This is a genomic window from Streptomyces sp. CA2R106, from assembly GCF_037034245.1.
Classification (GTDB): domain Bacteria; phylum Actinomycetota; class Actinomycetes; order Streptomycetales; family Streptomycetaceae; genus Actinacidiphila.
Genome location: NZ_JBAGKC010000009.1, coordinates 1 through 57,671, shown reverse-complemented (window position 1 = coordinate 57,671; position 57,671 = coordinate 1). Strand labels below are relative to the sequence as shown.

Annotated in this window: 41 protein-coding genes and 1 other RNA gene (1 of these 42 running past the window's edge); 12 read left to right on the top strand and 30 right to left on the bottom strand. The window is 72.7% G+C overall.

Features of this window, described 5'->3' with window-relative positions:
- From WA788_RS15625 to WA788_RS15605, 5 genes are all read right to left on the bottom strand, one after another.
- Window positions 1–69, bottom strand: partial view of an FAD binding domain-containing protein gene (locus WA788_RS15625; protein ID WP_335977715.1) — the 5' portion only. 804 nt of this gene lie to the left of the window's left edge; the window shows 69 of its 873 coding nt (coding positions 1–69); its start codon is at window positions 67–69; the stop codon falls past the left edge of the window.
- A 260-nt stretch (window positions 70–329) separates the two neighbouring features.
- A complete protein-coding gene (locus WA788_RS15620; protein WP_335977712.1) occupies window positions 330–1,961 on the bottom strand; it encodes a beta-N-acetylhexosaminidase in 1,632 nt (543 codons plus the stop codon).
- Window positions 1,962–2,034: 73 nt separating this feature from the next.
- A complete protein-coding gene (locus tag WA788_RS15615) occupies window positions 2,035–3,255 on the bottom strand; it encodes a tetratricopeptide repeat protein (RefSeq protein ID WP_335977709.1) in 1,221 nt (406 codons plus the stop codon).
- A 22-nt stretch (window positions 3,256–3,277) separates the two neighbouring features.
- The gene (locus WA788_RS15610; RefSeq protein ID WP_329369059.1) at window positions 3,278–3,586 is read right to left on the bottom strand and encodes a DUF3039 domain-containing protein; all 309 of its coding nucleotides are present in this window, start codon (window positions 3,584–3,586) and stop codon (window positions 3,278–3,280) included.
- Between the two features lie 11 nt (window positions 3,587–3,597).
- The gene (locus tag WA788_RS15605; protein ID WP_335977704.1) at window positions 3,598–4,176 is read right to left on the bottom strand and encodes a YqgE/AlgH family protein; all 579 of its coding nucleotides are present in this window, start codon (window positions 4,174–4,176) and stop codon (window positions 3,598–3,600) included.
- A gap of 165 nt (window positions 4,177–4,341) precedes the next feature.
- On the opposite strand from WA788_RS15605, the gene murA reads away from it, so the two are divergent.
- Complete coding sequence (gene murA, locus WA788_RS15600) at window positions 4,342–5,694, top strand: UDP-N-acetylglucosamine 1-carboxyvinyltransferase (protein WP_335977701.1); 1,353 nt, start codon at window positions 4,342–4,344, stop codon at window positions 5,692–5,694.
- Window positions 5,695–5,881: 187 nt separating this feature from the next.
- On the opposite strand, the gene WA788_RS15595 is transcribed toward murA, so the two are convergent.
- The 10 genes from WA788_RS15595 to ftsE form a co-directional block, all read right to left on the bottom strand.
- Window positions 5,882–6,163, bottom strand: coding sequence for an HU family DNA-binding protein (locus tag WA788_RS15595; protein ID WP_103888102.1), 282 nt, complete (start codon window positions 6,161–6,163; stop codon window positions 5,882–5,884).
- Window positions 6,164–6,354: 191 nt separating this feature from the next.
- Window positions 6,355–7,797 (bottom strand): NAD-dependent malic enzyme, encoded by a 1,443-nt coding sequence (locus WA788_RS15590; protein WP_335977698.1) that lies wholly within the window; start codon window positions 7,795–7,797, stop codon window positions 6,355–6,357.
- A 401-nt stretch (window positions 7,798–8,198) separates the two neighbouring features.
- Complete coding sequence (locus WA788_RS15585; protein ID WP_335977696.1) at window positions 8,199–10,508, bottom strand: HelD family protein; 2,310 nt, start codon at window positions 10,506–10,508, stop codon at window positions 8,199–8,201.
- Between the two features lie 270 nt (window positions 10,509–10,778).
- Entirely contained in the window at window positions 10,779–11,948 is a 1,170-nt protein-coding gene (locus tag WA788_RS15580; RefSeq protein WP_335977694.1) for a uroporphyrinogen-III synthase, read from the bottom strand.
- A gap of 178 nt (window positions 11,949–12,126) precedes the next feature.
- Entirely contained in the window at window positions 12,127–13,491 is a 1,365-nt protein-coding gene (locus tag WA788_RS15575; protein WP_335977692.1) for a nitrate/nitrite transporter, read from the bottom strand.
- A gap of 237 nt (window positions 13,492–13,728) precedes the next feature.
- Window positions 13,729–14,115, bottom strand: a transfer-messenger RNA (tmRNA) gene (gene ssrA, locus WA788_RS15570).
- A 117-nt stretch (window positions 14,116–14,232) separates the two neighbouring features.
- Window positions 14,233–14,712 carry an SsrA-binding protein SmpB gene (gene smpB / locus WA788_RS15565; RefSeq protein ID WP_335977688.1) on the bottom strand — a complete coding sequence of 160 codons (480 nt, stop codon included), beginning with the start codon at window positions 14,710–14,712 and terminating at the stop codon, window positions 14,233–14,235.
- Between the two features lie 18 nt (window positions 14,713–14,730).
- A complete protein-coding gene (locus WA788_RS15560; RefSeq protein ID WP_335977685.1) occupies window positions 14,731–16,026 on the bottom strand; it encodes a S41 family peptidase in 1,296 nt (431 codons plus the stop codon).
- A 222-nt stretch (window positions 16,027–16,248) separates the two neighbouring features.
- The gene (gene ftsX, locus WA788_RS15555; RefSeq protein WP_335977682.1) at window positions 16,249–17,169 is read right to left on the bottom strand and encodes a permease-like cell division protein FtsX; all 921 of its coding nucleotides are present in this window, start codon (window positions 17,167–17,169) and stop codon (window positions 16,249–16,251) included.
- A gap of 50 nt (window positions 17,170–17,219) precedes the next feature.
- Window positions 17,220–17,909: a cell division ATP-binding protein FtsE gene (gene ftsE / locus WA788_RS15550; RefSeq protein ID WP_335977679.1), complete on the bottom strand. Its 690-nt coding sequence runs from the start codon at window positions 17,907–17,909 to the stop codon at window positions 17,220–17,222.
- A 357-nt stretch (window positions 17,910–18,266) separates the two neighbouring features.
- On the opposite strand from ftsE, the gene WA788_RS15545 reads away from it, so the two are divergent.
- Complete coding sequence (locus tag WA788_RS15545) at window positions 18,267–18,458, top strand: hypothetical protein (RefSeq protein WP_335977676.1); 192 nt, start codon at window positions 18,267–18,269, stop codon at window positions 18,456–18,458.
- Between the two features lie 110 nt (window positions 18,459–18,568).
- Here WA788_RS15545 and WA788_RS15540 read toward each other — a convergent pair whose 3' ends face one another.
- The 4 genes from WA788_RS15540 to WA788_RS15525 form a co-directional block, all read right to left on the bottom strand.
- Window positions 18,569–19,504, bottom strand: coding sequence for a hypothetical protein (locus WA788_RS15540; RefSeq protein ID WP_335977673.1), 936 nt, complete (start codon window positions 19,502–19,504; stop codon window positions 18,569–18,571).
- Between the two features lie 276 nt (window positions 19,505–19,780).
- Window positions 19,781–20,899, bottom strand: coding sequence for a peptide chain release factor 2 (prfB, locus tag WA788_RS15535; RefSeq protein WP_335977671.1), 1,119 nt, complete (start codon window positions 20,897–20,899; stop codon window positions 19,781–19,783).
- Between the two features lie 162 nt (window positions 20,900–21,061).
- Complete coding sequence (locus tag WA788_RS36070; protein WP_443034041.1) at window positions 21,062–23,473, bottom strand: protein kinase domain-containing protein; 2,412 nt, start codon at window positions 23,471–23,473, stop codon at window positions 21,062–21,064.
- A 253-nt stretch (window positions 23,474–23,726) separates the two neighbouring features.
- Window positions 23,727–25,367, bottom strand: a complete 1,641-nt coding sequence (locus WA788_RS15525) for a serine/threonine-protein kinase (protein WP_335977670.1) — start codon at window positions 25,365–25,367, stop codon at window positions 23,727–23,729.
- Between the two features lie 465 nt (window positions 25,368–25,832).
- Here WA788_RS15525 and WA788_RS15520 point away from each other — a divergent pair, with 465 nt between their 5' ends.
- The 5 genes from WA788_RS15520 to WA788_RS15500 all read left to right on the top strand — a co-directional run bounded on the left by WA788_RS15520 (window position 25,833) and on the right by WA788_RS15500 (window position 35,340).
- Window positions 25,833–29,147: an FtsK/SpoIIIE domain-containing protein gene (locus WA788_RS15520; protein WP_335977667.1), complete on the top strand. Its 3,315-nt coding sequence runs from the start codon at window positions 25,833–25,835 to the stop codon at window positions 29,145–29,147.
- Between the two features lie 296 nt (window positions 29,148–29,443).
- Complete coding sequence (locus WA788_RS15515) at window positions 29,444–30,790, top strand: ABC transporter substrate-binding protein (protein WP_435131781.1); 1,347 nt, start codon at window positions 29,444–29,446, stop codon at window positions 30,788–30,790.
- Between the two features lie 177 nt (window positions 30,791–30,967).
- Window positions 30,968–32,248: a carbohydrate ABC transporter permease gene (locus tag WA788_RS15510; RefSeq protein ID WP_335977664.1), complete on the top strand. Its 1,281-nt coding sequence runs from the start codon at window positions 30,968–30,970 to the stop codon at window positions 32,246–32,248.
- A complete protein-coding gene (locus tag WA788_RS15505) occupies window positions 32,245–33,240 on the top strand; it encodes a carbohydrate ABC transporter permease (RefSeq protein ID WP_335977661.1) in 996 nt (331 codons plus the stop codon). Before WA788_RS15510 ends, WA788_RS15505 begins: the two co-directional genes overlap by 4 nt.
- A 207-nt stretch (window positions 33,241–33,447) precedes the next feature.
- Entirely contained in the window at window positions 33,448–35,340 is a 1,893-nt protein-coding gene (locus WA788_RS15500; protein WP_335977659.1) for a serine/threonine-protein kinase, read from the top strand.
- 109 nt (window positions 35,341–35,449) lie between these two features.
- Here the strand turns inward: WA788_RS15500 and WA788_RS15495 are convergent, their stop codons facing one another.
- The 3 genes from WA788_RS15495 to WA788_RS15485 all read right to left on the bottom strand — a co-directional run bounded on the left by WA788_RS15495 (window position 35,450) and on the right by WA788_RS15485 (window position 41,912).
- Window positions 35,450–40,420: an NAD-glutamate dehydrogenase gene (locus WA788_RS15495; protein WP_335977657.1), complete on the bottom strand. Its 4,971-nt coding sequence runs from the start codon at window positions 40,418–40,420 to the stop codon at window positions 35,450–35,452.
- Window positions 40,421–40,686: 266 nt separating this feature from the next.
- Window positions 40,687–41,340, bottom strand: a complete 654-nt coding sequence (locus WA788_RS15490) for an HAD family hydrolase (RefSeq protein WP_335977654.1) — start codon at window positions 41,338–41,340, stop codon at window positions 40,687–40,689.
- Between the two features lie 65 nt (window positions 41,341–41,405).
- Window positions 41,406–41,912, bottom strand: a complete 507-nt coding sequence (locus WA788_RS15485) for a DUF6912 family protein (RefSeq protein WP_335977650.1) — start codon at window positions 41,910–41,912, stop codon at window positions 41,406–41,408.
- Window positions 41,913–42,065: 153 nt separating this feature from the next.
- Here WA788_RS15485 and WA788_RS15480 point away from each other — a divergent pair, with 153 nt between their 5' ends.
- Window positions 42,066–42,644 (top strand): Rv3235 family protein, encoded by a 579-nt coding sequence (locus WA788_RS15480; protein WP_335977647.1) that lies wholly within the window; start codon window positions 42,066–42,068, stop codon window positions 42,642–42,644.
- 116 nt (window positions 42,645–42,760) lie between these two features.
- On the opposite strand, the gene secA is transcribed toward WA788_RS15480, so the two are convergent.
- A complete protein-coding gene (gene secA, locus WA788_RS15475; protein ID WP_335977644.1) occupies window positions 42,761–45,568 on the bottom strand; it encodes a preprotein translocase subunit SecA in 2,808 nt (935 codons plus the stop codon).
- A gap of 263 nt (window positions 45,569–45,831) precedes the next feature.
- Between secA and WA788_RS15470 the strand changes: the two genes are divergently transcribed.
- Complete coding sequence (locus WA788_RS15470; RefSeq protein ID WP_335977643.1) at window positions 45,832–46,419, top strand: GNAT family N-acetyltransferase; 588 nt, start codon at window positions 45,832–45,834, stop codon at window positions 46,417–46,419.
- 134 nt (window positions 46,420–46,553) lie between these two features.
- Complete coding sequence (locus WA788_RS15465; RefSeq protein WP_335977640.1) at window positions 46,554–47,735, top strand: winged helix-turn-helix domain-containing protein; 1,182 nt, start codon at window positions 46,554–46,556, stop codon at window positions 47,733–47,735.
- Window positions 47,736–47,756: 21 nt separating this feature from the next.
- On the opposite strand, the gene WA788_RS15460 is transcribed toward WA788_RS15465, so the two are convergent.
- The 3 genes from WA788_RS15460 to WA788_RS15450 form a co-directional block, all read right to left on the bottom strand.
- Window positions 47,757–48,494, bottom strand: a complete 738-nt coding sequence (locus tag WA788_RS15460; RefSeq protein ID WP_335977637.1) for a response regulator transcription factor — start codon at window positions 48,492–48,494, stop codon at window positions 47,757–47,759.
- A 134-nt stretch (window positions 48,495–48,628) separates the two neighbouring features.
- Complete coding sequence (hpf, locus tag WA788_RS15455) at window positions 48,629–49,321, bottom strand: ribosome hibernation-promoting factor, HPF/YfiA family (RefSeq protein ID WP_335977635.1); 693 nt, start codon at window positions 49,319–49,321, stop codon at window positions 48,629–48,631.
- A 297-nt stretch (window positions 49,322–49,618) separates the two neighbouring features.
- The gene (locus WA788_RS15450; RefSeq protein ID WP_335977632.1) at window positions 49,619–49,993 is read right to left on the bottom strand and encodes a phosphoribosyltransferase family protein; all 375 of its coding nucleotides are present in this window, start codon (window positions 49,991–49,993) and stop codon (window positions 49,619–49,621) included.
- Between the two features lie 180 nt (window positions 49,994–50,173).
- Between WA788_RS15450 and WA788_RS15445 the strand changes: the two genes are divergently transcribed.
- Window positions 50,174–50,377 (top strand): hypothetical protein, encoded by a 204-nt coding sequence (locus tag WA788_RS15445; protein WP_335977629.1) that lies wholly within the window; start codon window positions 50,174–50,176, stop codon window positions 50,375–50,377.
- Window positions 50,378–50,590: 213 nt separating this feature from the next.
- On the opposite strand, the gene WA788_RS15440 is transcribed toward WA788_RS15445, so the two are convergent.
- The 4 genes from WA788_RS15440 to mtnA all read right to left on the bottom strand — a co-directional run bounded on the left by WA788_RS15440 (window position 50,591) and on the right by mtnA (window position 56,266).
- Window positions 50,591–52,432, bottom strand: coding sequence for an LpqB family beta-propeller domain-containing protein (locus tag WA788_RS15440; RefSeq protein ID WP_335977628.1), 1,842 nt, complete (start codon window positions 52,430–52,432; stop codon window positions 50,591–50,593).
- Window positions 52,432–54,390 carry an MtrAB system histidine kinase MtrB gene (gene mtrB, locus WA788_RS15435; protein WP_335977626.1) on the bottom strand — a complete coding sequence of 653 codons (1,959 nt, stop codon included), beginning with the start codon at window positions 54,388–54,390 and terminating at the stop codon, window positions 52,432–52,434. Before mtrB ends, WA788_RS15440 begins: the two co-directional genes overlap by 1 nt.
- Window position 54,391: 1 nt before the next feature.
- Window positions 54,392–55,081 carry an MtrAB system response regulator MtrA gene (gene mtrA, locus WA788_RS15430; RefSeq protein WP_202233941.1) on the bottom strand — a complete coding sequence of 230 codons (690 nt, stop codon included), beginning with the start codon at window positions 55,079–55,081 and terminating at the stop codon, window positions 54,392–54,394.
- A gap of 135 nt (window positions 55,082–55,216) precedes the next feature.
- Window positions 55,217–56,266: an S-methyl-5-thioribose-1-phosphate isomerase gene (gene mtnA, locus WA788_RS15425; protein WP_335977623.1), complete on the bottom strand. Its 1,050-nt coding sequence runs from the start codon at window positions 56,264–56,266 to the stop codon at window positions 55,217–55,219.
- 95 nt (window positions 56,267–56,361) lie between these two features.
- Between mtnA and WA788_RS15420 the strand changes: the two genes are divergently transcribed.
- Complete coding sequence (locus WA788_RS15420; RefSeq protein WP_335977621.1) at window positions 56,362–57,585, top strand: proline-rich domain-containing protein; 1,224 nt, start codon at window positions 56,362–56,364, stop codon at window positions 57,583–57,585.
- Window positions 57,586–57,671 lie beyond the last annotated feature (86 nt).

Genomic DNA, 57,671 nt, shown 5'->3' with positions numbered 1-57,671 from the left:
CGCCACCGCCTCGTCGAGCGAGGAAGGCAGCGTGACGTTCGCCGCCTCCTGCCGTGCATACGTGCTCACGCCGCTGCCCCTTCCCGGCCTACCTCCGTCACGCGGTAGCCGTACCGTACGTGCTGACAGCCCGGACGTGGCAACTCTGGCACATGTTCCGGGGCGCCCGACGCGAGGGTCCGCGAAGTACCGATCCGCCCCTCACAGGGTGATCGTACGGCTAGATCCCGATCGGGCGCTGTGTCGGAATTGGCGGTGTTCAGGGCTGTTGGGACGGTACGGCGCCCGGGCCGCGGGGCGGCGGGCGGCGCGGCGGCGCCCCGGGCCGGTCACACGATCGGGGGCGGTCCGGGCTTCGGGCGGCCCAGGACGCCGGGGCGGCGCTGCCAGGGCCGCGGGCCGCCGGGCGGCCGGTACTCGACGCCGAGGGCGTCAAGTCGCGCGTAGTGGGCGCTCATCCGCTGTGTGAAGCCGGGCCAGTCCCGGTCGGCGGGCGCGCCGAGTTCGGACCAGGCGACCTCGGCGAAGGCGGCGAGCCGGGGAAAGACCATGTAGTCCAGCACCCGCACCGAGTCGATGACCTCGGTCCAGACGTTGGCCTGGGTGCCGATGATGTGCGCGGCCTCCTGCGCGGTCAGCTCCGGCGGGACCGGCTCGAAGCGGTAGACGTCCTCCAGGGTGCGCACGTGCGCGATGGGCACCGGTTCCTCGGGCGCGTCGGACTGACGCCAGTTGAGGTAGACGTGGCCCTCGGGGCACATCACGACGTCGTGTCCGGCCCGGGCGGCGGTGATGCCGCCGCGGTAGCCGCGCCAGGAGGAGACCGCGGCGCCCTCGGCGAGGCCGCCCTCCAGGATCTCGTCCCAGCCGATCAGCCGGCGGCCGCGTTCGGTGAGCCAGCGGTCGAAGTGGCTGATCAGGGCGCTCTGCATCGCGTCGGCGTCGTGCAGGCCGAGGTCCGCCATGCGGTCCTTGGCGGTGACGGAGTTCGTCCACTGCTCCTTGGGGCACTCGTCGCCGCCGATGTGGAAGAAGGTGCCGGGGAACAGCTCCAGCAGTTCGGTGAACACCTCCTCGTAGAAGCGCAGGACGGCCTCGGTCGGGGCGAGCACATTGGGGTTGACGCCCCAACTGGGCAGCACCGGAAGGGCGGCGGTGTCGATGACGTCGGTGTTGCCGAGTTCGGGGTAGGCGGCGATGGCGGCCTGGGAGTGGCCGGGGATGTCCACCTCGGGGACGACGGTGATGTGGCGGGCGGCGGCGTACGCGACGATCTCGCGGATGTCGTCCTGGGTGTAGTAGCCGCCGTGCGGGCGCTCCTCCCACAGCGGGGACTCGCGCAGGCCGATCTTGGTGCGCTCGCGCCAGGCGCCGACCTCGGTCAGGCGCGGGTGGCGGTGGATCTCCACCCGCCAGCCCTGGTCGTCGGTGAGGTGCAGGTGCAGGACGTTGAGCTTGTGCGCGGCCATCAGGTCCAGGTAGCGCAGGACCACGTCCTTGGGCATGAAGTGGCGGGCCACGTCCAGCATGAAGCCGCGCCAGCCGAAGCGGGGCGCGTCGGTGATCCGGCACACCGGTACGGTCCAGGCCCGGCCGGTCACGGGGCCGCGGCGGAAGGCCTCCGGGCCGAGCAGCTGGCGCAGCGTCTGGGCGCCCCAGAACACGCCGGCGGGACCGCCGCCGAGGATCTCCACGCCGGTGTCCGCGTCGACGGTCAGGCGGTACGCCTCGGGCCCGCCCGGCAGCCGCTCGTCCACGGCCAGCCGTACGGCGCCCTGCCCGGCCGGCTCCCCCGCGGCCCACGGCAGGCCGGTCGCCGCGCCCAGGGTGCCGCGCAGCCACGTCTCGGCGGCCTGCGTGCCCGGTCCGGCCGCGAGCACCGTGCCCGCCCGTACCGTGAAGACGGCCGGGCCGTCCCCGCTTCCCGTCGTGGCCTGCCGCGGCTTCGGAATGAGGTCCATTCCCTCATCCTGCAACACCCCCGCCGATTGGCATAGACCAATACGGGTCCGGGTGCGGGCGGGGGTGCCGCCGTTACAGGGCCCGCCTGCGCAGGGCGTGCAGGCGGGTGGTCCGCACGGCCGCGACGAGCCAGCCGCCGACGGTCCAGAACAGGTGCGCGAGGGCGATGGGCGCCCAGGTGTCGCTGGTGCCCCGCCCCCGCAGGGACATCGCCAGGGTTCCGCCGATCAGCAGCCCGGTGGCGGTCAGTTGCAGCCGTACCAGCCCGCCGTAGCGCAGGATGCGGCCCGCGAACATCTCGCCGTACCACCAGGGCACCGCGAGCAGCAGCCCGCAGACCGCGGCGAGCCCGACCGCGCACAGCAGGGCCGCGGACCACAGCGGCCACGGGGAGCCGTGCCAGGCGCGGTCGGCCACCAGACCGCTGGTGAGCAGCGCCGGCAGCGGCAGGAGCGTGGCGACGTGCACCGCGGCGATCCGCCACAGCCAGGAGTCGCCGACCAGCTCCGTCCGCGTGGTGGCCCGCACCGAGCGCAGGCGGCTGCGGGCGCTCACCCCGGAGCGGCGCGTGCCCATCGCGGCCAGCACCCCGATCAGGCCGAAGGTGGCCCCGAAGACGATGCCGGCGGCGACCAGCTCCCAGGTCCCGCCGGTCTCGATCCGGTAGAGCTGCACGCCGAGGAAGACCGCGAGCCCCACCCCGCCGAACACCGCGCCGCCGCGCGGCACCACCAGCTGCCCGGGGGCCGCGCCGAGGGCGAGCGCCCGCTCCGCGGCCGCCCGGTGCTCCGCCCGGTTCCGGCGCGGTATCCGCCCGAGCACCCCGCGGCCGGCCGACAGGGACCTGGCCAGCGCGATCTGCGCCTCCGCCTCGCGTGGCGCGGCCAGCACCGCCCGCCGCGCGGCCGCGATCGCGTCGGGCACCCGCCCCAGCCGCCGGTAGACGTCGGACAGCAGCACCGCCGGCTCCCAGCCGTCGGGGTCCGCGCCGGTCGCCCGCAGCGCCACGGTGAGCGCCGCGTGCGCCTCGTCCAGTGACAGCAGCACCACCCCGGCGAGCACGAACACGTCGCCGGCCTCGGCGGGCGAGGCGATCGCCAGCGCCCAGTCGACGGCCTCGCGCGCCTGAGCGGGCCGCTGCTCCTGCGCGAGCACCCAGGCGCGCAGCAGGTACCCCGCGCTGCCGTTGCGCTCCACGAAGGCATCGCTGACCAGCGCGTGCGCCTCGGCGAACCGGCCCTGGCCGACCAGGGAGTGCACGCGCTCACCGCTGTCCGCGTCGTCGTCCGGCACCTCCGCGCCGAACGCGCCGGACTCAGCCGTTGCCGCCCCTTCCGGACTTCCCGGAGCCGGACTTGTCGTTGCCGCCGCCACCGGCCGGCATGCCCTCGTAGATCTCCTTGCACATCGGGCAGACCGGGTACTTCTTCGGGTCGCGGCCGGGGACCCAGACCTTGCCGCACAGCGCGACGACGGGCGTGCCTTCCAGCGCGCTCGCCATGATCTTGTCCTTCTGGACGTAGTGCGCGTAGCGCTCGTGGTCGCCGTCACCGTGGGAGAGCTGCGGAGTCGGCTCGACCAGTGTGCCGGTGCCCGCCCCGCGCTCGGGCTCAAGAGTGCTCATGACCGTCAAGCCTAATTGAGAGAGGGATCGTCGGGATACGTGGCCACCATCGCGAGCCTGCCGCGCTGGCGGCGCAGCACCGCGCGCCACATCTTCTCCGGGTCGGGCGCGGACACGTCACCCGGTTCGGACTCCACGACGTACCAGGCGCCCTCGGACAGCTCCCGCTCCAGCTGCCCGGCGCCCCAGCCCGCGTACCCGGCGAAGATCCGCAGCGAGCCCAGCTCGGCGGCGAGCAGTTCGGGCGGCGCCTCCAGGTCGATCAGGCCGATCGCGCCGTGCACCCGCCGCCAGCCCAGGATCGCCGCGTCGCCCTGCTCGCCCGGCTCGCCGGGGACGACGGCCAGGCCGAGCGCGGAGTCCAGCGAGACCGGGCCGCCCTGGAAGACCACCGGCGGTTCGACCGCCAGCGGCGCCCAGGGCCGCAGCACATCGCTCACGCCGACCGGGGTGGGCCGGTTCAGGACGACGCCGAGCGACCCCTCCGCGTCGTGGTCGAGGAGGAGCACCACCGCCCGGTCGAAGTTGGGGTCCGCGAGCTTCGGCGTGGCCACCAGGAGTCGTCCGGTGAGCGAGGACACCTCGGTCATGGTCCACATGATCCCCCAACCGGCGCCCGTTGGGAGGGGCAACGGCGGGGTAGGAGGCGGCGCCGGGCGCATTACCATCTCTTCTTGGTTCCTGCGCGCCGGCGAAAGACCCGCGGCCGCGCTCACCGAAGCCGGGGACGGCTTCTGAAGAAGATCGCGAGATCCATGACCGACGTCGCCGATGTGCTGGTTGTCCACGGTGGAACTCCCCTGGAAGGCGAGATCCGGGTCAGAGGTGCGAAGAACCTCGTGCCGAAGGCCATGGTGGCCGCGCTGCTGGGCAGCGAGCCGAGCCGGCTGCTGGGGGTGCCCGAGATCCGCGACGTGCGGGTGGTGCGCGGCCTGCTCCAGCTGCACGGCGTGACCGTGGAGAGCGGCGAGGCGCCGGGTGAACTGGTGCTGGACCCGCGGCGGGTGGAGAGCGCCAACGTCGCGGACATCGACGCCCACGCCGGCTCCTCCCGCATCCCGATCCTGTTCTGCGGGCCGCTGCTGCACCGGCTCGGGCACGCGTTCATTCCGGGCCTGGGCGGCTGCGACATCGGCGGCCGCCCGATCGACTTCCACTTCGACGTGCTGCGGAAGTTCGGCGCGACCATCGAGAAGCGCGCCGACGGCCAGTACCTGGAGGCGCCGCACCGGCTGCGCGGCTGCCGGATCAGGCTGCCGTACCCGTCGGTCGGCTCCACCGAGCAGGTGCTGCTGACCGCGGTGCTCGCCGAGGGCGTGACCGAACTCACCAACGCCGCGGTGGAGCCGGAGATCGAGGACCTGATCTGCGTGCTCCAGAAGATGGGCGCGATCATCTCGCTCGACACCGACCGCACCATCCGGATCACCGGCGTGGACCGCCTGGGCGGCTACGTCCACCGGGCCATCCCGGACCGGCTGGAGGCCGCCTCCTGGGCGAGCGCGGCGCTGGCCACCGAGGGCGACATCTACGTGCGCGGCGCGCAGCAGCGCTCGATGATGACCTTCCTGAACACCTACCGCCGGGTCGGCGGCGCCTTCGAGATCGACGACGAGGGCATCCGCTTCTGGCACCCGGGCGGCCCGCTGAAGGCCATCGCGCTGGAGACCGACGTGCACCCGGGCTTCCAGACCGACTGGCAGCAGCCGCTGGTGGTGGCGCTCACCCAGGCCGCGGGCCTGTCGATCGTGCACGAGACGGTCTACGAGTCCCGGCTCGGCTTCACTGAGGCGCTCAACCAGATGGGCGGCCACATCCAGCTCTACCGCGAGTGCCTGGGCGGCAGCGCCTGCCGGTTCGGGCAGCGCAACTTCCTGCACTCGGCGGTGGTGTCGGGGCCGACCAAGCTCCAGGGTGCCGACCTGGTCATCCCGGACCTGCGCGGCGGCTTCTCGTACCTGATCGCGGCGCTGGCCGCGCAGGGCACCTCGCGGGTGCACGGGATCAGCCTGATCAACCGCGGCTACGAGAACTTCCTGGCGAAGCTCGAAGGGCTCGGCGCCGACATCGAGGTACCGGGCCGGGACTCCCCCGCCGCGGCCGGATAAGGGCGTACGGGGGCGCGTGCGGGCCGTACGGGCCGTACGCCGTGCCGTCCGTACGCAGCCGCACGCAGCCGTGCGCAGCCGTGCGCAGCCGTGCGCGGCCCCCGGCAACGCCAAGGGCGGCCGTCCTCCTCACGGAGGCGGCCGCCCTTGGCGTCTCGTCTGCGGCGCTACCGCCGCACCGAAGGGCTCACTTGCCCTTGGCGGCTTCCTTCAGCTTGGAACCCGCGGAGACCTTCACGCTGTAGCCGGCCGGGATCTCGATCGGCTCACCGGTCTGCGGGTTGCGGGCGGTGCGGGCGCTGCGGTGGGTGCGCTCGAAGGTCAGGAAGCCGGGGATGGTGACCTTCTCGTCACCCTTGGCCACGATCTCACCGACGGTCTCGGCGAACGCGGCCAGCACGGCGTCGGCGTCCTTGCGGGTCACCTCGGCGCGGTCGGCCAGCGCGGCCACCAGCTCACTGCGGTTCATATCTGTACTCCCGTGTTCTTGCTGCCATGGGGGCGCGAGCCGAAGCTGTTGCTGTGTGCCTCACCGCCCAGGTGTGCATCCTGCCCCCATATATGGGGGGAAAGCCAATCGCCTGCCCGCGCGAGTCGCGGAAAAAGCCCTGGGAGAGGCCCACCAGGGCCACGCTGGGGCAGGAGCATCACGCGCTGTCGTCAGCCGTTCGACGCTGGGAATCCGTTTCCGCGCTCCGGCGCGGCGGCCCGGGCGGCGTCCCGCACGGCGTCGGCGACCGCGCCGGCCACCTTGTCGTTGAAGACGCTCGGCACGATGTAGTTCGGGTTCAGCTCGTCGTCGGCGACGACCGAGGCCAGCGCACGTGCGGCGGCCAGCATCATCTCGGTGTTCACGGTGCGGGACTGCGCGTCCAGCAGGCCGCGGAAGACGCCCGGGAAGACCAGCACGTTGTTGATCTGGTTGGGGAAGTCGCTGCGGCCGGTGGCCACCACGGCGGCCGTCTCACGGGCCTCGGCCGGGTCCACCTCGGGGTCGGGATTGGCAAGTGCGAAGACAATGGCGCCCTCGGCCATCCGGGCGATGTCGGCGCCCTGGAGCACGTTCGGGGCGGACACCCCGATGAACACGTCGGCGCCGACCACCGCCTCCTTGAGGGTGCCGGTGGCGCCCTCCGGGTTGGTGTTCTCCGCGATCCAGCGCAGCGGGGTCTCCGGACCGACGTCCTTCAGGTCGTCCCGCTCGGCGTGCACCACGCCGTGGATGTCGGCGACGACCGCGTGCTTCACCCCGGCGGCCAGCAGCAGCTTCAGGATGGCGGTGCCGGCCGCGCCCGCGCCCGACATGACCACCCGCAGGTCGCCGATCTCCTTGCCGACGCAGCGCAGCGCGTTGGTCAGCGCCGCGAGCACCACGATCGCGGTGCCGTGCTGGTCGTCGTGGAAGACCGGGATGTCCAGCGCCTCGCGCAGCCGCGCCTCGATCTCGAAGCAGCGCGGCGCGGAGATGTCCTCCAGGTTGATGCCCGCGAAGCCCGGCGCGATGGCCTTGACGATCGCCACGATCTCGTCGGTGTCCTGGGTGTCCAGGCACAGCGGCCAGGCGTCGATCCCGGCGAACCGCTTGAACAGCGCCGCCTTGCCCTCCATGACCGGCAACGCGGCCTTGGGCCCGATGTTGCCCAGGCCCAGCACCGCGGAGCCGTCGGTGACCACCGCGACCGAGTTGCGCTTGATGGTCAGCCGGCGGGCGTCCTCGGGGTTCTCCGCGATCGCCATGCACACCCGGGCCACCCCCGGCGTGTAGACCATCGACAGGTCGTCGCGGTTGCGGATGGGGTGCTTGGACTGCATCTCGATCTTGCCGCCGAGGTGCATCAGGAAGGTGCGGTCGGAGACCTTGCCGATCGCCACGCCCTCGATGGAGCGCAGCTTGCTGACGATGTCGGCGGCGTGGTCGGTGGAGCTGGCCGCGATGGTGACGTCGATCCGCAGCTTCTCGTGGCCCGAGGCCGTCACGTCCAGGCCGGTGACCGACCCGCCCGACGTCTCGACCGCCGTCGTCAGCCGCCCGACCGCGCCCCCGCTGGCGGGGACCTCCAGCCGCACCGTGATCGAGTACGAGACGCTCGGCGCCGTTGCCATGACGACCTTCTTCCGGTTACTGCCTGAGGGATTGCACATGCGATCGTTCCACCTACCGCCGGGTAGACGTAAACCCGCCGAAGGCAGGGGAATCGTACGTCCGCGGTACGGGAGCGCCGCGGGCGCGGGGTGCACAGCGGCGGAAGAACGCGTGGCGGACGAGTGACGAACCACCAATTCCGGCCCGCGGGAAGAGGTTCGCCGCAGGGTTTGTTAGCCTGGGTACGGCACCGGCTCGATCCAAGCCCCCGGGCCCAACCTTAGGCGCTTCGAGCGCCCACTTGCCGCGAGGCGAGCATGGCGGGTCGGTGTCGCAGACGTCCCTCGGGCGCCCCCTTCTCCGTGAAGGGGGCGCCCGAGGCGTTTGCGGGGCCGGTCGGCGGGGCCCCGGACATGCGTTCCTAGTCCGCCCGGAGCAGGTCCGGCACGCCCGCCTCGTCCGGCAGGTCCGCGGGCACCGCCAGTACCGTCAGCCGCTGCGTGGCCCGGGTCAGCGCCACGTACAGCGTGCGCAGCCCCGCGGGCGACTCCTCGGCGATCTCCGCGGGCGCGACGACCACCGTGGCGTCGTACTCCAGCCCCTTGGCCTCCAGGCTGCCCAGCGCCACCACGCGGTCGCCCAGGCCCTCCAGCCAGCCGCGGGCCTGCGCGCGGCGGTCCATCGCCACCACGACACCGACGGTGCCGTCCACCTCGGCCAGCAGCCGCCGCGCGGCCGCCCGCACATCGGCGCCCAGGTCGTCGCCGGCCACCTCGTAGCGCGGCGCGATCCCGGTGGTGCGCACCGCGCGCGGCGAGGGGCTGCCGGGCATCGCCAGCGCCAGCACGGTCGCGGCGACCTCGGCGATCTCCGCGGGGTTGCGGTAGTTGACGGTGAGGGTGAAGCGGCGGCGCGGGCGGCTGCCGAGCGCCTCGTCGCGGGCCCGGGCCGCCTCGTCGACGTCCGTCCAGGAACTCTGCGCCGGGTCGCCGACGATCGTCCAGGTCGCGGTGCGGCCGCGCCGCCCGACCATCCGCCACTGCATCGGCGTCAGGTCCTGCGCCTCGTCCACGATCACGTGCGCGTACTCGGTGCGCTCCCGCGCCAGCCGCTCCGCCCGCTCCCTGCGGGTCTCCGCGGCCGCCTGCGGCATCAGCTCCTCCAGGCCGGTGAGCTGGTCCAGCGGGTCGGCCTCGCGGCGCTTCTCCCGGGGCGGCGGCCCCAGCAGCGTGCCCAGCTCGTCCAGCAGCGCCACGTCGTGCACCGACGTGCCCTCCCGGCGCAGCGACCGCGCCACCCGGCGCACCTCCGGCGGGCTGAGCACCCGGCGCGCCCAGCGCGACAGCCGCTTGTCGTCGGCGAGCGCGGCCAGCACCCGGACCGGCTCCAGCACCGGCCACCAGGCATCCAGGAAGTCGGTGAAGTCCGGCTCGGTGCTGATGTCCTCGTCGAAGCCCGCGCGCTCCTGCGCGGCCAGGTCCGGGTCGTCGAAGCGGCGGCCGGTCTTGCGCCACAGCGCGTCCAGCAGCAGCCGCCTGGCGCGCGGGCGCAGCAGGTTGACCGGGGTGGTGCCGCCCAGCGCCTGCTGGCGCACCGCCTTCAGCTCCTCGGTCCCCAGCTCGACCCGGCGGCCGAAGGCGACCACCCGCAGCCGGACCGGCCCGGTGCCCGCACCCGCTCCGGTACCTGATCCCGTGCCGCTGCCCGTGCCCGTGCCCGCGGGCAGCTCCAGGCAGCCGCGGGCGGCGTTGCGCAGCACCTTCTGCATCCGCAGCGAGCCCTTGATCCGGGCCACCGCCGGGTCGTCGTACAGGTCGGCCGTGACGCCGTCGACCAGCGAGCCGACCGCGCGGATCGCGACCTGGCCCTCCTCGCCGAGCGACGGCAGGACGCCCTCGGTGTAGGCGACCAGCAGCGGGGTGGGGCTCACGCACAGGATGCCGCCGGAGTAGCGGCGCCGGTCCTGGTAGAGCAGGTACGCCGCCCGGTGCAGGGCCACCGCGGTCTTGCCGGTGCCGGGACCGCCGGACACCTCGGTCACCGACGCGGCGGGGGCGCGGATCACCACGTCCTGCTCGGCCTGGATGCTGGAGACGATGTCCCGCATGCTGTGCGTCCGCGCCTGGCCGAGCGCGGCCATCAGGGCGCCGTCGCCGACCACCGGCAGGCCCGTGGCCAGCTCCGGGCGCAGCAGGTCGTCCTCGACGCCCAGCACCCGGCGGCCCTTGGAGCGGATCACCCGGCGGCGCACCACGCGTCCGGGCGCGACGGGCGTGGAGCGGTAGAAGGGCGCGGCGGCCGGCGCGCGCCAGTCGATCACCAGCGGCGCGTACTCCGCGTCGAGCACGCCGATCCGGCCGATGTGCAGGGTCTCGGCGACGTCCGCGGTGCCGTCGGCGCGGACCGCGTCCTCGGCGGGTTCGACGGAGGTGTAGGCGCCGTCGGCGCCCTTCACGCCGTCCTTGCCGCGCAGCAGGTCGATCCGGCCGAAGAGGAAGTCCTCGAACTCGTTGTTCAGGCGGTTGAGGTGGATGCCGGCGCGGAAGACCTGCGCGTCGCGCTCGGCGAGCGCCCCGGGCGTGCCGACCTGCCCGCGCTTGGCGGCGTCGTCCATCAGGAACTCGGCCTCGTGGATCTTCTCCGCCAGGCGGCGGTACACCCGGTCCAGGTGCGCCTGCTCCGCGGCGATCTCCTGGTCCCGGACCCCCGGTGCTGTGGTCTGCGCTGCCACGCAGGACCCCCTTCTGGTGTGCGGCGCCCCGCGCGAGTCCGTGCGTGGGGCAGCCTGCAACCGTACTTGACCTGCGCCCGGCTGCCCACCCGGCCACGCAGGCCGCGCGGTTGCCCGACCGCGAAGGGGCGCGGGGGCGGCGGGCCGAAGGGAGCACAAGGGGCGAAGGGGACCTTGAGGAGGGCGCGCCGGGGTACGCCGGAGCGGCCCGGTGCCGGTTCGGGCGGGCGCTTCGGGGGCGGGCGCTTCGGGGGGTCTATGGATGCGAGGTCAGCCGCAGCTGGTGTCGGACCCGTCGGCGGGGGGTTCCTCACGGGGGTCGAGCGCCAGCCGGTACCCGCGCTTGACGACCGTCTGCACCAGCCGCGGCTCCCCCAGCGCCGTACGCAGCCGGGCCATCGCCGTCTCCACCGCGTGCTCGTCGCGCCCGGCGCCCGGCAGCACCCGCAGCAGGTCGCCGCGGCCGACCACCCACCCCGGGCGGCGCGCCAGCGCCCGCAGCAGCGCCATGCCCGCAGGCGGCACCGGCCGCAGCCGCCCGTCGACGACGGCCGCGTGGCCGCGGACCTCCACGCGGTGCCCGGCCACCGGAAGCGCGTCCACCCGGGCCGGCAGCTCGCGCGCGACCAGCTGCACCAGCGGGCCCAGCCGGAAGCGCTCGGGCTGCCGGGTCGGCACGTCCCGCTCCTGGAGCTGGAGCGCGGTCACCGGGCCCACGCACGCCGCCAGCACCGGGCCGCGCAGCGCCGCCAGCAGCTCCGGCAGCTGCCCGCGCTGCTCCGCCCGGTCCAGCAGCGACGCCACCGCGGGCGCGGAGGTGAACGTCACCGCGTCGAGGCCGCCCGCGAACACCGCGTCCAGCAGCCGGTCCACCGGCCCCAGGTCCTCCGGCGGCATCCACCGGTAGACCGGCACCGCCACCACCCGCGCCCCGGCCAGCCGCAGCGCCTCGGCGAACCCGGCGGCCGGCTCGCCGTGCAGCTGGACCGCCACGCACCGCCCCTCGACGCCGTCGGCCAGCAGCCGTTCCAGCACCTCGGCCATCGACTCCGACGCCGGCGACCACGCCTCGGTGAGCCCGGCCGCACGGACCGCGCCGCGCACCTTCGGGCCGCGGGCCAGCAGCCGGGTCTCGCCCAGGCGCCGCAGCAGCGCCTCGCCCAGGCCCCAGCCGTCGGCCGCCTCGATCCAGCCGCGGAAGCCGATCGCGGTGGTGGCGACCACCACGTCCGGCGCGTCGTCCAGCAGCCGCTTGGTGGTCGCCAGCAGCTCCGTGTCGTCCGACAGGGGCATGATCCGCAGGCTGGGGGCCCGCAGCACCACCGCGCCGCGCCGCTCCAGCAGCGCGGCCAGCTCGTCGGCCCGGCGGGCGGCGGTCACCCCGACCGTGAACCCGGCGAGCGGCGGCACCCCCGCGGGGGTTTCGGCATGCGCTTCCATGGCTGCTCCACTCGCTGACCTGACCTGTCCGCGCGCCGCGGCCCGCTGCCCCGGCGCGACGCCGCCCCGGGAGGGTCATCCTCCCAACCCGGGGTGACGGGTTCGGTTCACCGGGATTTCCCGGGTGTTACGTGCAGTGTCACCCGACGTGCGTCGGCATCCGCCGGGCGGGCTCCGCTCAGACCTCGGCGTACGCTTGCGTCCCCGCCGGGGCCGCCTGCGCCGCGCCGTCCTCGCTCCCCCCGCGCGCCGCGGCCGGCCGCCGCAGGTATACGGCCCAGGTGAGCGCGAAGCACACAGCGTAGTAGCCCAGGAACGCCACGAAGGCGGGCGTGCCGCTGCCCGCGTTCAGGAACGCCTCCCGGAAGGCGAGGTTGATGCCGACCCCGCCCAGCGCGCCGACCGCGCCGATCAGCCCCATGGACGCGCCGGACAGCCGACGCCCGTACGCCGCGGCCTCCTCCCCGGTCATCCCGCGGGCCTCGGCCTTCTTCTGGAAGATCCCCGGGATCATCTTGTACGACGACCCGTTGCCGAGTCCGCTGAGCACGAACAGCGCGATGAAGCCGACCAGGAACGTCCCCAGCGACTTCGCCTCCGACGCGGCCACCACCACACCGGTCGCCGCCGCCATCGCCAGGAAGTTCCACCAGGTGATCCGGCCGCCGCCGAACCTGTCCGCCAGCCGCCCGCCGACCGGGCGGACCAGCGAGCCGAGCAGCGGCCCGATGAAGGTCAGGTACGCCGCCTGCAACGGGGTGCGCCCGAACTGGTTCTGGAGCACCAGGCCGAAGGCGAAGCTGTAGCCGATGAACGACCCGAAGGTGCCCACGTACAGCAGCGACATGATCCAGGTGTGCGGGTCGCGGGCGGCGTCCAGCGCGGCCCCGGTGTCATTGCGTACCGGGGCGAGGTTGTCCATGAACAGCGCGGCCAGCACCGCCGCGACCACGATCAGCGGGATGTAGACCGCCAGCACCACCCGCGGGTGCCCCGCCCCGGCGGTGCCGATCACCAGTAGCCCGACGAGCTGGATCGCCGCCACCCCGAGGTTGCCGCCGCCCGCGTTCAGCCCGAGCGCGTAGCCCTTCTCCCGCAGCGGGTAGAAGGAATTGATGTTCGTCATCGACGAGGCGAAGTTCCCCCCGCCGACGCCGGTCAGCGCCGCCACCACCATCAGCGTCGAATACGACACCCCGGGCTTGACCACGAACGCCGCGGCCACCGTCGGCACCAGCAGCAGCGACGCGCTCACCACCGTCCAGTTGCGGCCGCCGAACACCGCCACCGCGAACGTGTACGGCACCCGCAGCACCCCGCCGACCAGCGTCGGCAGCGCCACCAGGAAGAACTTGCCGCCCGGGTCCACCCCGTAGGCAGGCCCCATGAACAGCACCATCACCGACCACAGGCTCCACACCGAGAACCCGATGTGCTCCGACAGGACGGAGTACGCCAGGTTCCGCCGGGCCACCTGCCGCCCGCCGCCCTCCTGCCAGAACCTCTCGTCCTCCGGGTCCCACTGCTCGATCCACCGGCCCATCACGCCGCCTCCCGCCGTAGCCGCCTGCCGCACTGACAAGGCGACGCTACGAACCCCGGGTTTCGGGTGCCCCGACCCCGGCGTGACGCGCGCGCAACCACCCACTCACCCGCGCCCCGGGCCGGATGTGAGCCGAGCAAGGAGACACGGCCCGGCGGCAGGCGATAGCAAACGACGACAGGCGAGGCGCGCCCGCGCTGTTCGCGGGCACACCTCGCCTGTCGTGTTCAGTGGAGATGGTGGAGATGGCGGGAATCGAACCCGCGTCCTGTGGTGCGGAACCAGGGCTTCTCCGAGCGCAGTCCGCTGTGCTTTTCTCGGCCCCGGCAGTCACGCGGACAAGCCGCCGACGGGCCCAGCCACTGTGAGGTTTCCCGCCGTGCCCCGTGGCCGGGCTCGGCGGTTGAGTCCCCTGAATGATGCCAGGGTCCGGGTCGGGAACATCCCCGGGCTGACACTCCGCGGAGTCTTCGCTAGCTGCTAATTAGGCAGCGAGAGCGAAGGCGGAGGAATCGCGCTTGGAATTGGCGATTATTGGTTTCGGCATATGGTTAACGAGATCATTGCCGCTTCCTCGGCTCGCTTCCCCTGCTTCGACATCCCCAGTCGAAACCGATCATCCCCATGTGGTGTTGTCAAGGTGCACCGCCGGTTTCCCGGCGGTCGGTACTGCTGGCCCTGCGTGCACCAGTGTAGTGCCACAACCGGCCAGGGAGCCACCGTATTCCCGCGCGCCGCGGCTCAGCCGCGCTGGCGGCGGCGCGCCGCGGAGATCGCGCGGTCGGTCTCGCGCCGGTCCTGCTTCTCCCGCAGCGTCTGCCGCTTGTCGTACTCCTTCTTGCCCTTGGCGAGGGCGATCTCGACCTTCACCCGGCCGTCCTTGAAGTACAGCGCCAGCGGGATCACGGTGTGCCCGGTCTCCTGGGACTTCTGGTCGAGCTTGTCGATCTCCGCGCGGTGCAGCAGCATCTTCCGCTTGCGGCGCGCGGCGTGGTTCGTCCAGGTGCCCTGCGTGTACTCGGGGATGTGCACGTTGTAGAGGTACGCCTCGCCGCCCTCCAGCTGCGCGAAGCCGTCCACCAGCGACGCGCGGCCCAGCCGCAGCGACTTCACCTCGGTGCCGGTGAGCACCAGCCCCGCCTCGTACGTGTCGAGGATGAGGTAGTCGTGCCGCGCCTTCTTGTTCTGCGCGATGATCTTGCGACCCGTCTCTTTAGCCATAGCCGGGCCATTCTCCCACTACGAGGGGGCCCCGAGGCCAGCGAATACCTCGCGGCTCGCGGCCACCGGGTCCTGGCCGCCGGCGACCACGACGTCGGGGGTGATGCCGGTGCCCTCGACCGTACGGCCGTCCGGCAACCGGTAGTGGCCCACGGTCAGTTCGGCCACCGAGCCGTCCGCGAGGGTGGTGGGCATCTGGACCGAGCCCTTGCCGAAGGTGCGCGAGCCGATGACGACCGCGCGGCCCCGGTCCTGGAGCGCGCCGGACAGCATCTCGGCCGCGCTCATGGTGCCGCCGTCGACCAGGACGACCAGCGGCACCGAGGTGTCGCCGCCGTCCGCCGCGTAGAGCGCCTGCTGCTGTCCGTGCACGTCGTAGGTGGCGACGAGGCCGCCGTCCAGGAAGGCCGACGCGGTGGCGACCGCCTCGGCGACCAGGCCGCCGGAGTTGCCGCGCAGGTCGAGCAGGACGCCCTCGCCGCGGGCGGCGGCGTCCCGGACCGCGGCGGCGACCTGCGCGCCGACGCCCTTGGTGAAGGCGTCCACCGCGATCACGGTCGGGCCGTCCTGCTGCCGGGTGACGGTGACCGAGTCGGTGGCCAGCGTGGCGCGGTGCACCGCGACCGTCCAGTCACGGGCACCGCGTTCGACGTCGAGCGTGACGCGGCTGCCCGGCACGTTGTCGCCGCGCAGGTCCGCGACGACCTCGGTGACGGGCAGGCCGGTACATCGGGTGCCGCCGATCGCGGCGAGCACGTCGCCGCCGCGCAGCCCGGCCCGGTCGGCGGGGCTGCCCGGCTGGACCCCGGCGATCTGGATGCGGCCGCCGTCGATCCGGCGCACCGAGACGCCGGTGCCGACGTAGCGCCCCGCCAGGGCCTGCTGGAAACCGGCGTACTCCTGGGCGGTGTAGGAAGTGGACCAGCGGTCGCCGCTGCGGCTGACGAGTTTCTGGGCGGCGTCCGGCCCGGTGGTGCCCGGGGCGGCCGCCCGTCCGGTGCGGTCGCCCGCCGCGGGGGTCCTGCCGGTGCCGGCCGGGGCGCCGCCGCCGTCGCGGCCGTCGTCGGCGGCGCCGCCCGGGGTGGCGGACGGGGTGGCGCCGCCCGGGGCCGGGCCCGCGGACGGGCCGGCGGCGGTCGGCGCGGCACCGGCCGGGGCCGCGGCCACCAGCTGCCCGTTCCTGCGGGCGGAGGTGTCGACCCCGGTGAGGCCGCTCGCGGCCGCGCCGGTGGCGAGCATCGCACCGCACATCAACGTCAAGGTGGCCCCGCGGCGCCAGCGGCGGGGCGTCCCGAACAGCGACGGGCCGGACATGGCCGGAAGTCTAGGGCAGAACCCGCGCCGGCAGGGGGAGTTGCGGCTACACCCGGCCGCGGCGCACCGCAACCTCCGGGATGCGCGCATCGGCCGGACGCGGGCCGTACGAAGGCCGTAAGCGGGCCGGCGCCCCGGGAGCACCGGCCCGCGTACGGACCAGGTCCCGGGGCGCCGCCCCGCCTCGTTCAACACCGACCGGCCAGGAGCCTCGGCGGGCTGTCAGACCCTCAGGTAGCGGCGCAGGGCGATGAACGCCGCGAGCGCCGGCATGGCCACGCCGATCACCAGCACCAGCGGGAGCACCTGCACCACCGGGCCCCAGCCGATGAACGACACCAGCGGGATCTTGTCCTGGAGTCTGAGGCCCGCGTCGATCAGGAAGTACCGCCCGCCGAGCAGCATCACGCACGCCAGTCCCGCGCCGACCAGCCCCGCGAAGGCGGCCTCCATGATGAACGGCATCTGGATGTAGAAGCTCGACGCGCCCACCAGCCGCATGATCCCCGTCTCCCGGCGCCGGGAGAAGGCGGACACCCGCACGGTGTTGATGATCAGCAGCATGGCCACGGTGAGCATGAACGCCAGCACCACGTACGCGACCCGGGTCATGCCGTTGAGCAGGTCGAAGAGGTTCTGCAGCACCTTGCGCTGGTCCTCCACGGACTGCACGCCCTTGCGCCCGTTGAAGGCGCTCGCCACCACCTCGAACTTCGTCGGGTCCTTCAGCTTGACCTGGTAGCTCTGCTCCATCTGGTCCGGCGTGATGGAGTCGGCGAGCTGCTTGTTGGACTTGAACTGCTCCTTGTAGTGCTTGTACGCGCCCTCGGCCGACTCGTAATAGATCTTCTTGACGACCGGCAGCTTCTTCAGGTCCGCGAGGATCTGGGCCTTCTGGTCGTCGGTCACCGGGCCCGAGGCGCAGTTGGGCGTGGTGGCCGCGTCGTTCTTGTTGCAGAGGTAGACGCTCACCTCGACCTTGTCGTACCAGTAGCCCTTCATCGCGTCGACCTGCTTGTTCACCAGCAGGGCACCGCCGGTGAGGGCGAGCGAGAGGGCCACGGAGATGACGACGGCAAGAGTCATCGTGAGGTTCCGGCGGAGACCGACGCCGATCTCCGACAGAACGAACTGGACACGCATGAGGGTCGGGGTTCCTTCCGGAGGGTTGGTGTGTGAGCGGGCGGCCGCAGTCAGTGCTGGTAGCCGTACACACCGCGCGACTGGTCGCGGACCAGTCGCCCCTTCTCGAGTTCGATGACGCGCTTGCGCATCTGGTCGACGATGTTCTGGTCGTGGGTGGCCATCACCACGGTGGTGCCGGTCCGGTTGATCCGGTCCAACAGCCGCATGATGCCCACCGACGTCTGCGGGTCGAGGTTTCCGGTCGGCTCGTCCGCGATCAGGAGCATCGGACGGTTGACGAAGGCGCGGGCGATCGCCACGCGCTGCTGCTCACCACCGGACAGCTCGCCGGGCATCCGGTCGTCCTTGCCGGCCAGGCCGACCAGGTCGAGCACCTCGGGCACGGTCTTGCGGATGGTGCCGCGCGGCTTGCCGATGACCTCGAGCGCGAACGCCACGTTCTCGGCGACGGTCTTGTTCGGCAGCAGCCGGAAGTCCTGGAAGACGGTGCCGAGTTGGCGCCGCATCTGCGGGACCTTCCAGTTCGAGAGCCGGTTGAGGTCCTTGCCCAGCACGTGCACCATGCCGGTGTCGGTGCGCTCCTCGCGGAGGATGAGACGCAGGAAGGTCGACTTCCCGGAGCCGGACGAGCCCACCAGGAAGACGAACTCCCCTTTCTCGATCTCCAGCGACACGTCCCGCAGGGCGGGGCGGTTCTGCTTGGGATAGGTCTTGGTGACGTTGTCGAAACGGATCACGTTGGCACCAGGGGTTGCGGGATCGGGGTTTGGGGTAGGGCCGGATAGGGGATGTGGGGGCGACACTACGCGACCTGGCGACGCGCGCGCAGTCGCGGTGAGTGGTTGGTGGCCCGGGCCACAGGGCACTCTCGGACAAAGCCGTCATTGGACCCTTCCGCACCGCGCTTCCACCGCCGGCGGACCGGCCTCGGGGCGCTCTTCCCGGCCGAACCTGGCACAGTAGAAGGTGTGCACGTCAGCGACGGAGCGCGGCACCGGCCGCCGGAACCGCGCGGCGGGCACGGAGTAGACGCGTCGAGCCCAGGGAACGATTTCCAGACCGGGGGCGTTCACCGGACGGAAAAGGAGAGCGCGATGACGTTCGACCGACTGGTGTGTGCCAACTGCGCCGGCCCCGTGAGCGAGGGGCGCTGCCCGGTCTGCCGCGCGAACCGCGCGCGCATGGAGCAGCAGGGCGGTTGGTCGACGATATCCCCCGCCACACTGATAGCCGTCCTGGTGGCGCTGCTGGCGGTGGTCCTCGTCGTGGAGCACGCCACCGCGTAGTACGTACGAAGCCCGGAGACGACAGGCGGGCCCGGAGCGCTGGTGTGCGCTCCGGGCCCGCCTTTTTCGTGCTTTTTATGCTTTTCGTGCTTTTCGCGCTGCTACAGCGGTCAGGCCGCCGCGGCGCCGTCGCCGCCGCCGCGGTTGACCAGGCGCGGGGTGAGGCGGAAGCCGATCCCGCCCGCGATCAGGGTCGCGGCGCCGATGATCATGAAGGTGGTGCCGCTGGAGCCGGTCTCGGCCAGCTGCGAGGTGGTCTTGCCCTGCTGGACCTGCTGGTTGTCGGTGCTGGCGTTGTTGCCGCAGTCGACGCTGTCACCGGACAGGGTGCAGGTGTTGTCGTTGCCGCCCGAGGTGGACGAGCCGCCGGAGGTGGAGGAGCCGCCACCGGTGGACGAGGAGCCGCCCGTGCTGGACGAACCGCCGGAGGTGGAGGAGCCGCCGCCGGTGGACGAGGAACCGCCCGAGCCGCTGTCGCCGCCGGTGGTCGTGGTGTCGCCACCCGAGGCGCCGTTGCCACCGCCGGTGCCGTTGTCGCCACCGGTCGTGGTCGTGTCACCGCCGGTGCCGTTGTCGCCACCGGTCGTCGTGGTGTCGCCACCGGTGCCGTTGTCGCCACCGGTCGTCGTGGTGTCGCCACCGGTGCTGTCGTCGCCACCGGTCGTCGTGCTGTCACCGCCGGTGCTGTCGTCGCCGCCGATGGAGGCGAGGCCACCGATCGTGGTCGTGTCACCACCGGTGCTGCTGTCGCCGCCGCCCGTGGTGCTGTCACCACCGGTGCTGCTGTCGCCACCGGTCGTGGTCGTGTCGCCGCCGGTGCCGTTGTCGCCACCGCCCGTGGTGCTGTCACCGCCGGAGGCGCCCTCGGTCACCCCGCTGGTGATGCCCCCGATGAGATCCAGCGCCGACGCCGGCTTCACGGACGAGGTGCTGCTCGGCTGGGACGCCGCCTGAGCAGCACCCACCGCCGTCAGCGAGGCGCCCGCCGCGATGACAGCGGCCGCGGCGATGCGAGTGACGCGCAGCCGTGTGTTGCGCTTGGTCATGTCTCAAGTACCCCCATCAGATGTCTGCTTAGGGATGCGCCGCCATGCGGAGTGCGGTGCCACTGGGGCCCGGATGCGCCCGCCCCCAAACGCTCACACCACATAAACATGCGCATGCCGCGCAACACCCTTGCGACTTTGCCCAGCACCGTCAAGGTCGTTACGCACGCCTTGGGCGAATTGCCCGGCTGTGACCGTCACTTCTGTACAGCACTGTGACAACGGCGCCGCAACTGCCGCCGTGCACCGGGCGGTTGCGCGGCGGCGCCGGCCGTCCTACGCGTCGGCCTTCTCGCGGGACTTGCGCCAGCGGATGCCCGCCTCGATGAAGCCGTCGATGTCCCCGTCGAGCACGCCCTGCGGGTTGCCGACCTCGTGCTCGGTGCGCAGGTCCTTCACCATCTGGTAGGGGTGCAGGACGTACGAACGCATCTGGTTGCCCCAGGAGTTGCCGCCGTCGCTCTTGCCGAGCGAGTCCATCAGGGCCTGCTCCTCCTGGCGGCGCCGTTCCAGCAGCTTTGCCTGGAGGACGTTCATCGCGCTGGCCTTGTTCTGGATCTGCGAGCGCTCGTTCTGGCAGGAGACCACGATGCCGGTCGGCAGGTGGGTGATGCGGACCGCGGAGTCGGTGGTGTTGACGCCCTGGCCGCCGGGCCCGGACGCGCGGTAGACGTCGACGCGCAGCTCGGACTCGTCGATCTCCACGTGGTCGGACTGCTCGACGACGGGCAGCACCTCGACACCGGCGAACGACGTCTGGCGGCGGCCCTGGTTGTCGAACGGCGAGATCCGCACCATGCGGTGGGTGCCCTGCTCGACGGACAGGGTGCCGTAGGCGTACGGCGCCTTGACGGTGAAGGTGGTCGACTTGATGCCGGCCTCCTCCGCGTACGACGTCTCGTAGATCTCGGTCGGGTAGCCGTGCCGCTCGGCCCAGCGCAGGTACATCCGCTGGAGCTGCTCGGCGAAGTCCGCGGCGTCCACCCCGCCGGCCTCGGCGCGGATGTTGACCAGCGCCTCGCGGGCGTCGTACTCGCCGGAGAGCAGGGTGCGGACCTCCATCTCGTCCAGCGCCTTGCGGACCTGCTCCATCTCGGACTCGGCCTCGGCGCGGGTGTCGGCGTCGTCCTCGGCCTCGGCCAGCTCGAAGAGCACCGCGAGGTCGTCGATCCGGCCGCGGAGCGTCTCGGTCTTGCGCAGCTCGGCCTGGAGGTGCGACAGGCGGCTGGTCACCTTCTGCGCGTTCTCCGGGTCGTCCCACAGGGACGGGGCCGCGGCCTGCTCCTCGAGCGCGGCGATGTCGCCCCGCATCCGGTCGAGGTCGAGCACGGCCTCGATCGACCCCATGGTGGAGGAGAGGGACTTCAGTTCTTCGGAAACGTCGACGATCGCCACGGGGTCAAGCCTACCGGCTGGTCGGGTGATGGGCGGTTTTCGGTCGTACCGCGGCTTCGGAGCGGCTCGCACGGCCGACCGGGCGGCCACGGCGGCAGGCGGGGCGGCAGGCGGGGCAGGTGGTGGGGCGGCCGCCGCCGCGCCGGCCTCGTCGGGCGGCGCTCACGCGGCGGCCGTCGCACGGGTCAGGCGGCCCTTGGCCGTCAGCAGGTAGACCTCCAGCGTGTGGGCGGAGGCGCCGGCGCCGACCGGGCCGATCGCACCCTCGGGCCGGGCCAGGCCGCCGGCCGCCGCGGTGCCGTCCGCGCTGCGGTTGCCGGCGGTGTCGGCCGTGGCCGCCGGGTCTGCCGGGTCCGCCGAGTCCGCCGCGTCGGTGACGAGGCCGCCGGAGAAGACGTACAGGTGGTCGCCGTCGGGCAGCGCCTCGACCCGGGAGCTGCCCTCGACCGAGCCGATCACCACCGCGGTCCGCCAGGCGCCGTCGGAGAACGGCAGCCGCAGCACCGCGTTGTCCGCCTTGCGTACGACGAAGGCGTCCAGGGTGCCGCGGCCGGTGGAGACCAGCGCGGGCGCGTCCTTGATCCGGCCCGGGGTGGGCACCGCGGCCCAGGCGTTCCAGCGGCCGTCGACCAGCGAGGCGGTCACCAGGTCGCCGCCGACCCGGCCCACCAGGTCGATCCGGCCGGGCGCGGAGGAGGCCGCCGCGGGCGCCGCGTCGAAGTGGGTGCGCTCGTCGACCTGGAGCCAGGGCTGCCAGTAGCCGCCGGTCAGGGTGCGGCGGTAGAGCAGGCCGTCGGTGCCCAGCGCGAACAGGTCGACCGACCCGGATTTCGCGGACACCACGGCCGGGTCGGCCTGGACGCTGATCCCGGTGAGCTTGTGCCACGGGCCGTAGCCCGAGCCGTCCCGCACCACGTACCAGATGTTCTTGTCGGTGCCGCGGGCGAAGACGTAGGTGTGGCCGCCCTCGACGAGCACCCGGGGGCCGCCGGTGAGCGGCACCCCGGCGGCGGGCGCGTCATGGAAGGCGGACCACTTCGGCAGGTCGACCGGGGCGCCGGTGCGGCCCTGCGGGGAGTCGGCACCCCCGGTCGGGGCGGCCGTGGCGCTGTGGGCGGCGCTGGTGTCGTGGGCCGGGTCGGTGCCCTGACCAGTACCGGCCGAGGGGGCCTCGTCGTCGCGGGAGGTGCCGCCGGAGCCGGAGTGGCCGTGGTCGGGGGACCCGGCGGAGGCGATGCCCCAGCCGCCCAGCCCGGCGACGGCGAGCGCGGCCGCGGCGGCCGCGGCCAACTTGATCCGCCGCTGGCGCACGGCGTCGGAGACCGAGCGATGGCGGGGGCTGGCGGGGCGGTCGGGGGCGGAGGCGCGGCCCCGGGAGGTGTCCTTGCCGGCGGACTTCCCGGCGGACTTCCCGGCGGACTTCCCGCCGCCGGTGCCTGCCGCCGGGTCCGCGCCGCCGGGTCTCTCGGGCCGCCCGTCCCGGCCGGTGCGCGCGGCCTCTGCGCCGAAGCCCGCCAGTTCCTCGGCGGTGGGCAGCTTGATGCTGGTGTGGGTGTCGCGGCTGGAGTCCGGGGCGGTACCGCGCACCAGCGGCACCGCGCCGCGCCTGCGGTCGCCGGTGCCCGCCGCGGGCCGTGCCGGTTCGCGGTCGGCGCCGAAACCGGCGGGCTCGTCGGCGTCGTCGTACACCCCGCCCGCGGGCTCCGGCTCGCCGCCGGCGCCGGGCGCGGCCACGTCCAGCGCGGGCAGCCCGGCCAGCTCCGGCAGCAGCTCCCGCAGCCGCTCGGCGAGCTCCCCCGCTTTCAGCCGGGACGCGGGGGCCTTGGCCAGACACTGCGCGAGGATCTGCCACAGCTCCGGGACCAGCCCGGGCAGCGGCTGTACGGCCTCGGTGACGTGCCGGCGCAGCACGGCGCCGGGGTGGCCGCCGCCGAACGGCGTGAAGCCGGCGAGGAGTTCGTAGAGCACCGTGGCCAGGGCGTAGATGTCCACGGAGGCGCGCGGCGGCAGGCCCTCGATGATCTCGGGGGCGAGGTAGTCGGGGGTGCCGATGATCCGGGTCGCGCGGGTGCGGCGCGGGGTGTCCACGAGGCGGGCGATGCCGAAGTCGGTGAGCAGCGCGGGCGGGGCGCCGCCGGGGCCGGCCGCCGCGGCCGAGTCGAGCAGTACGTTCTCGGGCTTGACGTCGCGGTGCACCACGCCGCCGGCGTGGGCGGCGGCCAGGCCGTCGGCGACGTCGGCGGCGATCGCCACGGCCGCCTCGGGCAGCATCCGGCGCTCGCGCTCCAGCCGGGAGCGCAGGTCGGTGCCGCGTACCAGGTCCATCACCAGCGCGAGGTCGGTGCCGTCGACCACGAGGTCGCGGATGCCGACGATGTGCGGGTCGTCCAGCGACAGCAGCGCGGTGCGCTCCTGCACGAAGCGGCCCACCAGGTCCTGGTCGGAGGCGAGGTCCTCGCGCAGCAGCTTGATGGCGACCGGGCCTTCGGGACCCTCGCCGAGCCACACGGTGCCCGCCGAACCGCGCCCCAGCACCTGGTGGGCGGTGTACCGGCTGCCGATCTTCCTGGCCAAGACTGCTCCGACTCCTCCGACGGTCCGTCGCGGCGCCGCCCGCCGAGGGCGTCAGGTGGGGCCGGGACGCCGTGCGGCACCGCGTGATGGCTCGTGTTGGCGACAAAGCTACGCGGCTCGGCGGCAGTTCGGGACGCCCCCGGGCAGTGAGGAACCGTTCTGCCGGAGAAATCACCCTCTGGAAGTCGACAAATCCCCAACCCGGCGCGCATATCGGGGTGTACGGCCACCTGACGCGGCATCGGCCGCCGCGTCAGTTGCTGCCCGAGCCGCCGCCGGAGTCACCGGTGATCGCGGCGACCTTGTCCCAGGCGCTGTGCACCCAGCTCGACGTCGCGTCCCACAGGTTGCGGGTGCTGTTCACCCAGTCCGGCAGCGGGGTCGTGTACCAGACCACGACGAAGATGACCACCAGCACCAGGATCACCATCAGGCAGCCCTTCAGGCAGCCCAGGCCCGGGATCTTCATCGGGTTGGCGCTGCGCCGCGGCTGCCGCGGCTCGCGCGGCGCGGCGGCCGGCGGGCGCTGCGGTTCGTACCGCTGGGGCTCGTAGTTCTGCGGCGGCGGCTGGTAGCGCTGCTGCTGGGGCTGCGGGGACTGCGGGGGCTGCTGCCGCGGATACGGGCGGCCGCCGTCGTACTGCTGCGGCGGCTGCGCGGGCGGCTGCTGCGGCTGGGCGCGGCGGACCGGGCGGCGGTAGAGCGGGTCCATCTCCGGGGGGACCCGGCTGACCTCGGTCTGCTCGTTGCGGTGCCGGGCGGCGTTGAGCTGGGACTCCCACGGGTGCGGGCCCTGCGCCTGCGGCGGGCCCTGCGCCTCGGCGGTGGGCAGCACCCGGGTGCCGTCGGCGGCGTTCGCGGCGTCGGCGGCGGTCACCGCGCCCTGGAAGCGGTCCGAGGGGAGCACACCGGTCGTGGCGTTCGGGTCGTAGGCCGCGCTGCCGGCCGGCAGCACCTGGGTGGGCTCGGCGTCGCCGGTGCCCGGCACCGGCGCGGGGTCGACGTCCGGCCCGAGCAGCGCGCCCACCCCGAGCGCGGCCTCGGCCTGCGCCGGGCTGGCGTGCACGCCCACGCCCGCGGCGACCACCCGCAGCGCCCGCGCCAGGTTCTCCGCGCTGGGCCGCTGCGCGGGGTCCTTGCGGAGGCAGCGCTCGATGACCGTCCACAGCGGCTCCGGTACGGTGCGGGGCCGCTCGGGCTGGTCCGCCATGTGGGCGCGCAGCACCTCCAGCGCGGACTCGCCGCGGAACGGGGCGTGCCCGGTGACCAGCTCGTACATCAGCACGCCGGCGCCGTACACGTCGACCGCCGAGGTCTGCGGGCGGCCCTGCGCGGACTCCGGCGCGACGTACGCCGGGGTGCCCACGAACTCCTCGGTGCGGGTCACCCCCGGGGAGTCAGCCAGCCGGGCGATGCCGAAGTCGGTGAGCATCGGGTGCATCGTCTCGGCGCCGTCCTCGCCGGTGGCGGTGGCGAGCAGGACGTTCGCGGGCTTCAGGTCGCGGTGCACGATGCCGTCCGCGTGGCTGGCGGCCAGCGCGTCCGCGACGGCCGCGGTCAGCAGGGCGGTGCCGATCGGGCTGAACGGGCCGTTCTCCCGCAGGTAGCGGTGCAGGTCCGGGCCGTCGATCAGGTCCATGACCAGGGCGAGCAGGTCGCCCTCCACGACGAGGTCGCGGACCCGCACGATGTGCGGGTGGCGGAGCCTGAGCAGGGCGGAGCGCTCGCGCAGGAAGCGCATCACCACGTCCGGGTCCCCGGCCAGCTCCTCCTTGAGGACCTTGACCGCCACCTGCGTACCCTCGTCGTCGCGCACCCGGGCACGCCAGACGGTCCCCGTGGCGCCCCGTCCGAGCGGCTCCTCCAGGAGGTATTTGCTGCCTACCGGCCGCACGTCATGCGCTCCCTGCGTGATGGTCCTTCGTCTTCCCGGCTCCGGCCCAGCGTAGAGCCTGCCGCCCCACGGTGCCGGATTCCCTTCCAGACGCCACCCCCGCTCCCCCGGTTGCCTCCGACAGACACCCACAGCCGAACACCCACCGCAAGGGGCACCGACCCAGGGGCGCGGGGAACTGCGCGACCGGCCACCGACCGGCCCGCGGCCGGGAACCGGCAGGCACCCCCGCGGCGGGAAGCCGGCGCGCGGCCACGGGGCACCGCGAGGCGCGGAGGGGCGGTGCGGGCCCGGCACAGGGGGTGGGAGGATGCATGGGTCAAGTCGCCGCGCGGCCAAGTCCGTACCAGCCGCACGCAGTGACTCGTAGGTGTCGGGTCGCGGCCCGCCCCGCGCCGGGGGAGGACGTTCCCGGACGGGGGCGCGGGCCACGGGCGGATCAGAGCAGAAGGGACCGCGGACGAGATGCAGATCCGGCTGACCGTCCTCGGGCCGCGCGGCAGCGGCCGGGCAGCTCGCGGCTGCGACGTGCTGGTGACGGCACCCGCGGGCACCACCTTGGGCGCCGTGGCCGGCGCGCTGGCCTCGGCGGCCGGCTCGGGCCAGCCCGGGGGCCGCTCCTCCGCCGCCCCGGTCGCGCTGTACGCGGGCAGCGGACGGCTGGCCCCGACCGCGGTCCTCGGCGCCCCGCCCCTCGTGGACGGCGCGCTGATCTCCCTGCACGCCCCCGCGGAGCAGCATGGCGACCACGGCCAGTACGGCCGTTTCGGCCAGTACGGGCGGCCGCCGGCGGACCTCGCCGCGCTGCACGTGGTGGGCGGCCCCGACGCGGGCGGCGTGCACTTGCTCCAGGGCGGCCAGGCGGCGGTGGGCCGCTCCGCGGACGCGGACGTCCCCCTCGACGACCCCGACGTCTCCCGCCTGCACTGCGAGATCGCGGTGGGCTCCGACGGCGCGGTCACCGTCGCCGACCTCGGCTCGACCAACGGCACCGTGCTGTCCGGGCGCCCGGTGGGCGTCCACCCGCTGCCGTTCGCGCCCGGCGCGCTGCTGCGGATCGGCGAGTCCACGCTCAGCGTCACCCCGCCGCGCCCGGCCGCCCCCGCACCGCTGGCGACAGCCCCGGACGGCGAGGGGCACCTGCGGGTCTCCCCGCGCGGCGCGGCCGCACCGGAGAGCGCCGCGGAGCCCGACGGCGCCACCGCGTACGGCAGCGGCCCGTACACCCCCGCGGCCGCCGACCCGGACCCGGCACCGACCACGGCCCCAACCCCGACCACGGTCCCGACCCCGGGAGCGTCCGCGGGACCGTACGAGGAGACCGGCCGTGAGGGAGGCCGCGGCGCGGACGGCACCCACGGGGTGGGCCTGCGCCTCGGCACCCCGACGGAAGCTGAGTGGCCGCCGGCCGAGCCGCCCGCCGCGGACAGCTCCCGGCGCCCGACCGGCGAACGCAACCGCCGCGACCTCGACGAACCGGCGCGGGCCGGGGTCGTCGGCGCGATAGGCGCCTGGGCACGGCGGCTGGCGGGCGGCCGCCCGGCACCCGAGGACGCCGCGGCCGGCCCCCTCCCCGCCGCCGACGACCCGGCCGCCGCGGAGGCGCTGCGCGAGCGCTGGCCCGACCCGGCGGCGGTCCTGCTGACCGCGCTCGGCCCGGGCCGGCGGCTGTGGGAGCGCGGCCACGCCCACCCGGACGCGCTGACCGTACGCCTGGGCACCGCCGACCTGGCGGCACCGGACGGCGGGCTGCTGCGCGGCGCCCCGTACACCGTGGACCTGCGGGCGCCGGCCGGGTCCGCGCTGACCCTGGCCGGACCCCGGCCGCGGCTGGCCGGGCTGGCTAGGGCGGTGCTCGCACAGCTGTGCGCGCTGCACTCCCCGGCCGCGCTGGAAGTGGTGCTGGTCAGCGCGGACCGCACGCGCGGCGCGGACGAGCGCACCGAGGAGTGGTCCTGGCTGAACTGGCTGCCGCACCTGCGCCCCGCGCACGGCCAGGACTGCCGGCTGCTGCTCGCCTTCGACCGCGACCAGGCCGAGGCACGCGCCGCCGAGTTGGTGCGGCGGCTGGAGTCGGGCCCGCTCGGGCCCGGTTGGGCGACCGCTCCCCCGGCCGCGGTCTCCGCGGCGGCGGCGCGCCACGACGGCCCGTACACCCTGGTCGTCCTCGACGGCGACCCCGGCTCGCAGGCGCTGCGCGACGCGCTGGGCCGGATAGCCGTGGCCGGCCCGTCGGCCGGCGTCCATCTGCTGTGCCTCGCCGAGACCGGCGAACGCCCGCCCGTGCAGGGCGGTCTGGTGGCCCACGTCTCCGGCGACGTGGCGACCACGCTGCGCCTCCAGCCGGCCCCGGGCGCGTACGACGGCGCCGCGGCGGGTGCGGGGACGTATCCGGCGGAGCCGGTGGACGGCGTGATCGTGCTGGACGCGGTGTCCGCGGCATGGGCGGAGCACTTCGCCCGGGCGCTCGCGCCGCTGCGAGAGGCCGACGCGGGGTCGGTGGACGTGCCCTCGCGGCATGTGCTGCCGGGCGCCGTACGGCTGCTGGACGAGCTGGACCTGGCGATCGCGACGCCGGCCCGGATCGCGGCGCGGTGGGCCGAGGCGCCCGGTGCCGCGTCGGGGGCGACCGCGGTGATCGGGGCGGGGGCGGGCGGCCGGGTGGCCGTGGACCTGGTGGCCGAGGGGCCGCACCTGATGCTCGGGGGCGCCGCGGGCAGCGGCAAGACGGAGCTGCTGCGCTCGGTGGTGGCGGCGCTGGCCGCGGCCGACCGGCCGGACCGGCTGGCGCTGGTGCTGGTGGACGGGGCGGGGGCGGAGCGCGGTGAGGGGCTGGCGTCCTGCGCGGACCTGCCGCACGTCTCCACGCACCTGGTCGCGTCGGACCCGACCCGGATGCGGGAGTTCGCGCAGGCGCTGAGCGGGGAGCTGAAGCGGCGCGCGGAGGTGCTGGGGGGCGAGGACTTCGCGGCGTGGCACAGCGCCCGGGGCGCGGTGGCGGGGACGGTGCCGCACCAGGGCGGGCGCGGGTCGGGCGGGCGTACGGGCTCGGGCGCGGGAACGGGTGCGGGAACGCGTGCGGGTTCACGTTCGGGTGAGGGCGGCGGCGCGCAAGCCGTGCCCGTATCCGTACCCGCACCCGTACTGCCACGCCTGGTCGTGGTCGTGGACGACTTCGACGCGCTCGTGGCGCCGGGGCTCGGCAGTCCGGGGCGGCCGTCGGCGGGCAGCGTGGTGCGGGCCCTGGAGGCGGTGGCGCGGGACGGCGAGCGGCTCGGGGTGCACCTGGTCGCCGCGACCGGGCGGCCCGAGCGGACCGCGGGCACCGAGGCCGACGAGCGGGCCCGGCTGCGGATCGCGCTGCGGACCGCGGACCCGGAGTCGGCCGCGCTGCTGGTGCACGTGGAGGACCCGGCGGGGCTGGACGAAGCGGTGCCCGGGCGCGGTTACCTGCGGCGGCCGGGCGGCGCGGTGACGCCGTTCCAGGCCGCCCGGGTCAGCGCGCGCATCCCGCGTACGGCGACGCTGCGGCCGACCGTGGTGCCGTTGGAGTGGGAGCGGATGGGCGACCCGCCGGCGCGCCGCCAGGTGCGTGAACTCGGCAACGGGCCCACCGACTTGGCGCTGCTGGCCAGTGCGCTGCAACGCGCCGCCGAGTCGCCGGCCGACGAGTCCGGGCCGCGCGGCGCGGCGGCGTCCGCCGGTGCGGGTGCGGGTGCGTCGGGCAGCGCGGGTGCGTCGGGCGGCGCCCCGGCGGCGCTGACGAAGCCGCTCGTCTGATCGGGGCGCTGGGCCCTCGAGGGCGCCCGGCGGTCCCCGGTCGGGCCGTTCGGCGCCGCTTTGCGCCCGGACCTGACGGTCCGTCCGTTTCCGTACCGAAGGATTGAGTTCAAGATCACGGCATCGTCACAATGACCCCCGCAGGCTCCGACACGGCCTTGCGAGCGCCGTCGCGCCGGGCGTAGGACAGTCGCCAACGGGACTGAGGGGATGACGACATGCGTACCTTACGGCGCAAAAGCACCAACGACGCACGACGGAGAACGCGGGGGACCGCGCGCATCGCGCTCGCTGCGGTGACCGTGTCCGCGCTCGCGCTCACCACCGCGGCCTGCGGCGGGGGCAGCGACAAGAAGGACAGCTCCAAGAGCACGTCGTCGGCCTCCTCTTCGGGGAGCAACGGGTCCGACGGGAGCGAGTTGAACCTGCCGGACCTGCACGGGCAGAAGCTCGAGGTCGCGGCGGTGTGGACCGGTCCGGAGCAGAAGGCCTTCCAGAAGGTGCTGGACCAGTTCGACAAGCTGACCGGCGCGAAGTCCACCTTCGTACCGACCGGGGACAGCCAGTCGACCTTCCTGGGCACGAAGATCGAGGGCGGTGCCCCGCCGGACGTGGCGTTCCTCGCCCAGCCCGGCGTCCTGCACCAGTTCGCCGACAAGGGCTGGCTGAAGCCGCTCGGCGCGGGCGCACAGGCGCAGTTGAGCAAGAACTACTCCAAGGGCTGGCAGGACCTGGGCGCTTGGAAGGGCAAGCAGTACGGCGTCTACGCCAAGGTCGCCAACAAGTCGCTGATCTGGTACAACACGTCGGCCTTCAGCAACGCGGGCGCGACCGTGCCGAAGACCTGGGCGGAGTTCCTGAAGACCGCCGAGACCGTCTACGAGTCCGGCACCCCGGCGGTGTCCATCGGCGGCGCGGACGGCTGGACCCTCACCGACTGGTTCGAGAACATCTACCTCTCGCAGGCCGGTCCGGCGAAGTACGACGCGCTGACCGCGCACAAGATCAAGTGGACCGACCCGTCGGTGAAGACCGCGCTGACCACGCTCGCGCAGCTCTTCGGCAACAAGGACCTGGTCGCCGGCGGCACGTCCACCGCGCTCGCCGACGACTTCCCGAAGTCGGTGACGCAGGTGTTCAGCAGCAACCCGCCGAAGGCCGCGATGGTCTACGAGGCCGACTTCGTGGCGTCGTTCATCACCGCCAACACCAAGGCGAAGGTCGGCACGGACGCGAAGGTGTTCCCGTTCCCGGCCGTCGGCAGCGGCAAGGCGCCGGTGGTCAGCGGCGGCGACGTCGGCGTGGCGCTGAAGGACAACGCGGGCGCGCAGGCGCTGCTCACCTATGTGGCGTCCACCGACGCGGCCAAGATCTGGGCGTCCAGCGGCGGTTACCTCTCGCCGAACAAGGCGCTGCCGTTCTCGGCGTACCCGGACGCGACCGAGCGCACCATCGCCCAGGCGCTGATCGCCTCCGGTGACGACTTCCGGTTCGACATGTCGGACCAGGCTCCGGCGGCCTTCGGCGGCACCAAGGGCCAGGGCGAGTGGAAGGACCTCCAGGACTTCCTCAGCAAGCCGTCCGATGTGGCCGGCGCGCAGGCGAAGTTGGAGTCGGACGCGGCCAAGGCGTACGGGAGCTGAGGCCGGATGGCTGACGCCTCTGTGCCAGGGGCGGGCGGTCCGGTCGGGGCGGGGGGCGGCTTCGGTGCCGTCCCCCGCCCGGCCGGGCCCGACTCCGCCCAAGGACCCGGGAATTCTGTCGACGGGCCGGCCGAGGGGCCCGGTTCCGGTCGGCGCCCCGGCCGGTTCCGCAGCGTCGTGGGCACCCGCCCGTGGATCGCCGCGCTGTTCCTGTTGCCCGCGCTCGTCCTGCTGGGCGCGCTGGTGGCGTATCCGATCGGCTACACCGTCTACCGCAGTCTCTTCGACGCAAGCGGCGACTCGTTCGTCGGGCTGAAGAACTTCCGTACGGTCTTCACCGACCACGGCATCCTCACCGCGGTCCGCAACAACGCGATCTGGGTGGTGGTGGCGCCCACCGTGGCGACCGCGCTGGGCCTGGTCTTCGCGGTGCTCACCGAACGGGTGCGCTGGAGCACCGCGTTCAAGCTGGTCATCTTCATGCCGATGGCCATCTCGATGCTGGCCGCGGGCATCATCTTCCGGCTGGTCTACGAGCAGGACCCGTCGCGCGGGGTGGCGAACGCGGTGGTGGTGGCCGTGCACGACACGTTCACCAGCAACTCCGCCTACCCGGGGGCGCGGCCGCGGCCGGACAGCGACCTGAAGCCGACCGCGGGCGGGTCGTTCACCTCGACGTCCACCGCGCGCGTCGGCACGTCGGCGGACCTGCCGCTGGTCGGCATCCCGCAGACCGAACTGCCCTCCGGGGCGCGGCAGGCCAAGCCGGCGGCGCCGCAGCCCGGCCATGTCACCGGCACCGTGTGGCTGGACTTCCGGCCCGGCGGCACCGGCAAGCCCGATGTCATCGACCCGGGCGAGAAGGCGCTGTCCGGGGTGAAGGTGCAGGCGGTCAGGGACGGCAGGGTGATCGCCTCGGCGACCTCCGGAAAGGACGGCACCTACGCGCTGCCCGCGAAGGCGGCGGGCGCCCAACTGCGGTTGCCCGCCTCGAACTTCTCCGGCAAGTACAACGGCATCAACTGGCTCGGCCCGGACCTGGTCACCCCGTCGATCATCGGCTCCTACGTGTGGATGTGGGCCGGCTTCGCCATGGTGCTGATCGCGGCGGGACTTGCCGGGGTGCCGCGTGAACTGCTGGAGCAGGCCCGGGTGGACGGCGCGGGCGAGTGGCAGGTCTTCCGCCGGATCACCGTGCCGCTGCTGGCCCCCGTGCTGGTGGTGGTGATGGTGACGCTGATGATCAACGTGCTGAAGATCTTCGACCTCGTGTACATCATCGCGCCGGGCAACACCCAGTCGAACGCGAACGTGCTCGCGCTCCAGCTCTACCTGTCGTCCTTCGGCGGCGGCAACGACCTGGGCGTCGGCAGCGCGATCGGCGTGATCCTGCTGCTGCTGGTGCTGCCGGTCATGGTCTTCAACATCCGGCGGCTGCGCAGGGAGGGACGGCGATGAGCGCGGATGCGGGTATGAGTGCGGGTGCCGGTGCCGGTGCCGGCGCCGGTGCTGGCGCGGTCGCGGGGGTCGGCGCCGGTGCGGACAAGGGTGCGGGGGCCGGTACGAGTGCCGGCGCCGGTGCTGGCGCGGGGGCCGGTCAGCGCGGGATCGGGGCGCGGCTGGCCGCCGGGGCGAGCGGCGGCCTGCTCCGGCTGGTGCTGCTGGTGGTGGCGCTGTTCTGGCTGATGCCCACCGTCGGGCTGCTGCTGTCCAGTCTGCGCAGCCGGCAGGACATCGCGGCCAGCGGCTGGTGGAAGGTCTTCACCTCGCCGACCCAGCTCACGGTCACCAACTACCGCTCCTTGCTGGACAACCACGCCATCACCAGCTCGCTGTGGAACACCGTGCTGATCACCGTGCCGGCCACCGTGCTGGTCGTGGTGATCGGCTCGCTGGCCGGCTACGCCTTCGCGTGGATGGAGTTCCCCGGCCGGGACTGGTGGTTCATCGGCGTGGTGGCGATGCTCGTGGTGCCGGTGCAGGTGGCGCTGGTCCCGGTGGCGAAGCTGTTCGGGAAGATCGGGATCTTCGGCGACATCTCCGGGGTGGTGCTCTTCCACACCGCCTTCGGGCTGCCGTTCGCGATCTTCCTGCTGCGGAACTTCTTCGCGGAGATCCCCCGCGAGCTGCTGGAGGCGGCGCGGCTGGACGGCGCCGGCGAACTGCGGCTGTTCGTACGGGTGATCATGCCGCTGGGCGGCCCGGCGATCGCGTCGCTCGGCATCTTCCAGTTCCTGTGGGTGTGGAACGACATGCTGGTGGCGCTGATCTTCGCCAACAGCGACTCGCAGCCGATCACGGTCGCCCTCCAGCAGCAGGTCCGGCAGTTCAGCGACAACATCGACATCCTGGCCCCCGGCGCCTTCCTGTCGATGGTGGTCCCGCTGATCGTGTTCTTCGCGTTCCAGCGGCAGTTCGTCTCCGGTGTGATGGCCGGGGCGGTCAAGTAGCGCTGCCACGGCGCCCGTTCACCCGGCCGGTACGGCGGGTGGACGGGCGCCGCCGTGTCCGCGCCCGGCCGCCCGAGCGCCGTCATACCGCCCTTTCCGCCTCCGGCGTCACCGAAGTGCCCTGATCCGTACACGAGTTGACGACCGGACCGGTGCCGGGGCGGGCCCCCTGGGTACCATCGGGCCGTTTGGACCTATCCGAGGGGGGTGCCCGACATCGACGGCCACGACGACGGACGCACATACGGCGACGGACCCGGCTACCGCGGCAAAAACGCCCACCACGGCGGCCAGTTGCGTCCGCTGGGCCCCCAGGACCCGCGCGAGCAGGCCGGCTACCGGCTCCTCGCCCGGATCGGCGAGGGCGGCATGGGCACCGTCTACCTCTCGCACACCCGCGGCGGCCAGCCGGTCGCGCTGAAGCTGATCCGCCGCGAGTACGCCCGCGACGAGGAGTTCCGGCGCCGCTTCCAGCAGGAGGTGCGGGCCGCCCGCCAGGTGCAGGGCTACCACGTGGTGCCGGTCGTCGACCACGACACCACCGGCGACCAGCCGTGGCTGGCCACCACCTTCGTCCCCGGGCTGCCCCTGGACGAGGCGCTGTCCCGATACGGCGCGCTGCCGGTGCCCACCGTGCTCCAACTCGTCGGCTGCGCCGCGGAGGCGCTGCGCGCCGTGCACGCGGCCGGGATCATCCACCGCGACCTCAAGCCCAGCAATGTGCTGCTGGCCGCCGGCGGGCCGTGGGTGATCGACTTCGGCATCGCCCGGGCCGCGGACTCCACGCAGCTCACCCGCAGCGGCGGGCTGATCGGCACTCCGCAGTACATGTCCCCCGAGCACGCGAACGGCCACGAACTCACCCCCGCCACCGACCTGTTCTCGCTCGGCCTGATCGCCGCCGTCGCCGCCACGGGCCGCCATCCGTACGGCGAGGCGGGCGCCATCACGCTCGCCACGAAGATCGCCAACACCTCCATACGACCGCCCGACCTGTCCGGCTACCCCGACGCGCTGCGGCCGGTGCTGACCCGCTGCCTCACCGCCGACCCCGCGGTGCGCCCCTCCCCCGCGGAACTGGCCGAGCTGTGCACGCGCGCCGCCGGCCGGTCGCTGCGGGACTTCGCCGGATGGCTGCCGCAGCCGATCGCGGCCGAGATCGTACGGCGGGAGGCCGCCGCGAAGCAGCCGCCCCAGCCCGAACCCGCCCCCGGGGCCGGTTCCATCGCTGGTTCCGGGTCCGGGGCCGGGCCCACGATGCCGGACCCGCCCGGGTTCGCGCCGGCCACCGGATACCCGGCGGGGCCGCCGCCCGGGCAGCACCCGAACGCGTTCGCCCCGCCCACCGGCGCACCCGCCGGGCCGCTCCCGACCGGTTACGGCCCACCGCCTACCGAGAACGAGCCCCAGCCGATCCCCACACCCGGCGGCGGCACCCACAAGCTGCTGGTCGTCGGCGGCGGCGTGCTCGCCCTGGTCCTCGCGGTCACCCTCACCTACGCCATCACCCGCTCCACCAGCGGCGACGGCCACTCCGATGCCGGCCCCCAGCAGAGCACCCCGGCACCGGCCGCGGCCATCGGCGGCACGTCGACCGGCGGCACGCCCAGCACCGCCGCACCGACCGGCACGGACACCGCCACCGCCACCACCGGCGACGCGGCGGCCGACGGCAGCTACCAGGTGATCTTCAAGGACCGCTCACTGACCGTCCGCCCGCCCAACTCCATCGACCCCGGCCCCGACGTCGACCTCGACACCCCGCTGGTCGACCCGAAGGACAGCCTGCCCAGCAGCCAGGTCGAGCTGAGCTACAGCGACGACTACCTGACCTTCAACACGCCCACCGGCAAGTCCACCAGCGCCTCCCCCACCGACTGCCGGGAAGCCGCCGAGGCCAACCCGCTGCCGGGCCAGGTCGGCGGGCAGGACCTGGCCGGCGACGACCCGCTGATCAGGACCGGCGACCGGCTGTGCACCGTGACCAGCTCCGGGCACCTGGCGATGTGGCTGATCACCGGCACCACCCCGAGCGAGAACTACTACAAGACGCCCGTGTACACCGGCAAGCTCACCTTGTGGAAGATGCCGAGCCGGTGAGACCGCGGTCCTTCAGGGGCGGGCGCCCGCCGGTGCGGCGGGCGCCCGCCCCTTGCTCAGCACCGCTCTGTGCGGGTGGTGCTGGCGGTGCGAGTGGTGCGGGCGGTGCTCAGTGGTGGGTGCGCAGCAGCGTACGGAAGGTCCGCATCGCCACCGACAGGCTCGCCAGGTCGAACTCCTCGGAGCCCTGGATCTCCTCCAGCGTGGTCCTGGCCCGGTTGACCAGGCCGGAGTTGCGCTCCTCCCACGCCTTGTAGCGCTCCTCCGGGGTGGCGCCGGCCTCGCCCGCGCTGAGCACGTCGGCGGTGAGCGCCGCGTGCGCCGCGAACAGGTCCTCGCGGATCGCGGCCCGCGCCATCGACTGCCAGCGGTCGTCCCGCGGCAACTGGATGATCCGGTTGAGCAGTTGGGTGATGCCCAACCGGTCGGCGAGGTCGAAGTAGATCTCGGCGACGTCCAGCGGCTCCTTGCCGGCCCGGCGCGCCACGTCCACGATGTCCAGCGCCGGGAACGCCGACGAGAAGCCCGCGACCCGCGTCGCCAGTTCCTCCGGCACCCCGGCGGCCGTCAGCTCGTCGTGCAGCCCGGCGTACCACTCCCGGTCCGCCCCGCACAGCAGCTGCGGCAGCTTCGACCAGACCGCGGTGACGCCCTCCCCGAAGAACTCGATGGTCTCGGCGATCTGGAGCGGCTGCATCCGGTTGTTGAGCAGCCAGCGGGTGCCGCGCTCGACCAGCCGCCGCGAGTGCAGCCTGATCCGGGTCTGCACATCGGCCGCGACGGTGTTGTCCAGCGCCTCGACCGCGTCCCAGATCGCGTTGAGGTCGAAGATCGCCCGGGCCGCGGTGTGCGCCCGCACGATCTCCTCGGTGGTCGCGCCGATCTCCTCCCGGAACCGGTGCAGGAACGTGGTGCCGCCGGTGTTCACCGTGTCGTTGACCAGCACGGTGGTGACGATCTCGCGGTGCAGCGCGTGGTGGTCGATCTGCTGGGCGAACCGCTCCCGCAGGGCCGCCGGGAAGTACGCGTGCAGCAGGGACCGCAGATACGGGTCGTCGGGCAGATCGGTGTGGATCAGCTCGTCGGCCACCGTGATCTTCGCGTAGGCGAGGATGACGGCCATCTCCGGCTGGGTGAGGCCGGTGCCGGCCGCCGACCGCTCGCGGATCTGCCGGTCGGTGGGCAGGAACTCCAGCGCCCGGTCCAGCCGGCCCTCCCGTGCCAGGCGCCGCATGAACCGCTGGTGCGCGTGGAGCAGGCTGCTGGTCTGCGCCATGCTGTTGGCCAGCGCGACGTTCTGTGCGTAGTTGTTGCGCAGCACCAGGTTGCCGACGTCATGGGTCATCTCGGCGAGCAGCGCGTTGCGCTGCTTGACCGTCATGTCGCCGTCGGCGACGGTGCGGTTGAGCAGCACCTTGATGTTGACCTCGTGGTCGGAGGCGTCCACGCCCGCGCTGTTGTCGATCGCGTCGGTGTTGATCCGGCCGCCGCTGCCGTCGGGGCCGCCGGACCGGGCGAACTCGATCCGGCCGAGCTGGGTGAAGCCCAGGTTGCCGCCCTCGCCGACGACCTTCACGCGCAGGTCGGCGCCGTCGATCCGGATCGCGTCGTTGGCCTTGTCGCCGACGTCCGCCTGCGTCTCGGTGGACGCCTTGACGTATGTGCCGATGCCGCCGTTCCACAGCAGGTCGACCGGGGCCTTCAGGATCGCCTTCATCAGCTCGGCCGGGGTGAGCTTCGCCGCCGAGGACGCGATGCCGAGCGCGGCGCGGACGGCCGCGCTGACCGGGATCGCCTTGGCGGTGCGCGGGTAGATGCCGCCGCCGGGCGAGATCAGCGAGGAGTCGTAGTCGGCCCAGGAGGAGCGCGGCAGTTCGAACATCCGGCGCCGCTCGGCGTAGGAGGTCGCCGCGTCCGGGTCCGGGTCGAGGAAGATGTGGCGGTGGTCGAAGGCGGCCACCAGCCGGATGTGCTCCGACAGCAGCATGCCGTTGCCGAAGACGTCACCGGACATGTCGCCGATGCCGACGACGGTGAAGTCCTCTTCCTGCGTGTTGTGGCCGGTCTCCCGGAAGTGCCGCTTCACCGACTCCCAGGCGCCGGAGGAGGTGATGGCCATCTTCTTGTGGTCGTAGCCGACCGAGCCGCCCGACGCGAAGGCGTCGCCGAGCCAGAACCCGTACGAGACGGCGACCTCGTTGGCGATGTCGGAGAAGGACGCGGTGCCCTTGTCCGCCGCCACCACCAGGTAGGTGTCGTCCTCGTCGTGCCGGACCACGTCCTGCGGCGGGACCACCTCGCCGCCGACCAGGTTGTCGGTGATGTCGAGCAGCCCGGAGATGAACGTCCGGTACGAGGCGATGCCCTCGGCCATCCACGCGTCGCGGTCGGCGGCCGGGTCCGGCAGCCGCTTGCCGACGAAACCGCCCTTCGCGCCCACCGGCACGATCACCGTGTTCTTCACCATCTGGGCCTTGACCAGGCCCAGCACCTCGGTGCGGAAGTCCTCACGGCGGTCGGACCAGCGCAGCCCGCCGCGTGCGACCTTCCCGAACCGCAGGTGCACGCCCTCCACCCGGGGGCTGTAGACCCAGATCTCGAACGCCGGGCGGGGCGCGGGCAGGTCGGGCACCGCCTGCGGGTCGAACTTGATCGACAGGTAGGGGTGCGGCTTGCCGTCCGAGCCGCGCTGGAAGTAGTTGGTGCGCAGCGTGGCCTTGATCAGGGTGAGGAAGGAGCGCAGGATGCGGTCCTCGTCGAGGCTGGCGACCTGGTCGAGGGCGCCCTCCAGCTCCTCCAGGATGCCGTCGGTCAGCTCCCGGCCGGCCTTCTGGTGGTCGGGCGACAGCCGGGCCTGGAAGAGGTTGACCAGCAGCCGGGTGGTGTGGACGTTCGTGCGGAGGGTGTCCTCCATGTAGTCCTGGCTGAAGGTCGAACCGGCCTGCCGCAGGTACTTCGCGTAGGCGCGCAGCACCATCGCCTGCCGCCAGTCCAGCCCGGCGCGCAGCACCAGCGAGTTGAAGCCGTCGTTCTCGGCCCGGTCGGTCCAGGTCGCGGCGAACGCCTCCTGGAACCGCTCGCGCGCGTCGTCCCCGAGGTCGCCGAGCGCGGGGTCCAGGCGCAGCCCGAAGTCGTAGACCCAGGCCCGGGAGTTGTCGGCGCGGCGCAGCTCGTAGGGGCGCTCGTCGACGACCTCGACGCCGAGCCGCTGGAGCACCGGGAGCACCGCGGACAGCGACACCGGGGCACCGGTGCGGTAGATCTTGAAGCGGCGCTCCTCGGGGGCGGCGGAGACCGGTTCGTACAGCGAGAGGGTGAAGTCGTCCTCGGTCAGGCTCTCGATGTGCTGGAGGTCCGCGACGGCGGCCCGCGGCGCGAAGTCCGCCCGGTAGCCGTCGGGGAAGGCGTCGGCGTAGCGCCGGGCGAGTTCGGCGGCGCGTTCCTCGCCGCACTCGGCGTTGAGCGCCTCGGCAAAGCCGTCGGCCCAGGAGCGGGCGGCCGCGGCGAGCCGGTTCTCGATCCGCTCGGCGTCGGACTCGTCGAGATCGGGGAGCCGGTTGCCGGGGTCGACGCGGATCACGAAGTGCAGCCGGGAGAGCACCGACTCGGTGTTCCATGCGGTGAAGTCGACGCTGCGGCCGCCCAGTTCCTCCTGGAGGATGTGGGTCAGGCGCAGCCGCACCGCGGTGGTGTAGCGGTCGCGGGGCAGGTAGACCAGCGCGGAGTAGTACCGGCCGTACTCGTCCTGCCGCAGGTAGAGGCGGAGCTTGCGGCGCTCCTGGAGGTACAGCACGCTGGTGACGGTGGAGCGCAGCTCCTCGACGCCGGTCTGGAACAGCTCGTCGCGCGGGTAGGTCTCCAGGATCTGGAGCAGGTCGCGGCCGTCGTGGCTGCCGGCCTGGTAGCCGGAGCTCTCCAGGACCTCCTGGACCTTGCGGCGGACCACCGGCACCCGGCGGACCGACTCGGTGTAGGCACTGGAGGAGAACAGCCCGAGGAAGCGCCGCTCGCCGATCACATTGCCCTCGGCGTCGAACTTCTTGACCCCGATGTAGTCCAGGTACGACGGGCGGTGCACCGTGGAGCGGCTGTTGGCCTTGGTGAGGACCAGCAGCCGGTGCTCGCGGGCCTTCTTGCGGGCGTCGGCGGGCAGCCGGCTGAAGGACGGCGAGGCCGGGTGGCCCGGGTGCCCGGGGTGGGTGCCGTCGTCGTGCGGGTGCTGCGGGTCGGAGCGCAGGATGCCCAGGCCCGTGCCGGGCACGGCGACGAGCACGTCCTCACCGGTGCCCTCGGCGCCGTCACCGGTGTCGGTGGTGAGTTCGTACTCGCGGTAGCCGAGGAAGGTGAAGTGGTCGTCGGCGAGCCAGCGCATCAGCTCCCACGCCTCGCTGGACTCCTGCTCCGGCAGCGGTGGCGGGGCGGCGGCCAGTTCGTCGGCGATGGTCAGCGCCGCCTGCCGCATCTTCGTCCAGTCCTCGACGGACTCGCGCACGTCGGACAGCACGCGGCGCAGATCGGCGGTGATCTCCTTGATGTCGTCCCGATCGGTCTCCCGGTCGATCTCGACGTGGATCCAGGACTCCACCAGGACGTCGTGCGGCAGCGGTTCGTCCTCGGTCTGCGGGGCGTACCCGAGGACCTCGATGAGCTTGCCCGCGACGTCGCGCCGGACGTGGAACTGCGGGTGGACGACCACGTGGATGGCCCGGTTCGCCTGGGTCAGCGCGTTGGTGACCGAGTCCACCAGGAACGGCATGTCGTCGGTGACGACCTCGACCACGGTGTGGCTGCACTGCCAGCCGTTCTGCTCCACCGTGGGGGTGTGCACCCGGAGGTTGGCGGTGCCCTGCGGGCGGTTCTCCGCGAGGCGGTGGTGCGACACCGCGGCGCCGTAGACGTCGACCGGGTCGCGGTCGATCAGGTCCTCCGGCGCGCTGTGCAGGTAGTAGCGCTGGAGAAACGCGGTCAGCGCCTGCGCGTCGAGACCCTGGCCGGGCGGTCCTCCGGCCGAGCTGCTCTCACCTGCCAGAGCCGCCCGTTCGAGAAGCGCCGCCTTTGCCTCGTCCAGCTTGGTCTGCATGTCCTCTGACTCCTGTCGCGCGCCATTGCGTGACGTCGGTTGGTGGCACGACGTACCGCGACGCGGGGTTTCCGCTACGGGACGACGCTATGCCGGAAAGGTGGCTCGTCGTGCCCGTCAGCACGACATGCCCCCGGAGCACGGATCAACAGTGATCACGCCCGCCAGGCTATCGTCCCGGCCGGGGTGGCTGTCATGCGCCGTCTTCGTACAAATGCACCGCTCACCTTTGGCCCGATTGGACAGAAACCGGGTTCCCGCCCAGGTCAGCCCGTTATTCGCTCGGCGTGGGCGACGGCCTCGGCGAGGCTGTCGACCACCGGGACCCCGGCCGTCTCCAGGCTCGCACGACTGTGTGAACCGCCGGTGTACAGCACGGCGAACGCACCCACATGGGCGGCGGCCGCCGCGTCGTCCAGAGCGTCGCCGATGACCACCACGGGGCGGCCGTCGAGGCCGTCGAGCGCGGCCAGGTGCCGGGCCATCTGGGCCGACTTGCCGTCGCTCAACGCTCCGCTGCGGCCGTCGATCCGCTGGAAGCGTTCGGCGATGCCGTGCGCGGTGACGAACGGCAGCAGCTGCCGGGTGGTGGCGAGCGAGCACAGCGACTGGGTCAGGCCCGAGGTGTGGCGGGCCGCGAGCAGTTCGGCCGCCCCTTCGGCGAGGCTGCACTGCTCGGCCAGCCGCAGGTAGTGCCGGTCGAAGTTCGCGTCCATCACGGCCCACTCCTCCGCGGACGGCTGCCGGCCCAGCAGCCGTTCGTAGAAGCGCGGCACGGGAACGCAGTACAGCTCGCGGTACCGCTCGGCGGTGACCAGGGGCAGGCCGAGTTCGGCGAACGAGGCATTGGTCGCCCCGACCACCGCTTCGATGTCGTTGAAGAGGGTTCCGTTCCAGTCCCATACGAGGTGCGCGTTCACAGCACGAACGTTACTCGCGCAGGGCGACAGCCCGTTTCCGGCCTGTGGACAACTTCCGCACGGGGTCAGCCGATCAGGTGGGGAATCTCCTGTGTCGCATACCACAGCAGCTCGTGATCCTCGGCACCGTCGACGGTGAACTGTGCGTCCTGGTCCCCGGCGTCCACCGCGCCCACCGCGTCGGCCGCGGCCCGCACGTCGGATTCGGCGTCGTCGGCGTCCACATGCACCGCCGCGGCCTCGGCGAGCCGCACCACCTCGGTCAGCCGCACCTCGCCGAGCGAGGCCGGGTCCAGACCGCGGTCGGGGTCGTGGCGCACCGCGCCGTCGGCCACGTCCACCGCCACGACCACGCGCCGGCGCGGTAGTTCGGGCCGCGCGGCCAGCAGCCGCAGGGAACTCTGGGCGGCACGGGTCAGCGCCGCGTACTCCAGTTCCTCGATGTCGTCGGAGACGTACCACTCGCGCAGGCCCGGCGTGACCGCGAAGGCGTCCAGCGGCGCCGGGCCCAGCTCGCCCGCCTTGTACGCCTCGGCGAGCCCGGCGAGGGTGGTGGGAATGTAGACGCGCATGGCGTGAAGCATACGGCCGCCACCACCTTCACAGGTGAATCCGGCCCGACCGCCGGATTCACCCCGGACGGCCGCCCGGCTGCTTGCCCGCGACCGGCCCCGCCGCCTACAACCGGCCCCATCGACACCGCAAACGATCTTTGGGGAACCACCATGCGCAGCACACCCTCGAACCGCCCCGGCGCCCGCGGCACCGTCCGCCCGGGACACGCCCGCCCCGCCGTCACCCGCCAGGACGCCCGCGCGACACCGCACGCCGCTCCCCACCCGGTCGCACCACGCCCCGCGCCACCGCACCCGGGCCGCCGGCCCGCCGCGGGCACCGCACCCCCGCGCCGTACCGACCCGCGCCGCCCCGCCACCCGGCCCAGGTACGTACCCCGCGCTCTGCCACCGCACCTGTGGTTCGCCGGACGGCTGCTCGACGTCCTCACCGGCCGCCGCCCGCTGACCTCCCTGGCGGGCCGGGTCAGGGACGAGGCCTACCAGCGGCTGTGGATGCTGCACGCCGAACGCGCGGACTGGCGGCGGCGGGTCCACGGCCGCACCCCGTACGTGTGCCGCTGCCGGGTCTTCGCGACCGCGAACGGCGCGCTGGAGGTGACCGCGGTGGTCGCCCTGGACGACGACGTGATCCGGGCGATCGCCTTCCGCCTCGAGCCCGGCACCGCCGACTCAGGCCCCGGCTACGGCCGCGCCCGCTGGCGCTGCACCGACGTGGCCGCGCGCTGACCGGCGCGGCCGCGCCGCAAGGGCCTCACCCGGCGAACGGCTCGGGGCCGGACCGCTGCTGCCGGTCCGGCCCCGAGCCGGTGCTGCCCTGACGCCGCCCGCGGCGGCCCCACCGCCTACTTCTTGCGGCGGCGACCGCCCTTGGCGGCCTTGCGGCGCTCCGCGCGGGTGCTGGCCGCCTCCTCGTCACCGGACGAGCCGGCGGAGCCGCCGGAGACCGCGGCCTCCTCGAACTCGCCCTCCACGACGCCGCCCTCACCGTCGACCGACGGCGCGGAGAAGTGCAGCCGGTCGGCCCGCTTGGGCGCCTCCAGGCCCTTCGCACGGATCTCGGGCTGCTTGACCAGCGACGGCGGCGCGTCCTGCACCTCGTCCGCCACCGGCACCTCCTCGACCTGCTGCTCCACCTGGACCTCCAGGTTGAACAGGTAGCCGACGGACTCCTCCTTGATGCCGTCCATCATCGCGGTGAACATGTCGAAGCCCTCGCGCTGGTACTCCACCAGCGGGTCGCGCTGCGCCATGGCGCGCAGCCCGATGCCCTCCTGGAGGTAGTCCATCTCGTAGAGGTGCTCACGCCACTTGCGGTCCAGCACCGACAGCACCACGCGCCGCTCCAGCTCGCGCATGATGTCCTCGGTGAGCTGCTTCTCCCGCTCGGTGTACTGCTCGTGGATGTCGTCCTTGACGGACTCGGCGATGAACTCGGCAGTGATGCCCGCACGGTCGCCGGCCGCCTCCTCCAGCTCGTCCACGGTGACCTTCACCGGGTAGAGCTGCTTGAAGGCGCCCCACAGCCGGTCCAGGTCCCAGTCCTCGGCGAAGCCCTCGCGCGTCTCGGCGTCGATGTACGCGTCGATGGTGTCGTCCATGAAGTGCTGGACCTGCTCCTGCAGGTCCTCGCCCTCCAGGACGCGGCGGCGCTCGCCGTAGATCACCTCGCGCTGGCGGTTGAGCACCTCGTCGTACTTCAGGACGTTCTTGCGGATCTCGAAGTTCTGCTGCTCGACCTGCGACTGGGCGGACGCGATGGCCCGGGTGACCATCTTGTTCTCGATCGGCACGTCGTCGGGCACGTTGGCCATCGACATCACGCGCTCGACCATCTGCGCCTTGAACAGCCGCATCAGGTCGTCGCCGAGCGACAGGTAGAACCGGGACTCGCCCGGGTCGCCCTGACGGCCGGAGCGCCCGCGCAGCTGGTTGTCGATACGGCGCGACTCATGCCGCTCGGTGCCCAGCACATAGAGCCCGCCGAGGTCCTTGACCTCCTCGAACTCGGCCTTGACCGCCTCCTCGGCGCGCTCCAGCGCCTCCGGCAGGGCCGCGGCCCACTCCTCGACGTGCTCGACCGGGTCCAGGCCGCGCTGGCGCAGCTCCGCCTCGGCCAGGTCGTCGGGGTTGCCGCCGAGCTTGATGTCAGTGCCGCGGCCGGCCATGTTGGTGGCCACGGTGACCGCGCCCTTGCGCCCGGCCTGGGCGACGATCGTCGCCTCCCGGTCGTGCTGCTTGGCGTTGAGCACCTCGTGCGGGATGCCGCGCTTGGACAGCTGCGCGGACAGGTACTCGGACTTCTCGACGGAGACGGTGCCGACCAGCACCGGCTGGCCCTTCTCGTGCTTCTCGACGATGTCCTCCACGACGGCGGCGAACTTCGCCTCCTCCGTGCGGTAGATCAGGTCCGGCTTGTCGTCGCGCTGCACCGGGCGGTGGGTCGGGATCGGCACGACGCCCAGCTTGTAGATCTGGTGGAACTCGGCGGCCTCGGTCATCGCCGTACCGGTCATGCCGCTCAGCTTGTCGTACAGGCGGAAGAAGTTCTGGAGGGTGATCGTGGCGAGCGTCTGGTTCTCGTCCTTGATGTCCACCCCTTCCTTCGCCTCGATCGCCTGGTGCATGCCCTCGTTGTAGCGGCGGCCGGCGAGGATACGGCCGGTGTGCTCGTCGACGATCATGACCTCGCCGTCGATGACGACGTAGTCCTTGTCGTTCTTGTAGAGCTCCTTGGCCTTGATGGCGTTGTTCAGGTAGCCGACGAGCGGGGTGTTCACCGACTCGTAGAGGTTGTCGATGCCCAGCCAGTCCTCGACCTTGCCGACCCCGGACTCGTGGATGGCGACGGTGCGCTTCTTCTCGTCCACGTCGTAGTCGCCGGTCTCCTCCTTGCCGAGGCTGCCGGCCTCGCCGCGGTTGAGCCTGCGCACCAGCCGGGCGAAGTCGCTGTACCACTTCGTGGCCTGGTCGGCCGGGCCGGAGATGATCAGCGGGGTACGGGCCTCGTCCACCAGGATCGAGTCGACCTCGTCGACGATCGCGAAGTTGTGGCCGCGCTGGACCAGTTCCTCCTTCGACCAGGCCATGTTGTCGCGCAGGTAGTCGAAGCCGAACTCGTTGTTGGTGCCGTAGGTGATGTCGCAGCTGTACTGCTCGCGGCGCTCCGCCGGCGTCATGTTCGCCAGGATGCAGCCCACGTTCAGGCCGAGGAACTTGTGCACCCGGCCCATCCACTCCGAGTCGCGCTCGGCCAGGTAGTCGTTGACCGTGATCAGGTGGACGCCCTTGCCGGAGATCGCGTTGAGGTACGCGGGCAGGGTGCCCACCAGGGTCTTGCCCTCACCGGTGCGCATCTCGGCGACGTAACCGAGGTGCAGGGCCGCGCCGCCCATGATCTGCACGTCGTAGTGGCGCTGGCCGAGTACGCGCTTGGCCGCCTCCCGCACCGCGGCGAACGCCTCGGGCATCAGGTCGTCCAGCGACTCCCCGTCCTCGTGGCGCTGCTTGAATTCGTCGGTCAGTGCCCGCAACTCGGCGTCGGTGAGCTCGACGAAGTCCTCTTCGATGGAATTGACCTGGTCCGCGATGCGGTGCAGCTTGCGCAGGATCTTGCCTTCACCTGCACGCATGATCTTGCTGATGACGGACACGTAGGCTGACTCCTTGCCGGTCGGGCCGGGCGCGAATTCCCGCGCGGGGCACAGCGCGGGTCCTGGTCTGCCTGGCCCTGCTGCAACGGCCATCGTAAGCGAGGACACCAGCGGGCCGGGAGGCCCGGCGGCGGCAAAACGGTTTTCCCCCGGTCCCGGGGGTCCGCGATACTCGGCCGCAGTCCTCCCGCCGCCCGATATGCGGCCGTACGCGGTGCCCGGCTCCGCGCCGGAAAGCCCGCAGGAAAGGTGCGCACGCCCGTATGGAAACACCTGTTCTCACCACAAAGCGGCTCGTGCTGCGCGCACTGGAGCCCCGTGACGGCGACGCCCTGTACGCCGCCTGTCAGGACCCTGAGATCTCCCGGTGGACAACCGTTCCCGCGCCGTATCCGCGCGGGCACGCCGACCACTTCATCGACGTGGTGTGCGCGGACGGCTGGCGCGACGACACCATGTACAACTTCGGCGTCTTCACGCGGGACGACGGCACCCTGGTCAGCTCGATGGGCCTGGTACGCCTCCAGCGCCTGGCCGCCCCGCAGCGCACGGCCGAACTGGGCTACTGGACGGCCCGGGACCAGCGCGGCAAGGGCTACACCGTGGAGGCGGCACGGGCGGTGTGCTCCTGGGCGTTCGAGGCCCTGGGCGTCGAACGCGTGGAGTGGTTCGCCGAGGCCGGCAACGAGGCGTCCCGCGCGGTCGCGCTGAAGCTGGGCTTCGTGATGGAGGGCACCGTACGGGCCATGGTCGTCCGCGACGGCACCCGGCGCGACGCCTGGAGCGGCTCGCTGCTCCCCTCGGACTGGTCCCTCCCCTCCCAGGCGCAGTACCTGCCGTACGGCGGCTGACGGCGGCCAGCGGCTGACGGCGGCGGCTGACAGCAGGTGGCGACAGTGCGGCGGCGCCGCGGAACGAAGTCGCCGGAACGAGTGAACCCGCCGGCCACGGCCGACTGTCAGTGCCCGGTTCTACGCTGGCCGTCATGACTCTCCTGCCGTCGCCCGAGTACACGCTGTCCGCCGACGAAGCCCGCAGGATCGCCCTTCGGGCGCAGGGCTTCCTGGGTGCGCCGGACCGGCGGGCGGGCACCCGGGGCGTGCTGCGGTCGCTCGGCGCGGTCCAGCTCGACACCATCTCGGTGCTCGCCCGGTCGCACGAGCTGATCCCGTACGCCCGCCTGGGCGCGGTCGGCCGCGACACGGTGGAGGCGGCGTACTGGTCCGACGGCCACGCCTTCGAGTACTGGTCGCACGCCGCCTGCATCCTGCCGATCGAGGAGTGGCCGCACTTCGCCTTCCGGCGGCGCGCCCGCCGGGCCCGCGGCCACCGCTGGCACGTCCTGGAGGACGCCGAGCGCTCCTGCGCGGCCGTGCTGGACCGGCTGAAGGTCGACGGCCCACTGACCTCCACCGACCTGGGCGGCGCGAAGAACGGCGGCCCGTGGTGGGACTGGTCCGAGACGAAGATCGCCGTGGAGTGGCTGCTCGACACCGGCGACGTGGTCTGCACGCAGCGCCGCGGCTGGAAGCGCGTCTACGACCTGGCCGAGCGCGCCGTCCCGGACACCCTGCTGCACGACGACCTCGACGACACCGAGTGCGTACGGCGCCTGGTCGCGCAGGCGGGCACGGCCATGGGGGTCGCCACCCGGGCGGACCTGGCCGACTACCACCGCCTCAAGGGCGAGCAGGTCGCGGCGGTGCTGGACGCCACCGGGCTGATCCCGGTCGAGGTCGAGGGCTGGGGCAAGCCCGCCTGGGCCGACCCGGCCGCGCTCGCCACCGCGCCGCGCGGCCGGCACCGCACCACGCTGCTGTCGCCCTTCGACTCCCTGATCTGGGACCGCCCCCGTACCGAGCGGATCTTCGGCTTCACCCACCGCCTGGAGGCGTACACCCCGAAGCCGAAGCGGGTCCACGGCTACTTCGCGATGCCCCTGCTGGCCGGCGGCCGGCTGGTGGGCCGGGTCGACCCCGCGCGGGAAGGCAGGACCCTGGTCGCCCGGCAGGTCACCCTCGACGGTCCCAAAGCCGTCCAGCCCGCGGCCGACGCCCTCACCGAGGCCGCCGGCTGGGTCGGCTGCACCCAGGTCCGCGCCGAACGCGTCCTGCCCGAGTCGCTCCGTGCGCCCCTGACCGCCGCCCTCGCCCACACCACCGGCTGAGGGCCGGGGCGGGGCCGGGAACTAGCGGATCTCCAGGATCTTCTCCCGCATCGCGTAGACCACGGCCTCCATGCGGGAGTGGAGCTGGAGCTTCTCCAGGATGTTGCGGACGTGGTTCTTCACCGTGTTCTCGCTGATGAACAGTTCCTTGGCGATGTCTCGGTTGTTCAAGCCGGTGGCCACCAGCTTGAGCACCTCCAGCTCGCGGTCGGTGAGCTTGGGCGCCGGCACCAAGCGCTTCTCGTCCGTCCGCTGGATCATCGACTTGAACTCGGTCAGCAACTTCGACGCCATCGACGGGCTGATCTGCGACTGGCCGTCGGCGACCGCCCTGATCGCGGTCGCCACCTCGTCGGTGGAGATCTCCTTGAGCAGGTAGCCCGTCGCGCCGGCCTTGATCGCCTCGTAGAGGTCGGCTTCCTCATCGCTTATCGTCAACATGATGATCTTGGCGCTGGGCGCGACTTCCTTGATCGAGGTGCACGCCTCGATCCCCCCGCGCCGCGGCATCCTGACGTCCATCAGCACGATGTCCGGCAGCAGGTCGGCGGCCTTTTCCACGGCCTCGGCGCCGTCCCCGGCCTCCCCGATGACCTGGATGTCCTCCTCCTGCGCGAGCACGATCTCCAGGCCCCGCCGGAACAGCGCGTGGTCGTCGACGACGAGAACCCGAATCGGCTCCGCACGCGGCGGACCGGACTGTTCCCCGTACAGCACCGGGCGCCCTTCACCGGGCGCCCCGTGCTCGAAGTCCGGCATCAATTCCTCCCCCTCAGACCAGAGTTGACCACTGGTCCAGCATTTCACGTCCTGGCGCGCCGACGCCCCCGGCGCGAAGCCGGGGGCATGCGGCGCTCCTTTTCCCACGGACCCCAACGGGTCCGGCCGAAAGCTCAGGCGCCGTGGTTGAGCGCGTCACCGGCGCCCGCCGGCGATCCGGCCCCCGACTCGTCCGTGTTGAGGTGGATCACGCCGTAGTCATAGCCCTGCCGCCGGTAGACCACGCTCGGCTGCTTGGACTCGCTGTCGACGAACAGATAGAAGTCGTGCCCGACCAACTCCATCTCGTAGAGCGCCTGGTCCAGGGCCATGGGCGCCGCGGCGTGGGTCTTCTCCCGGACCACGAGCGGACCCTCGCCGTGGACCTCCAGCGACGCGACCATGGTGGTGGTCGCCGCGCCGTCGGCCTCCTGGTCGGCCACGAGCGTGCCGTCCCCGTTGATCCGAGCGGCGCCCGGCACCGTGTCACCCACTTCGGCGGCCGGAATACGGCCGTTGCCCCGGCGGGTGTGCCGCTTGCTGGCGGCCTTCCGCAGCCGCGCCTCCAGCTTCGTCACCGCCACGTCCAGCGCGGCGTACGGGTCCGCCGCCGCTGCCTCCGCGCGCACCACGGGCCCGCGGGTGTTCAGCGTGATCTCCACCCGGTCGCTGTGCTCCGCCTGGCGGGGGTTGAGCTCCTTGGACACCTCGACGTCGAGGCTGATCACCTTGCCGTCGAGCTTCTGGATCTTGTCCAGTTTCTCGGCCACGTGCTTCCGGAACCTCTCGGGCACCTCGGTCTTGCGGCCTTTGACGACGATGTCCACGCAGAACTCCGTTCCGGACCGCCCCCGTGACCAGGGGCAATCCCTCTCCCTGAGGCCGGCGCGGGTGCCAGTCCCGGCCGGCGCTGCGTTAGCTGCCGCTTCGCCGTCCGGGCAGTTCCGGATACCGCGAAGCTGCGGCTTTCACCTCCTCCTGCCCCACCGGGAAGATCAACACCCCCGGTGTTCGCTTCCTTCTCCCCCGAACATAGTCCCGGAGTGCGCTCCTCGGCATCCTCAGCACGGCCATACCTCCGTTCGGGTGAATATCAAGGGCAACCACCTGCGCCGATGCGTAAATCAGTCGTTCGGAGAATCGTGCGGTCCGGCAACCACGGCGGCACCCACGACCCGGCCGCCGGCCGCGGCCAGCGCCCCCGCGGCCACCGCGAGTGACGCGCCGGTCGTCATGAGGTCGTCGACCAGCACCACGGGAGCCGCGGCCAGCAGCGGCACGGCACTTCCCACGGCCGCTATCGCGCCCGACAGGTTCGCCAACCTCCCGTCCGCACCCAGTTCGGCCTGGTCGGCCACCGGCCTCCGCTGCCGGAGCGCGGCAGCCGCCCGAGCCGGCACACCCCGCCGCCGCAGCTCCCGGGCCGCCGCGCGGGCGATCCGGGCCGTGGCGTCGTGTCCCCGCTGGGCGACCGCGCGGCGGGCCGAGGGCACAGGCACCACAAGCAGCAGCGGCAGGGGCCGTGGCGCCGACCACGGTGCCGCCGGTACCAGTGGCCCGGCGGCGTCCCGCAGGGCGGTACGGGGCGCCTCCAGGCCGCTGGCGGCCGGTCGCGGGCCGGAGCGGGACCCGTGACCGGAGCCGGCTGCCGATGGAACCCGTCCGGGCGGATTCCAGCAGTGGCCGACCGCATGCGGGGCGGCGGCGCCGGGCAGGGCGCCGGTGGCAGCGGTCGCCCGGACGACCGCTCCCGCCAGCGCCGCACCCAGCGGCCGAGCGAGGCCCAGGGCGCCCCGCTCCTTGTGCGCGAGGACGACGGCCCGCACCTCGTCCCCGTACCTGCCGGCCGCGTAGACCGGCGGCAGCCCTGGTGGTTCGGGTGACGGACGCACGCGCCGTGCCGTGGCCGCTCCGCCCAGCAACCCCTGGCACCGCCCGCACAGCTCCGTCCGCGGGCTCCCGCAGCCCGCGCAGTCCACCGGGAGGACCAACCCGGCGATCTCCCTCCACCAGCCCCGCATGACTCAACTCTGCGCCTTGCGGCACGCCCGCGGCCAGTCACTCGTTCGTGGCTGTGGACAACTGGTCGCCGCAGGTCAGCCGGGGTAGACGGGGTCGCTGCCCTTCGGTGAGACCTGCTTCCAGTTCGCATCCGTCGGCAGCTCGTAGACCCTGCCGTTGTACGAGGCCAGCAGCGGCGACGCGGCGTTCTCCGAGGACGCGACGGACGTGGCCTCGCTGACGCCCTGGAGCGCGGACCCGGCCGAGCCGTCCGAGCTGATGTACTCGATCTGCTGGGCACCGCCCGGCTCGGTGTCGAGCACCACGAGCTTGCTGGCACCCGCCCACGACACGGACGTCATGTTCTCCCCCGACGGCGTCAGGGGCCGCAGGCTGTTCACCGCGAACTGCGGGTGCTGCGTGGTGCCCTCCCGGACGATCCGGCCGAGCATCAGGCGGGTCTGGCTGCCCTGCTGCACCACCAGGGCGATCCGCACCCCGTCCGAGGCCACCCGGAGCGACTGGATACGCCCGTCGAGATCGGGCACGGGCACCTCGATCGGTGTGCCGGTGCCATGGGGCAGCACCAGCAGCTTCGGCGAGTCGGGGTCGCGGTCGGCCACCCACAGGTCGTCGAACCCGTCCCAACTCGGCGCGCTCAGCCCGTCCTTGACGTTGCTGGTCACCACCGCCTTGCCGAATGCCTGCCCGGTGACCAGCGAACCGACCACCAGATCGCGGCCGTCGGAACGCACCCCCGCGGCCACCTCCTGGTCCCTGCGCACCGCCACCGAGTCCAGATACGCCTTGCTGGAGCCGAACGGTCCCGGCACCGGAGTCGCCTTCGGGGTGCTGCCCTTGCCATCGTCGGTCAACTCCAGCAGCCGGTGCTGACTGTCCGCCTCGATGAAGTACGGCCGCGGGCTGGAACCGACCAGGTTCTCCGGGCCGTAGCCGAGCGCCTCACTGCTGTGCAGCACACACGCGGTGGACCCGTCCGCGTGGTCCACCTCGGCCGACGCCAACTGGGCGGACGCCTGCGCCTGGACAGTCGCGAACAGCTGCGCGGCCAGTTGCGTGCAGCGCTGCCCGTGCAGTTTGTCGGCGGCGCTGCCCAGCCGGACCTGGAGCCGCTGCGAGTCGTCCACCGAGACCCCGTGATCAGGTCCGTTGTCCTCCAGCCGCGTCCCGGCCGGCGTCGCCGTCGTCACCACATGGGACAGCCAGTCGGTGGGCCCGCCCAGCAGCGCCGAGACGGTCGACACCAGCGGGTCGTTCTGGATGCGCAGATACACCGGGTCGGCCACCAGCGTCGCGTTGCTGCTCCCGCCCGCCGGGTGCTCGTCCGGTCCGAGCCGCGCGAAGTAGTACATGTTCACGGAGTGGTATATCCGCTGGAAGTCCAGGTCGGACAGGACCAGGCCGTTCGCGAGGCCGTCGATCCGCCACTGGTTGTCCTCCTTCACCAGGTGGAACGACGTGCTGAACGTGCCGTGGTCCGGCTCGTAGGCGTGCTTGGCGTCCACCACCGCCGACTTCGTCGCCGACAGCGTGACCGTGGTGTAGCCCTCCTTGCGGCCGGTGCCGCCCACCTCGCGCGGGGCAAGCTCGCCGGAGAACACCGTGATCCCGGTGTCCGGCTTCCAGCGCTTCTTCTCCTGCTTCGACAGGTAGCTCTTGGCGGTGACGAAATCCGACTCGCTGCTGGTGGTCGCCTCCAGGAAGCCGTTGACGATGTCGGACGCGCTCTCACCTGGGCTCGGCCCGATGCCGAAGACCCGCACCTGCGAGTCCGAGTCCGCGCGCTGGCCCTCGCTGACCTTGCGCACCTCGCCGCTGCTGGGCATCGAGGCGCAGCCGGCCAGCAGCAGCACGGCGAACAACGGCAGCAGCGCGTGCCGCACCAGCCGAAGGCGGCCGCCCCCCTTCGCACCCATCAGATGTCGTCCTCCCGCGTGTTGTCCCTACGCTCCACCACCCGTGCCCCACTGCCCGGGAGCGCCGCCGGGTCCGCCGTCGGCGGCCGGGACGGCGCCTTCGGCACCAGCGGCATGGACGGCAGCTGCGGCCCGCGCGCACCGGCCTGGCGCAGCGCCGCGTCGCCGGAGGCAGCGCCGGGCGCTCCGGTCCGGGGCACCGGCACCCCGGGCCTGGCCGACAGCCCCGCGGAGTTCAGCCCGCGGTTGCGGCGCGAGTCGTCCGGCTCCAAGGGGATCGGCGAACCGCGCAGGCTGTCCCCCGCGGTGCGCGGAAGCGTCATACGGAACTGCGAACCGCCACCCGGCTCGCCCCACGCTTGGAGCCAGCCGCCGTGCAGCCGGGCGTCCTCCACCGCGATGGACAGGCCCAGCCCGGTGCCGCCGGTGGTACGCGCACGCGCCGGATCGGCCCGCCAGAAGCGGTTGAAGACCCGGGTCGCCTCACCCGGCTTCAGGCCCACGCCGTAGTCCCGCACCGCCACCGCGACGGCACCGTCGGCCGTCGCCAACCGCACCACCACGTCACGGCCCTCGCCGTGCTCGATCGCGTTGACCACCAGGTTGCGCAGCACACGCTCCACCCGGCGGGCGTCAGCCTCCGCTATCACCGGCTGCGTGTCACCCCGGACGATCACCCGGGTGCCCTTGCGCTCGGCCAGCGGCTCGGCCGCGTCGACGACCTGGCGCACCACGTCCCGCAGGTCTATCGGCTCGGCGGCGAGATCCGCGGCCCCGGCGTCGAACCTACTGATCTCCAGCAGGTCCGACAGCAGCGACTCGAAGCGGTCCAACTGGTTCTGCAGCAACTCGGCGGAGCGGGCCGTGACCGGGTCGAAGTCCGTCCGCGCGTCGTGGATCACGTCGGCGGCCATCCGCACCGTCGTCAGCGGCGTCCGCAGCTCGTGCGACACGTCGGAGACGAAGCGGCGCTGCATCCGCGACAGCTCCTCCAGCTGCTGGATCTTGACCTGGAGGTTCTGCGCCATCTTGTTGAAGGACTCGCCGAGCCGGGCGATGTCGTCCTCCCCCGTGACCTGCATCCGCTCCTGGAGCCGCCCGGCCGCCAACCGCTCGGCGATCCCGGCCGCCATCCGCACCGGCGTGACCACCTGCCGTGTCACCAGCCAGGCGATCGCACCGAGCAGCACCACGACGAATATGCCCGCGGTCGCCAGCGTCCCCTTGACCAGCCCGAGGGTCTTCTCCTCCTGGTCGAACGGGAACAGGTAATACAGCTGGTAGGTGCTTCCGTTGATGTCCGTCAGCCGCTTGCCGACGGCGAGCGCCGGACGCGGCTTGTGACCGTCGTCGGTCTTGACCATCGTGTACTGCTTGAGCGCGCCGGGATGACTCTGCACCGCGTCGCTCAACGACTTCGGGATGCTCTCCTCCGGCAGGATGCTGCCGGAACCGCGCGGCCCGCGCACACTGCCGGGGCTGCCCCCGGCGAAGGGCGGGTCGTCGCCCCGCCCGGGACTGAGCGCGACGATCCAGTACACGCCCTTGCCGCCGCTGGCGAACTGCTCGACCAGGCTGTTCAGCCATGTCCCCGAATCGACGCGCCCCTGGGCGGAGCCCGAACCGGACGACTGCTGGGTCTGGCTGCCCTTGTCCGCCATGTCCTGCGCGATGGAAAAGCCGCCGGTCGCCTGATTGGTGGCCGCCTTCTCCTTCGCGTCCAGCAGGCCGTTCTGCACCTGCCCGATGACCACGAAGCCGAGCAGCAGCACCACGCCCACCGACATCAGCAACGTGAAAGCGACCACGCGCAGCTGAAGATTGCGCCGCCACAGCCGGACCGCCGGCTGCACCGGGCGCCGCGCCCAGCGCACGAACGACCGGATCACCGGCAGCAGCCCCTGCATGGGGTCTGCCAGCCGGCTCTCCAGACGCTCACGCTCATACGACGCCCACATGTCAGCCAGGTCCCGCCTTGTAGCCGACACCGCGGACGGTCACGACGATCTCCGGGCGCTCGGGGTCCTGCTCCACCTTCGACCGCAGCCGCTGCACGTGCACATTCACCAGACGCGTGTCAGCGGCGTGGCGGTAGCCCCAGACCTGCTCCAGCAGCACCTCACGCGTGAAGACCTGCCACGGCTTGCGGGCCAACGCGACCAGCAGATCGAACTCCAACGGCGTCAGCGCGATCGGCTGGCCGCCGCGCTTCACCGAGTGTCCGGCGACATCGATCAGCAGGTCGCCGATCGCAAGCTGCTCAGGAGTCGGCTCCTCGGCACGGCGCAACCGCGCCCGCACCCGCGCCACCAGCTCCTTGGGCTTGAACGGCTTGATCACGTAGTCGTCCGCCCCGGACTCCAGGCCGACCACCACATCCACCGTGTCGCTCTTCGCGGTGAGCATCACGATCGGCACGCCGGACTCCGCGCGGATCTGCCGGCACACATCAATGCCGTCCCTGCCGGGCAGCATCAGATCCAGGAGCACCAGATCCGGCTTGGCCTCCCGGAAAGCAGCGAGAGCCTTGTCGCCGTCAGCGCAGAACGACGGCTCGAAACCCTCTCCGCGCAGCACGATGCCAAGCATCTCTGACAGCGCGGTGTCGTCATCGACGACCAGGACTCGTCCCTTCATACCGACCATCATCCCATTTGCATATCGATACCGGTGACCTTTGGTGATCGAGGTCACGCTACGCAACCATTCTCCACGGTTGCGCGCAGTTGCGCTGTCCCCCTGTGACAGCCTGTGGACAACTTGCGCCACGGCTGTGCGGCGACCCTACCGGCAGACGGCCGCCAGCGTCTCGGCCGTCACCGGCGAGACCACTCCGTTCTCCGTCACGATCGCCGTGATCAGCTCCGGCGGTGTCACGTCGAACGCCGGGTTGTACGCCTGGGTACCCAGCGGGGAGGGCGCGAGGTCGGTCACTTCCGCGCCGGACCGCTGCTCGACCTCGATCGACGCGCCGTCCGGCGTCTCCAGGTCGATCGTCGTCGTCGGCGCCACCACGATGAACGGCACATGGTGGTAGCGCGCCAGCACCGACAGCGGATAGGTACCCACCTTGTTCGCCGTCGCCCCGTCCGCCGCGATCCGGTCCGCGCCCACCAGCACCGCGTCGACCTCGCCGGCGGTGAAGAGCGAACCCGCCGCATTGTCGGTGAGCAGGGTGTACGGCGCCCCGGCCCGCGCCGCCTCATAGGCCGTCAACCGCGCACCCTGGAGCAGCGGCCGCGTCTCGTCGACCCACAGCCGCCGCAGCTCGCCGGCCCGGTGCGCGGCCAGCACCACACCGAGCGCGGTGCCCTGCCCACCCGACACCAAAGCGCCCGTGTTGCAGTGGGTCAGCACCCGGTACCCCCCGCCGGGCAGCAACTCCGCCAGCAACTGCATGCCGTGCCCTGCCATGGCGGCGCTCGCCTCCGCGTCCTCCGCGTGCAGCGCCCGCGCCTCGGCCAGGGCGGCAGCCGCCGCATGCGCCGGGTCGGCCCTCCGGTACGCCGCCAGCGCCCGCCGCACTCCATACCCCAGATTGACCGCGGTCGGACGTGCCTGCGCGAGCAGTTCGGCCGCGTCCTCCACGTCATAGCCGCGCGCGGCCGCCAACGCGACACCGTACGCGCCCGCCAAGCCCAGCACAGGCGCTCCGCGCACAGCGAGGGAGCGGATCGCGGCCACCAGTCCCTGCACGTCTGTGCAGGCCAACTCCACTTCCTCCTGCGGGAGTCGGGTCTGGTCGAGGAGTATCAGCACCGGTCCCTCAGGCGGCTCCTCCCACCGCAACGCCGGAATAAAGCCGTTCTCAGGTCGCGTGATGTGATCACCCATGTCGCTCAGTGTGCCCTGTCAGATCGCGCCCACGTCAGCCCATGGCACGATGGCAGTTTGAACCAGCCGAGCAACACGAAGAGGTGCAGCCCCCGATGACCAACTCTCCGGGCCCCACGACGCCCGGACCCTCCGACTCCCCCGAGCCGGACGGCGGCACCCCTCCCGACCCCGCCCCGTCTCCCGGCTGGTCCACGCAACAGCCGCCGGCCGACACCTCCGGATGGGCCCGCTGGACGCCACCGCAAGGAGAGCGCGCTCCGCGGGCCCCGTCTCAGGGCGGACCGCGCTGGGGCGCACCCCCCGCACCCAACGGAACACAGCAGCCTCCCAACGGGTGGCAGCAGCAAGGTCCTTGGAACCGCCCGGCCGCACCCCAGCCCGGTGTCATCCCGCTGCGGCCCCTCGACATCGGCGAGATCATCGGCGGGTCCGTCACAACGCTCCGGCGCCACTGGCGAGCCATCCTCGGCATCACCCTGACCGTCGCGGTCATCACCCAGGCCATCGCCGTCGTGGTCCAGGGCCTCTTCACCGACGACACCAGCCTCAAGAAGCTCGAGGACAGCGACAACCCGAGCGCGCACGACATCCTGCACGCCCTGCGGGACGCCTATGCCGGCCTCGGGCTCACCGTGGTCGTCGCCGCGCTCGGTGTACTCACCGCAACGGCCATGCTGGCTCTGGTCACCAGCCGCGCGGTCCTGGGCCGCCCGGTGACGGTCGGCGAGGCATGGCAGGAGGCCCGAGCACGGGCCGGACGGCTCGTGGGTCTGTCGCTCCTGCTCGTCCTCCTCTATATCGCGGTGCTGGCCGTCGGCATCCTGCCGGGTATTCTCGTCGCCGCGGCCGGCGCTTCGGACGGCGGCGCCGCCCTCGCCGTCCTCGGCGCCTGCGCCAGCTTGGTGGTGCTGGTCTGGCTCTGGATTCTGCTGATCCTCTCCCCGACAGCCCTCATGCTGGAGAACCAGAGCGTCGTGGGCGCGATCAAGCGGTCCGCGAAACTCGTCAGGGGCGCCTGGTGGCGCGTCCTCGGGATCGAGCTGCTGACGGTTCTGATCACCTACATCGCTTCGGCCATCATCGATCTGCCGTTCACAGCGCTGTCCTCTTCCGCCACGAACGAGTCCTTCTCGTCCTTCTACAACTCCGGCAGCACTCCGGGGTGGACTTTCCTCATCGTCAACGGCATCGGCGCTGTCATCGGCTCCACGCTCACCCTGCCGATCAGCTCCGGCACGGTGACGCTGCTCTATATCGACCAGCGCATCCGCCGTGAGTCGCTGGACATCGAACTGGCCCAGGCTGCCGAGAAGTGAGCGTGCCCAGCCGCAAGGCTGGGCACCTCCGAAGGCCAACGCCAAAAGCCTCGGCCCCCGGTCAAAACCGGGGGCCGAGGCTGAAT

What these genes read in the sequence shown, in the direction of transcription:
- WA788_RS15420 (WP_335977621.1), top strand. Translation starts at nt 56,362, where the DNA reads ATGACCAACTCTCCGGGCCCCACGACGCCCGGACCCTCCGACTCCCCC.
- WA788_RS15505 (WP_335977661.1), top strand. Translation starts at nt 32,245, where the DNA reads ATGAGCGCGGATGCGGGTATGAGTGCGGGTGCCGGTGCCGGTGCCGGC.
- WA788_RS15620 (WP_335977712.1), bottom strand. Translation starts at nt 1,961, where the DNA reads ATGGACCTCATTCCGAAGCCGCGGCAGGCCACGACGGGAAGCGGGGAC.
- WA788_RS15470 (WP_335977643.1), top strand. Translation starts at nt 45,832, where the DNA reads ATGGAAACACCTGTTCTCACCACAAAGCGGCTCGTGCTGCGCGCACTG.
- WA788_RS15485 (WP_335977650.1), bottom strand. Translation starts at nt 41,912, where the DNA reads ATGCGCGTCTACATTCCCACCACCCTCGCCGGGCTCGCCGAGGCGTAC.
- murA (WP_335977701.1), top strand. Translation starts at nt 4,342, where the DNA reads ATGACCGACGTCGCCGATGTGCTGGTTGTCCACGGTGGAACTCCCCTG.
- WA788_RS15590 (WP_335977698.1), bottom strand. Translation starts at nt 7,797, where the DNA reads ATGGCAACGGCGCCGAGCGTCTCGTACTCGATCACGGTGCGGCTGGAG.
- WA788_RS15595 (WP_103888102.1), bottom strand. Translation starts at nt 6,163, where the DNA reads ATGAACCGCAGTGAGCTGGTGGCCGCGCTGGCCGACCGCGCCGAGGTG.
- WA788_RS15465 (WP_335977640.1), top strand. Translation starts at nt 46,554, where the DNA reads ATGACTCTCCTGCCGTCGCCCGAGTACACGCTGTCCGCCGACGAAGCC.
- WA788_RS15605 (WP_335977704.1), bottom strand. Translation starts at nt 4,176, where the DNA reads ATGACCGAGGTGTCCTCGCTCACCGGACGACTCCTGGTGGCCACGCCG.
- mtrB (WP_335977626.1), bottom strand. Translation starts at nt 54,390, where the DNA reads ATGTGGGCGTCGTATGAGCGTGAGCGTCTGGAGAGCCGGCTGGCAGAC.
- WA788_RS15610 (WP_329369059.1), bottom strand. Translation starts at nt 3,586, where the DNA reads ATGAGCACTCTTGAGCCCGAGCGCGGGGCGGGCACCGGCACACTGGTC.
- WA788_RS15520 (WP_335977667.1), top strand. Translation starts at nt 25,833, where the DNA reads ATGCAGATCCGGCTGACCGTCCTCGGGCCGCGCGGCAGCGGCCGGGCA.
- WA788_RS15580 (WP_335977694.1), bottom strand. Translation starts at nt 11,948, where the DNA reads ATGGAAGCGCATGCCGAAACCCCCGCGGGGGTGCCGCCGCTCGCCGGG.
- mtnA (WP_335977623.1), bottom strand. Translation starts at nt 56,266, where the DNA reads ATGGGTGATCACATCACGCGACCTGAGAACGGCTTTATTCCGGCGTTG.
- ftsX (WP_335977682.1), bottom strand. Translation starts at nt 17,169, where the DNA reads ATGCGTGTCCAGTTCGTTCTGTCGGAGATCGGCGTCGGTCTCCGCCGG.
- mtrA (WP_202233941.1), bottom strand. Translation starts at nt 55,081, where the DNA reads ATGATGGTCGGTATGAAGGGACGAGTCCTGGTCGTCGATGACGACACC.
- WA788_RS15480 (WP_335977647.1), top strand. Translation starts at nt 42,066, where the DNA reads ATGCGCAGCACACCCTCGAACCGCCCCGGCGCCCGCGGCACCGTCCGC.
- WA788_RS15545 (WP_335977676.1), top strand. Translation starts at nt 18,267, where the DNA reads ATGACGTTCGACCGACTGGTGTGTGCCAACTGCGCCGGCCCCGTGAGC.
- WA788_RS15575 (WP_335977692.1), bottom strand. Translation starts at nt 13,491, where the DNA reads ATGGGCCGGTGGATCGAGCAGTGGGACCCGGAGGACGAGAGGTTCTGG.
- WA788_RS15560 (WP_335977685.1), bottom strand. Translation starts at nt 16,026, where the DNA reads ATGTCCGGCCCGTCGCTGTTCGGGACGCCCCGCCGCTGGCGCCGCGGG.
- WA788_RS15440 (WP_335977628.1), bottom strand. Translation starts at nt 52,432, where the DNA reads ATGGGTGCGAAGGGGGGCGGCCGCCTTCGGCTGGTGCGGCACGCGCTG.
- WA788_RS15540 (WP_335977673.1), bottom strand. Translation starts at nt 19,504, where the DNA reads ATGACCAAGCGCAACACACGGCTGCGCGTCACTCGCATCGCCGCGGCC.
- WA788_RS15495 (WP_335977657.1), bottom strand. Translation starts at nt 40,420, where the DNA reads ATGCAGACCAAGCTGGACGAGGCAAAGGCGGCGCTTCTCGAACGGGCG.
- smpB (WP_335977688.1), bottom strand. Translation starts at nt 14,712, where the DNA reads ATGGCTAAAGAGACGGGTCGCAAGATCATCGCGCAGAACAAGAAGGCG.
- WA788_RS15460 (WP_335977637.1), bottom strand. Translation starts at nt 48,494, where the DNA reads ATGCCGGACTTCGAGCACGGGGCGCCCGGTGAAGGGCGCCCGGTGCTG.